The sequence below is a fragment of the Lactiplantibacillus plajomi genome (genome assembly GCF_005405405.1).
Classification (GTDB): Bacteria; Bacillota; Bacilli; order Lactobacillales; family Lactobacillaceae; genus Lactiplantibacillus; species Lactiplantibacillus plajomi.
In genome coordinates this window covers 1-48,268 of sequence record NZ_BJDZ01000022.1, presented here as the reverse complement: position 1 = coordinate 48,268, position 48,268 = coordinate 1, and the positions used below count along the sequence as shown (strand labels likewise).

42 protein-coding genes and 1 tRNA gene are annotated in these 48,268 nt (G+C 47.9%); 3 read left to right on the top strand and 40 right to left on the bottom strand.

What is annotated here, in order from left to right:
• Positions 1 to 130: 130 nt before the first annotated feature.
• The 14 genes from FFM82_RS09660 to rpoN form a co-directional block, all read right to left on the bottom strand.
• Complete coding sequence (locus FFM82_RS09660) at positions 131 to 865, bottom strand: amino acid ABC transporter ATP-binding protein (RefSeq protein WP_137645631.1); 735 nt, start codon at positions 863 to 865, stop codon at positions 131 to 133.
• Positions 866 to 867: 2 nt separating this feature from the next.
• Positions 868 to 2,304: an amino acid ABC transporter substrate-binding protein/permease gene (locus FFM82_RS09655; protein ID WP_137645630.1), complete on the bottom strand. Its 1,437-nt coding sequence runs from the start codon at positions 2,302 to 2,304 to the stop codon at positions 868 to 870.
• A gap of 315 nt (positions 2,305 to 2,619) precedes the next feature.
• Positions 2,620 to 3,090 (bottom strand): SsrA-binding protein SmpB, encoded by a 471-nt coding sequence (gene smpB / locus FFM82_RS09650; RefSeq protein WP_137645629.1) that lies wholly within the window; start codon positions 3,088 to 3,090, stop codon positions 2,620 to 2,622.
• Between the two features lie 26 nt (positions 3,091 to 3,116).
• Positions 3,117 to 5,531, bottom strand: a complete 2,415-nt coding sequence (gene rnr / locus FFM82_RS09645; RefSeq protein WP_137645628.1) for a ribonuclease R — start codon at positions 5,529 to 5,531, stop codon at positions 3,117 to 3,119.
• 8 nt (positions 5,532 to 5,539) lie between these two features.
• Positions 5,540 to 6,298 (bottom strand): alpha/beta hydrolase, encoded by a 759-nt coding sequence (locus FFM82_RS09640; RefSeq protein WP_137645627.1) that lies wholly within the window; start codon positions 6,296 to 6,298, stop codon positions 5,540 to 5,542.
• Positions 6,299 to 6,350: 52 nt separating this feature from the next.
• Positions 6,351 to 6,587, bottom strand: coding sequence for a preprotein translocase subunit SecG (gene secG, locus FFM82_RS09635; protein ID WP_137645626.1), 237 nt, complete (start codon positions 6,585 to 6,587; stop codon positions 6,351 to 6,353).
• A gap of 100 nt (positions 6,588 to 6,687) precedes the next feature.
• On the bottom strand, positions 6,688 to 8,238 hold the full coding sequence (locus FFM82_RS09630) for a ClC family H(+)/Cl(-) exchange transporter (protein ID WP_137645625.1): 1,551 nt from the start codon (positions 8,236 to 8,238) through the stop codon (positions 6,688 to 6,690).
• A gap of 4 nt (positions 8,239 to 8,242) precedes the next feature.
• Positions 8,243 to 9,139 (bottom strand): hypothetical protein, encoded by an 897-nt coding sequence (locus tag FFM82_RS09625; protein WP_137645624.1) that lies wholly within the window; start codon positions 9,137 to 9,139, stop codon positions 8,243 to 8,245.
• A gap of 167 nt (positions 9,140 to 9,306) precedes the next feature.
• The gene (gene eno, locus FFM82_RS09620; protein ID WP_137645623.1) at positions 9,307 to 10,635 is read right to left on the bottom strand and encodes a phosphopyruvate hydratase; all 1,329 of its coding nucleotides are present in this window, start codon (positions 10,633 to 10,635) and stop codon (positions 9,307 to 9,309) included.
• Positions 10,636 to 10,712: 77 nt separating this feature from the next.
• Positions 10,713 to 11,471: a triose-phosphate isomerase gene (gene tpiA, locus FFM82_RS09615; RefSeq protein ID WP_137645622.1), complete on the bottom strand. Its 759-nt coding sequence runs from the start codon at positions 11,469 to 11,471 to the stop codon at positions 10,713 to 10,715.
• 27 nt (positions 11,472 to 11,498) lie between these two features.
• Positions 11,499 to 12,701, bottom strand: a complete 1,203-nt coding sequence (locus FFM82_RS09610; protein WP_137645621.1) for a phosphoglycerate kinase — start codon at positions 12,699 to 12,701, stop codon at positions 11,499 to 11,501.
• 115 nt (positions 12,702 to 12,816) lie between these two features.
• The gene (gene gap / locus FFM82_RS09605) at positions 12,817 to 13,839 is read right to left on the bottom strand and encodes a type I glyceraldehyde-3-phosphate dehydrogenase (RefSeq protein WP_137645620.1); all 1,023 of its coding nucleotides are present in this window, start codon (positions 13,837 to 13,839) and stop codon (positions 12,817 to 12,819) included.
• 66 nt (positions 13,840 to 13,905) lie between these two features.
• A complete protein-coding gene (locus tag FFM82_RS09600) occupies positions 13,906 to 14,937 on the bottom strand; it encodes a sugar-binding transcriptional regulator (protein ID WP_137645619.1) in 1,032 nt (343 codons plus the stop codon).
• Between the two features lie 217 nt (positions 14,938 to 15,154).
• Entirely contained in the window at positions 15,155 to 16,492 is a 1,338-nt protein-coding gene (rpoN, locus tag FFM82_RS09595; protein ID WP_137645618.1) for an RNA polymerase factor sigma-54, read from the bottom strand.
• 82 nt (positions 16,493 to 16,574) lie between these two features.
• Between rpoN and FFM82_RS09590 the strand changes: the two genes are divergently transcribed.
• A tRNA-Arg gene (locus FFM82_RS09590) sits at positions 16,575 to 16,646 on the top strand.
• Between the two features lie 437 nt (positions 16,647 to 17,083).
• Positions 17,084 to 17,674 (top strand): ATP-dependent Clp endopeptidase proteolytic subunit ClpP, encoded by a 591-nt coding sequence (gene clpP, locus FFM82_RS09585; protein WP_137645617.1) that lies wholly within the window; start codon positions 17,084 to 17,086, stop codon positions 17,672 to 17,674.
• A 190-nt stretch (positions 17,675 to 17,864) separates the two neighbouring features.
• Here clpP and FFM82_RS09580 read toward each other — a convergent pair whose 3' ends face one another.
• The 12 genes from FFM82_RS09580 to FFM82_RS09525 all read right to left on the bottom strand — a co-directional run bounded on the left by FFM82_RS09580 (position 17,865) and on the right by FFM82_RS09525 (position 34,016).
• Positions 17,865 to 19,517 carry a peptide ABC transporter substrate-binding protein gene (locus FFM82_RS09580; RefSeq protein WP_137645616.1) on the bottom strand — a complete coding sequence of 551 codons (1,653 nt, stop codon included), beginning with the start codon at positions 19,515 to 19,517 and terminating at the stop codon, positions 17,865 to 17,867.
• A gap of 373 nt (positions 19,518 to 19,890) precedes the next feature.
• The gene (gene whiA / locus FFM82_RS09575) at positions 19,891 to 20,823 is read right to left on the bottom strand and encodes a DNA-binding protein WhiA (protein WP_137645615.1); all 933 of its coding nucleotides are present in this window, start codon (positions 20,821 to 20,823) and stop codon (positions 19,891 to 19,893) included.
• An 11-nt stretch (positions 20,824 to 20,834) separates the two neighbouring features.
• On the bottom strand, positions 20,835 to 21,836 hold the full coding sequence (gene mgfK, locus FFM82_RS09570) for a gluconeogenesis morphogenetic factor MgfK (protein WP_137645614.1): 1,002 nt from the start codon (positions 21,834 to 21,836) through the stop codon (positions 20,835 to 20,837).
• Entirely contained in the window at positions 21,833 to 22,717 is an 885-nt protein-coding gene (gene rapZ / locus FFM82_RS09565; RefSeq protein WP_137645613.1) for an RNase adapter RapZ, read from the bottom strand. Before rapZ ends, mgfK begins: the two co-directional genes overlap by 4 nt.
• A 139-nt stretch (positions 22,718 to 22,856) precedes the next feature.
• Positions 22,857 to 23,393 (bottom strand): HdeD family acid-resistance protein, encoded by a 537-nt coding sequence (locus tag FFM82_RS09560; protein ID WP_137645612.1) that lies wholly within the window; start codon positions 23,391 to 23,393, stop codon positions 22,857 to 22,859.
• A 289-nt stretch (positions 23,394 to 23,682) separates the two neighbouring features.
• On the bottom strand, positions 23,683 to 25,077 hold the full coding sequence (argH, locus tag FFM82_RS09555) for an argininosuccinate lyase (protein WP_137645611.1): 1,395 nt from the start codon (positions 25,075 to 25,077) through the stop codon (positions 23,683 to 23,685).
• Positions 25,077 to 26,312 carry an argininosuccinate synthase gene (locus tag FFM82_RS09550; RefSeq protein ID WP_137645610.1) on the bottom strand — a complete coding sequence of 412 codons (1,236 nt, stop codon included), beginning with the start codon at positions 26,310 to 26,312 and terminating at the stop codon, positions 25,077 to 25,079. The genes argH and FFM82_RS09550 overlap by 1 nt, the downstream gene beginning before the upstream one ends.
• Before the next feature lie 215 nt (positions 26,313 to 26,527).
• Positions 26,528 to 27,004: an S-ribosylhomocysteine lyase gene (locus tag FFM82_RS09545; RefSeq protein ID WP_137645609.1), complete on the bottom strand. Its 477-nt coding sequence runs from the start codon at positions 27,002 to 27,004 to the stop codon at positions 26,528 to 26,530.
• 54 nt (positions 27,005 to 27,058) lie between these two features.
• Positions 27,059 to 29,917 carry an excinuclease ABC subunit UvrA gene (gene uvrA, locus FFM82_RS09540; protein WP_137645608.1) on the bottom strand — a complete coding sequence of 953 codons (2,859 nt, stop codon included), beginning with the start codon at positions 29,915 to 29,917 and terminating at the stop codon, positions 27,059 to 27,061.
• A gap of 11 nt (positions 29,918 to 29,928) precedes the next feature.
• A complete protein-coding gene (uvrB, locus tag FFM82_RS09535) occupies positions 29,929 to 31,932 on the bottom strand; it encodes an excinuclease ABC subunit UvrB (protein ID WP_137645607.1) in 2,004 nt (667 codons plus the stop codon).
• 174 nt (positions 31,933 to 32,106) lie between these two features.
• Complete coding sequence (locus FFM82_RS09530; protein ID WP_137645606.1) at positions 32,107 to 32,754, bottom strand: HD domain-containing protein; 648 nt, start codon at positions 32,752 to 32,754, stop codon at positions 32,107 to 32,109.
• Between the two features lie 77 nt (positions 32,755 to 32,831).
• Positions 32,832 to 34,016, bottom strand: coding sequence for an MFS transporter (locus tag FFM82_RS09525; protein WP_137645605.1), 1,185 nt, complete (start codon positions 34,014 to 34,016; stop codon positions 32,832 to 32,834).
• A 161-nt stretch (positions 34,017 to 34,177) separates the two neighbouring features.
• On the opposite strand from FFM82_RS09525, the gene FFM82_RS09520 reads away from it, so the two are divergent.
• The gene (locus FFM82_RS09520) at positions 34,178 to 34,735 is read left to right on the top strand and encodes a M15 family metallopeptidase (RefSeq protein WP_137645604.1); all 558 of its coding nucleotides are present in this window, start codon (positions 34,178 to 34,180) and stop codon (positions 34,733 to 34,735) included.
• Between the two features lie 461 nt (positions 34,736 to 35,196).
• Here the strand turns inward: FFM82_RS09520 and FFM82_RS09515 are convergent, their stop codons facing one another.
• The 14 genes from FFM82_RS09515 to FFM82_RS09450 form a co-directional block, all read right to left on the bottom strand.
• Positions 35,197 to 36,924 carry a phospho-sugar mutase gene (locus FFM82_RS09515; protein ID WP_137645603.1) on the bottom strand — a complete coding sequence of 576 codons (1,728 nt, stop codon included), beginning with the start codon at positions 36,922 to 36,924 and terminating at the stop codon, positions 35,197 to 35,199.
• Positions 36,925 to 37,170: 246 nt separating this feature from the next.
• On the bottom strand, positions 37,171 to 38,109 hold the full coding sequence (trxB, locus tag FFM82_RS09510; RefSeq protein WP_137645602.1) for a thioredoxin-disulfide reductase: 939 nt from the start codon (positions 38,107 to 38,109) through the stop codon (positions 37,171 to 37,173).
• A gap of 165 nt (positions 38,110 to 38,274) precedes the next feature.
• Positions 38,275 to 39,192, bottom strand: a complete 918-nt coding sequence (gene galU, locus FFM82_RS09505; protein ID WP_137645601.1) for a UTP--glucose-1-phosphate uridylyltransferase GalU — start codon at positions 39,190 to 39,192, stop codon at positions 38,275 to 38,277.
• 37 nt (positions 39,193 to 39,229) lie between these two features.
• The gene (locus tag FFM82_RS09500; RefSeq protein ID WP_137645600.1) at positions 39,230 to 40,246 is read right to left on the bottom strand and encodes an NAD(P)H-dependent glycerol-3-phosphate dehydrogenase; all 1,017 of its coding nucleotides are present in this window, start codon (positions 40,244 to 40,246) and stop codon (positions 39,230 to 39,232) included.
• A gap of 20 nt (positions 40,247 to 40,266) precedes the next feature.
• Positions 40,267 to 41,109, bottom strand: a complete 843-nt coding sequence (lgt, locus tag FFM82_RS09495; protein WP_137645599.1) for a prolipoprotein diacylglyceryl transferase — start codon at positions 41,107 to 41,109, stop codon at positions 40,267 to 40,269.
• A 26-nt stretch (positions 41,110 to 41,135) separates the two neighbouring features.
• Complete coding sequence (gene hprK / locus FFM82_RS09490) at positions 41,136 to 42,083, bottom strand: HPr(Ser) kinase/phosphatase (protein WP_137645598.1); 948 nt, start codon at positions 42,081 to 42,083, stop codon at positions 41,136 to 41,138.
• A 138-nt stretch (positions 42,084 to 42,221) separates the two neighbouring features.
• Positions 42,222 to 42,587 carry a phage holin family protein gene (locus tag FFM82_RS09485; RefSeq protein WP_137645597.1) on the bottom strand — a complete coding sequence of 122 codons (366 nt, stop codon included), beginning with the start codon at positions 42,585 to 42,587 and terminating at the stop codon, positions 42,222 to 42,224.
• Positions 42,588 to 42,602: 15 nt separating this feature from the next.
• Positions 42,603 to 42,929 carry a PspC domain-containing protein gene (locus tag FFM82_RS09480; protein WP_137645596.1) on the bottom strand — a complete coding sequence of 109 codons (327 nt, stop codon included), beginning with the start codon at positions 42,927 to 42,929 and terminating at the stop codon, positions 42,603 to 42,605.
• Positions 42,930 to 43,030: 101 nt separating this feature from the next.
• The gene (gene phoU / locus FFM82_RS09475; protein WP_137645595.1) at positions 43,031 to 43,705 is read right to left on the bottom strand and encodes a phosphate signaling complex protein PhoU; all 675 of its coding nucleotides are present in this window, start codon (positions 43,703 to 43,705) and stop codon (positions 43,031 to 43,033) included.
• Between the two features lie 11 nt (positions 43,706 to 43,716).
• Positions 43,717 to 44,472, bottom strand: coding sequence for a phosphate ABC transporter ATP-binding protein PstB (gene pstB, locus FFM82_RS09470; protein ID WP_137645594.1), 756 nt, complete (start codon positions 44,470 to 44,472; stop codon positions 43,717 to 43,719).
• A gap of 11 nt (positions 44,473 to 44,483) precedes the next feature.
• A complete protein-coding gene (gene pstB / locus FFM82_RS09465; protein ID WP_137645593.1) occupies positions 44,484 to 45,293 on the bottom strand; it encodes a phosphate ABC transporter ATP-binding protein PstB in 810 nt (269 codons plus the stop codon).
• 14 nt (positions 45,294 to 45,307) lie between these two features.
• On the bottom strand, positions 45,308 to 46,192 hold the full coding sequence (pstA, locus tag FFM82_RS09460) for a phosphate ABC transporter permease PstA (RefSeq protein ID WP_137645592.1): 885 nt from the start codon (positions 46,190 to 46,192) through the stop codon (positions 45,308 to 45,310).
• Positions 46,182 to 47,111 carry a phosphate ABC transporter permease subunit PstC gene (gene pstC, locus FFM82_RS09455; RefSeq protein ID WP_137645591.1) on the bottom strand — a complete coding sequence of 310 codons (930 nt, stop codon included), beginning with the start codon at positions 47,109 to 47,111 and terminating at the stop codon, positions 46,182 to 46,184. Before pstC ends, pstA begins: the two co-directional genes overlap by 11 nt.
• 10 nt (positions 47,112 to 47,121) lie before the next feature.
• Positions 47,122 to 47,997, bottom strand: a complete 876-nt coding sequence (locus FFM82_RS09450; protein WP_137645590.1) for a phosphate ABC transporter substrate-binding protein PstS family protein — start codon at positions 47,995 to 47,997, stop codon at positions 47,122 to 47,124.
• Positions 47,998 to 48,268: the final 271 nt, after the last annotated feature.

Below are 48,268 nucleotides of genomic sequence, written 5' to 3'. Positions count from 1 at the left end.
TGCTCTTTTTTTATTTTCTATTATATCAAAAGCAGGTCTGGAAAAATCCGAAGATTTTTCCAGACCTGCTTTGTTTTTAGAGACTTATGTCACAGCCTCGTTTTTGGGTGTCTAAACCAATCAATTAAACTTAAACGTTGATAACCTTGTGTAAAAAGTCCTGTAACCGCGGGCTCTTCGGGTGATCAAACAGGTCATCCGGTTTCCCGCTTTCCTGAATCAACCCGTCAGCCATAAAGACGACCCGGTCAGCCACTTCCTTGGCAAAGCCCATTTCGTGGGTTACCACGATCATCGTCATCCCCTGAGCAGCCAAGTTCTTCATAACGTCCAACACGTCGCCGACCATTTCGGGGTCCAGCGCGGAGGTCGGTTCATCAAACAGCATGATACTCGGGTGCATGGCCAGCGCCCGGGCAATTGCGACCCGTTGCTTCTGCCCACCAGATAACGACTTTGGCATCGCGTCGGCCTTGTCTGACAGCCCAACCGTGGCTAATAAATCAAGCGCCGTCTTTTCCGCGGCTTCCTTTGATTCCTTACCAAGCTGAATCGGTGCCAACGTAATGTTTTGTAAGACGGAGAGGTGTGGAAACAGGTTAAAGTGTTGGAACACCATCCCGATATTTTCGCGCACCAGGTTAATGTTAGTCGCCTTATCCGACAAATCGTAGCCGCTAATAATCACTTGGCCTTGAGTCGGCACTTCCAAGTCGTTTAAGCACCGTAAAAAGGTACTCTTCCCGGAGCCAGACGGCCCAATCATGCAAACAACTTCGTTATCCTGGACTTCAAGGTTCAGCCCTTTCAACACTTCGTTGTTACCGTAACTTTTGTGTAAATCTTTAACCGTTACTTTAGCCATCCTTAGTTAATCCTCCTTTGAACCCAGTTCGATAACCACGTGAGTAAGGTGATGATAATCAAGTAGATCATCGCGATCATTAACCAGATCTTGAACCCTTCAAAGTTACGGGCAATGATCAACGTCCCGGTTTGAGTTAATTCGACAATCCCAATGACGGATAGAATCGAGGTATCCTTCAACGTAATAATGAATTGGTTAATGAACGACGGGATCATAATGCGAATCCCCTGCGGCATAATAACTTTCCGCATTGCGGTCCAGTAAGGCAACCCTAGTGAGCGGGCCGCTTCCATCTGGCCTTCGTCTACGGCCTGGAAGCCCCCCTTCACGAACGCACCGGTATACGCCCCTTCGTTCAACATCAACGTTATCATCCCGGCAATGAAGGCTGGAATCTTAAACCCGTGGCCAATCAAGTCGGGGAACCCGATGTAGATGAAGAAGGCCAGCACCATGAGTGGCATCCCCCGGAAAATGTAAATAATCGTGCTCGAAATTGCGGGACCGACTTTCCCAGGCATCACCCCGAGTACCCCGAGGGCGACCCCCATGATGGTTGCCAAAATAATTGAAATCACGGTCAGTTCAAGGGTCATCCATAGCCCGGTACCGATCGTCCCTAAGTTTTGGGTAAACAAACCGACAAACGTCCGGCTCTTCGCCGTTTCACCGGTCAACGATGATTGACTGGAATTTAAATACTTATTCGTGATTTTCTTATAAGTACCGTCCGCCTTGATGGCTTTTAAGCCGGCGTTGAACTTCTTCAATAATTCGGCGTTCTTACCCTTCTTAACGGCAAAGCCGTAATCACCAGCATCGTATTGTTTAGATACAATCTTTAACGCAATCCCATTTTTGATCCCGTAAGACATAACCGGGTAATCTTCAAAACAGGCGGCTGAGTTACCGACTTTAACGTCGTTATACATATTATTAGAATCATTGAAATACTTAATTTTAAAGCCGTACTTGTTTTGAATCGACTTGGCGTAGCTCGCACCGGCCGTCCCGGTCTTTAATGCGACCGTCTTGCCCTTTAACTGGCTAAACTTCTTAACTTGACTATCCTTAGCGACTGCCATCACAACCCCAGAGGTGTAGTAGGCGTCGGAGAAATCAAAGGTTTTTTGCCGTTCCGGTGTAATGTTCATCCCGGCAATCACTCCGTCAACCTGATTGGCACTTAACTGCTGAACCGCGGCCCCGAAACTAATTGCTTTTAACCTATAATTGAAATTTTCTTTTTTGGCGATTGCCTTTAAAATATCGATATCGATCCCCTTATACTTGCCGCCCTTAGCTTGAAATTCAAACGGCGCAAAGGTGGTATCGGTTGCAATCGTGTACGTTTTTGCCTGTGCGTTACTGCCAATCGCAAACCAGCTTCCGATCGCAGCGAGCAACATGACAACTGCAACTTGCCATTTTTTCATCAATGTGAGACCTCCCAGTTCATTTACCAATTTGGTATGTCATAAAATATAACATAATTCATCGGAGAGAACCAACTCGTCCTGTAATGATATTCTAATTTAAAATTAATGATTACGGTATCATTTTGACTTTACTTAATAAAATTAAGTTATTTTTAGCTGTCAGCAAAGAATCAGAAGAAAACAACGCGGAATGCCATTTTTAAATTTTTTTACAGTAATTAACTAATGATCGGTTATATTTGCTATTTTTATTCACCCATCAAAAAGGACCACCGCCGAAAATTCGGGGTGATCCTTGACCGTCAGCGGGGCTCAATAATGTTTCATGACCCGGTCAATCTGACGTTGTTGTTCACGTTTCTTAATGTCCTGCCGCTTGTCATACTCACGTTTCCCGTGAGCCACGCCAATCAGAACCTTTGCGAACCCGTGCTTCAAATACATCTTTAAGGGGATAATCGTGACCCCCTTAGTCTGCGTTGCCAACCCAAGCTTACTGATTTCTTTCTTATGCAACAGCAGCTTACGGTTACGGAGCGGGTCCACGTTAAAGCGGTTGCCCTCTTTGAACGGACTGATGTGAACGTTTTGCATCCACGCTTCACCGTTACGAATTTGAACGAACCCGTCCTTTAAGTTAACCCGCCGGTCGCGGACGGACTTGATTTCCGTCCCGGTCAACGCAATACCGGCCTCATAAGTGTCCTCGACCGCGTAATCGTGCCGGGCTTTTCGGTTCTGGGCGAGGGCGGTGTCCGGGTGTTTCCCGTGCTTTTTAGCCATTACCGCACATCCCCTATCTGAATAACTTACCGGCGGTGGTCGCCGTTGGACCGCCGATTACTGTTCCGGTTGTTATTATTATTGTTATGATTATTATTACGGTGGTTGTTGTTATTACGGCGGTTACCACCATTGCCGTTACGGTGATCATTATTGTGATTACCACCGTTGCGATTACCGTTGTTATTGCCATTACGCCGGTAATTGCCGTTACCACCGCGCCGGTTATTACCACGATAATTATCGTGATGTTCCCGTTTTGGTAGTAGGTCGGTCTTCGGCGCGTCTTCTGGATTCAACAACTTAAAGTCAATTTCCCGTTGATCCTTATCGACCCGCATCAGTTCAACCTTGACCGGCTGACCGATTCTAAAGGTCCGTTTCGTCTTGCGACCGACTAACGCCAATTGCTTTTCAACGTATTCGTAGTAATCGTCATCCATCACACTGATATGCACAAGTCCTTCGACCGTGTTTTCCAGCTCAACGAACAACCCGAACTTCATAACGGAATCAATCACCGCATCAAAATGTTCACCAACGTGGTCAGCCATGTATTCGGCCTTCTTCATCGAATCCACGTCGCGTTCGGTATCAATACCGCGCCGTTCGTGATCAGAAGTCGTTTCGGCAATTGACGGTAAGTCGTCACGATACTTCGCCCGCGCTTCTTCACCGGTGCCGTTTTCAGCGTAGTGCCGAATCAAGCGGTGAACCATCATGTCCGGGTAACGCCGAATCGGTGACGTAAAGTGGGTGTAATAAGGGGCTGCCAACCCAAAGTGGCCTAACGATTGATCCGCGTAATGGGCCTGCTTCATACTCCGCAGCATCATCACGGAAACCATGGCTTCTTCCGGCTTGCCGGCAACCTTCTTCAACACGTCCTGCAACATCTTCGGCTTAACGTCCTTTGAGGAACCGGTAACGTTCACTCCGAAAGTCGTCACGAACTCGAAAAAGCTCAACATCCGGTCGCTATCCGGAGTTTCGTGGACCCGGTAGATAAACGGTACTTTCAATAAGCTATAATGCTTAGCGACCGTTTCGTTAGCGGCTAACATGAAACTTTCAATCATCCGTTCCGCTAATCCCCGCACCCGCAACTGAATGTCGATCGGGTGGCCTGTTTCATCCACGATAATCTTGGCTTCGTTATCGTCAAAGTCAATTGCGCCACGGTGCCGCCGGTGCTTGTAGAGAATCCGGTGTAGGTCGCCCATAACGTCGAACATGTCGACCAAGTCCGCGTACTTTTCTCGGGTCTTAGGATCGTGGGCTTCCAGAATTTGGTTCACTGCGTCGTAGGTCATCCGCGCGTGCGACTTGATCACACTTTGGAAAATCTTATGGTTGACGATTTCCCCTGCCGGCGTAATTTCCATTTCGCAACTCATCGCCAACCGTTCCACGTCCGGATTCAACGAACAAATGCCGTTCGATAACCGGCGCGGTAGCATTGGAATCACGCGGTCGGTCAAGTAAACCGACGTCCCGCGCTTATACGCTTCGCGGTCCAAATCAGAGTTTTCGGTAACGTAGTGGCTCACATCAGCAATGTGCACCCCTAAGTGGTAGTTCCCGTTGTCGAGCTTCCAAGCCACGACCGCGTCATCCAAGTCTTTGGATTCAGCGCCGTCAATCGTGACCAGCGGTTGGTCGGTAATGTCTACCCGGCCTTCCTTTTCCGCGTCGGTGACGTAGTCCGGAATTCGGTTTGCCTGGTCGGTGACTTCTTCAGGGAAAACGGATGGGACTTCGTGTTGGTAGACCACTTGCAAAACGTCCATACCGGGGTCGTCAACGCTCCCGATAACCTGCTTAGCAATCCCAACGATGCGGGTCGGGTGTTGGGCGTCCGGGTAGGCGGCAACTTCCGCAATCACCACTTCGCCCTCGGTCGGGTGAATCCCCTGGTCGGTTACGAATAATTGGTACTTTGAAAGTTTCTTTTCTTTAATTTCGACCGTTCCGATAAAGCCCGCGGTATCCGTTGAAGGCGTAAACGCCCCAACGATTTGCGAGTAATTCCGCTTAACGATCCGCGTAATTTTTCCTTCCGGACCGCGGTCGGAACCGGGCCGCGCCGGTCGAATGATCTGAACTTCCACGTCGTCACCAGTAAAAGCGAACATCGTGTTGTCCGGGTTAATATAAATATCGGGCAGGTCGGGATCGTAGCGCACGAAACCAAAGCCCTTGTCGTTACCATGGAAGGAGCCTTCCACCGTTTTAGTTTCCTGCACGATCTTAAAATGGTCGTGGTCATCGGTACTAACTAACTTTTTACGTTCCATATTTGCGAGTTCCTTGACTAAGAAAGTAAAGGCGGTCGCGCCGGTATAGTGAAGTTCATCAGTTAACTGCTCAACACTATAACTGCGGTCGGGATGCGCCTGCAGAAAAGTCAGGATTTGTTCTTGTAAGTTTGTTTCTGACATTATTTACCTCATTTGTTAAATATAGTTTTTAAATACGTTAAGACATCTTGTTCCAACTGAACGTGTGCGTCGTTGACCGTGATTACGTGGCCGCTATCCGGGTACCAGTGAAAGTCGACCGGTACCCCTAACTTAATCAAGCGGGTTCGTAACGTCTGGGCAACGTTGGCATCAATCAGCTCATCACGGCCACCCTGGCCGATAAAAAACGGACGTTGAAGCCGATTAAGCTTCAATGCCACCTCGTTCGTGGTATACGCATCAATCGCCCGTAACTGCTGTTCAACTTGCGCCGGCAGCGTCGCTAGGACCCGGTGCTGTTCATCAGCTGCCAGCGGTCCCCTGGCCAACTGTGCCCGACTGCGTGTTAAGAACATCTTCGCCACGTGACTTTTATCGCCCGCTAGGACCGGTGAACTAAACGTCCCACCGCCTAACAGTTCCGGGTCACGCTCTAAAGCTGCCGTGGCGAAAATACCGCCGAGCGACAAGCCAAAGATACTAATTTTAGTATAGCCTTTTTGCCGCATAAATGATATTGCCCGTGCCGTATCCTGCCACCATTTTTCTGGGGAGCCCTGGGTCAGCACGTCACGCGGATCATCAGTCGCGTGGCCACTAAACTGGGGGGCGTAAACCGTGTAGTTTTCGCGTTCCAAGGCCCGCCCCAACATCCGAACATCATTGGCACTCCCCGTATAGGCGTGCAACAAAATGACCGCACAGTCGCCATGTTCAAATAAGAACGGTTCCGGTCGTTTTAACACACTAGCACCTGCCTTAAAAAAAAGCCTCCTGAAATCACAGGAGGACGGTCGATTACTTCGATGAATACCACGCTAAAGCCAACGCCAGTACGAAGAACGCAAGTCCCAGTACGACGGTCACTTTTTGCATAAAGGCTTCAAATCCCCGCGGCTTTTGCTTGGCGAACAAGTCGTCAGCACCACCGGTCAATGAAGACATGGCATCATTAGTTTTGGATGGTTGCATCATTACCGCAATGATAATCAGTACGGAAACAATCAATATTAACGTCATCAGTAGATTATACAATAAAAGTGCCTCCTAAAAGAGTCCGCTATGTCTATAACAATTTAACATATTTAGCGCCAGTTTTCCAGCCCTAGCCGTAATTCCTTCGTTTGTCAAGCACTCACGGCGTCGCCGCCGTTAATTGCTCAATTTGACGACGAACCCAGGCGCGGTTAGCATGATCAGTCAGGATAATCAAGGTATCACCGGCCCGCATCAGCGTATCGCCGTGTGGAATCACTTGTCGTTCACCACGGCAAATCGCAATTAGTAACGATTCACTCGGCCACTTGAAATCGCGGACTTGGTGGTCTTCAAGTTGTGACCCTTCAAAAACCGGTACTTCCAAGCGGTCCTGAACACCGGTATGTTCTGGTAATCGCGGCCGGATCAGTTTTTCCAGCAGTGCCTCGTAAATCGGGGCCCCTCCCAACAAGTCAACGACCAGAAAGGCGGTCATCGACACGACCGCGAGTGGCATCAAGTGGTGCAAGGTCCCGACCATTTCAGTAATCAGTAAAATTGCCGTAAACGGCGCCTTACCGATACCGGCAAAGTAACCCGCCATTGCAAAAATAATAAAATTAGCAACGAAGTGCGCTGGCATCCAGCCTAAGTTAACCATCGCCTGAGCGTAAATGGCGCCTAACACGGCCCCCAGCGATAGAATTGGCAGGAAAATTCCTCCGGGGAGCCCCGACCCGTAAGAAACGGTCGAGAACACGAACCGGATGATAAAAATACCAATTAAAACTAATAGTGCGGGCGTCACGGCGGCTAGGTCCAAAATAACGCCATTACCACCACCGAGTAGTTGTGGCCACTTTAAACCTAGCGGAATAACTAATAGAAACGGGACTAACCCGTTTAACCAACTCGGTAGCCGGAGTTTCGCGTACCAATTTGGCATCGTCAACGTCACGTTTTGATACAGGTAACCAAACACGCCGAGGAAGATTCCGAGTCCAATTAAGTTACCGTACTGACTTAGCGGTAAATTTTCCGTGTACGGAATATGTAGGACCGGCACCAGCCCAAAAAAGTTTAACGAAATAAAATTGCTGGCAATCGCACTGGCTAACGCCGTGGTCCAGATAATCGGTGAAAAATTATGATAAACTTCTTCCAAAATAAATAACGTGCTGGCAATTGGTGCGTTAAACGCGGCCGACAACCCGGCCGCGGCGCCCCCGGCAATCAACGAACGCCGGTCGGCACCCGTCCGGCGCAGCTTTTCGGCCACACCCTGACCAATGGTGGCGCCAAGTTGAATCGACGGTCCTTCACGGCCTAAAAACAGGCCGGAGCCAATGCCCAAAATGCCGCCAACGAACTTGCGCCACAGGACCGGCCACCAGGCGTAATCCAGCTCACCTGCCAGCTGGCCCTCAACTTGCGGAATCCCGGAACCCTTAATATCCGGTGACTGTTTCACTAAGTAACCGACAAACACCGCAATGGCAACGCTCGCCAGTACCCACAAAATCAGCCAAACCGGTTGGGCCCGCATCCCAACGTAGGCCCACTGAACAAACTTTAGCCCGTACTGAATACAAAAGCGAAAAATACTAACGACCACGCCGGCAATTAGCCCGACGAGTAAGCCGCGCCCGATTGCGCCCAAACGAGTCAAATCGAGGTGTCGTTTTCGTTTAGTTATCTGACTCTGCAACGCCTTAATCCTCCTTATTTCCGATAATCGTGGTTAAGCGTGCCCGGAGTGCGGCAACCGTTGTCACCGGCGCTCCCGCCATAACCCGCGTCACCCACTGAGGACCATCTGAACGAACCAACAACCCCTTTAGCAATGCCGTTGTTAGATCACTTTCAGCGAGGGTCGCACTTAACCCGGCCATAAAATCCGCATCGCCAGCAAAGGCGTCCAGCACGACCGGCACTAGCTCAGTTTCCTTAGCCGCCCGCTGCGCATCCGTAAAGTGACAAAAACCCACCTGCCCGCTCGTAACGACCAGGTTAGTGCCGTTCAGCTGGCCGTGAACGAAAGCATCGTTAGCGACCGGCTGAGTCCGTAAGAAGTCGGTGCGGTCCGCCATAAATTGGTCACCAAATTGGTGCCAATCGCCAGTATCCGCTGCGGCCACGACTTGTCGAAACGGTGCAACCGGCTGGTTCAGTTGGTTGAGGGCCGTCCCAATTTGCCGTCCTAACGTTGACTTGGCTAACGGTTCCGCCGTTTTAGCAAAATCCGCGAGGCAAATCCCAGTCAGCGGTTGATAAATCACGTAATAGAATTGATAACGGTCAAACATGAAACCGGCGTGCTTCAACCGCGGAGCCGTCAAGTGCAAACGTTCAAGCCGCGTTAAGCTGTACCGCTCCGTTAGGTAATTATCGCGCGTTTGCGGCAAGACGTTTGCTGGCGGAAAAATCGTGATTTCAGTACTGCCCACCGCAAATACGGCTGCTTGCTGATCAGCAACCACCTCGGGCGTCTTAAAGGGCTCGTTCTCACTGGCATAAATTTGGCGAATCAGGGGCTCAAACGCCGAAACGTTGATCCGAAGCGTTTCCCAATCCGCCAAATGCTCAATCGGTTGTTCAAAATAATCCATTACAATTCTCCTTTAACTGCTCATCATCCTATTTTAACACGGGACTAGGATTACGACCGGTATTTTCCAAATTGTCCCGGCCGTTGGTACGGCTACCGACCCAGCTAAAAATATGTATATAAAAACGCCGCCCGTAAGCGACGTTTTCATGGTTCACTTCAACTTAATTACTTGTTCGTAATGGCATCACGAGCAGCTTCGTCTAAATTGTAGAAGCCGTGGATACCCTTGTATTCTGAAGTGCTTTCAAGTTGGTCTTCAATCCGCATTAATTGGTTGTATTTAGCAATCCGTTCAGTACGGCTCATTGAACCAGTCTTGATTTGGCCGGCGTTCATTGCGACAACTAAGTCAGCAATGGTCGTGTCTTCGGTTTCACCAGAACGGTGAGAAACGATGGCAGTGTAGCCAGCTTGCTTAGCCATTTCGATAGCTTCAACCGTTTCAGTTAAAGTACCGATTTGGTTAACCTTGATTAAGATTGAGTTAGCAACGCCCATCTTGATACCCTTTGCAAGGTAGTCCGTGTTCGTAACGAATAAGTCGTCACCAACGATTTGAACTTTCTTACCAAGCTTAGCGGTTGCCATTTGCCAATCTTCCCAGTTGTTTTCATCCAAAGGATCTTCGATGGAAACGATTGGGTACTTGTCAACGATGCTGTCAAGTAAGTCAACGAATTCTTCGGCAGTAAATGACTTCCCATTTTCGCCTTCACCCTTCAAGTCGTACTTGCCAGTTTCGGTGTTGTAGAATTCTGAAGCGGCACAGTCGAAGGCGATTGAGATATCCTTACCAGGCTTGTAGCCGGCACGTTCGATAGCTTCAACCAAGATTTCGAATGGTTCTTCGTTGTTCTTCAAGTCAGGTGCAAAACCACCTTCGTCACCAACGGCAGTTGAGTAACCGCGTTCGTTCAAGATCGCTTTCAAGTTGTGGAAAGTTTCTGAACCCATCCGGATGGCTTCCTTAACTGAAGAAGCACCTACAGGCATGATCATGAATTCTTGGAAGTCAACGTCGTTGTTGGCGTGGGCCCCACCATTGATAACGTTCATCATTGGTGTTGGTAAAACGTGGGCGTTGAATCCACCAAGGTAGTTGTATAATGGCATTTCAAGTTCGTCAGCAGCTGCACGGGCAGCGGCAATTGAAACACCTAAGATCGCGTTAGCACCTAACTTAGCTTTGTTAGGCGTACCGTCTAACTTGATCATTGCTTGGTCAATGGCACGTTGATCAGTTACATCGTAACCAACGATTTCCTTAGCAATAATTTTGTTTACGTTGTCAACGGCTTTGGTAACACCCTTGCCCATGAAACGGCTCTTGTCGCCGTCACGTAATTCAACGGCTTCGTGTTCACCAGTTGAGGCACCTGAAGGAACGATACCGCGACCAAATGCGCCGCTTTCAGTATAGAGTTCAACTTCAACAGTTGGGTTACCACGTGAGTCTAAGACTTCGCGAGCATAAATATCTGTAATAATAGACATTAATTTCTCTCCTTAAATTTTGCTAATTTTGGTTCACATTTATTGTAGAGTTTTGCTATACAACTTGCAATAACTAATTAGTTATTTTGGTAGTTAACAAGTTCCAAGAACGAATCAGGTTGTAATGAAGCACCACCGACTAAGCCACCGTCGATGTCGGCCTTACCCATTAATTCGTTAACGTTAGCAGGTTTAACACTACCACCGTATTGAATCCGAACTTTATCAGCAACTTCTTGTGAGTAAAGACCCGCAACCGTCTTACGAACAACGGCACAGATTTCTTCGGCTTGATCACTCGTTGCAGTCTTACCAGTACCGATGGCCCAGATTGGTTCATAAGCAATTACTAATGAACTTACTTGGTCAGCGGACAAGTCTTTCAAGGCAGCCTTGATTTGACCTGAAACCCATTCTTCAGCTTGGCCAGCTTCACGTTGTTCTAATGATTCGCCACAGCAAATGATTGGCTTCATACCATTCTTAAAGATGGCGTGAGCTTTCTTGTTGATGTCTTCATCAGTTTCGTGGAAGTAGCCACGACGTTCTGAATGGCCGATGATGACGTAATCAACGCCAAGGTCAGCTAAAGCGGCTGGTGAAGTTTCACCAGTGAACGCACCAGCGTCTTCAAAGTATGCATTTTCAGCAGCAATCTTTAAGTCGGAACCCTTAGCAGCTTCAACCATTTCTTGTAAGAAAAGGGCTGGGGCAGCAACAACGGATTCAACTTTTGATGGGTCTGGTAATTGTGACTTAACCGCGTTAACGAAGTCTAAAGCTTCGCTAGCAGTTTTGTTCATTTTCCAGTTACCGGCAATAATAGGTGTACGCACGATAAACCTTCCTTTCGGAGAACAGAATTATTTGTCAGAAATAGCAGCGATACCAGGTAATTCCTTACCTTCAAGGTATTCAAGTGAAGCGCCACCACCAGTAGAGATGTGGGTCAACTTGTCGCCAACGCCGAGTTGCTTAACGGCAGCAGTTGAGTCCCCACCACCAACGATAGTCGTTGCGTCTGATAAGGTTCCTAAGAACTTACCAACTTCAAGGGTACCCTTAGCGTAGCTGCTCATTTCAAAGACACCCATTGGGCCGTTCCAAACAACCGTCTTAGCGGTCTTCAAAACGTCTTCGAATTCTTGAACGGACTTAGGACCGATGTCTAAGGCCATGTAACCGTCAGGAATGGCACCTTCAACGACTTTGTTAGGAACGTCGTTACTGAACTTTTCAGCAATAACGGAGTCGCTAGGTAAGACAAGCTTGTCGCCGGCCTTTTCAATAATGGACTTAGCTAATTCAATCTTGTCCTTTTCAACAAGTGAGTTACCAATGCCCATACCCTTAGCTGCGTAGAAGGTGTAGGTCATCCCACCACCGATGATGATCTTGTCAGCTTTGCTGATTAAGTGATCAATCACACCGATCTTGTCAGAAACCTTGGCACCACCTAAGATGGCAACGAATGGGTGCTTAGGATTGTCAACGGCGTCACCTAAGAACTTGATTTCCTTTTCCATTAAGAAACCAGCGGCAACTTGGTCCATGTTGGAGGCAATCCCAACGTTGGAAGCATGCTTCCGGTGGGCAGTACCGAACGCATCGTTAACGTAAACGTCACCAAGTGAAGCCCAGTATTTGCCCAATTCAGGGTCGTTACCAGATTCGCGCTTAACTTGTTCACCGTTAACAACGTCTTCAAAACGGGTGTTTTCAACAACTAAGACGTCACCGTCGTTCATGTTGTTGATAGCCGTTTCAAGTTGTTCACCTTCAGTAACGGGTACGAAAGTGACCGGTTTGTTCAATAAGTTTGAAAGGCGTTCTGCAACTGGACGTAAGCTTAAGCCCTTCTTATCATCTTCACTCTTAATCCGACCTAAGTGAGAGAACAGTACGGCTTTACCGTCGTGTTCAATCACGTATTTAATCGTTGGTAAAGCGGCAACGATACGGTTGTCGTCACCAATCTTGCCGTCTTTAATCGGAACATTAAAGTCGACACGAATTAAAACTTTTTTATCTTTAACATCTAAATCTGAAACGATTAGTTTAGCCAATGTTAAATCCTCCTAAGAATTCGTGGATACTGAATAAAAAAACGGCAAGAGGAGTCTGCCTCCCCCCGCCGTTATAAACCGTATGCGGTTTTAAAGTTCTTCGCTATCTAACGAATTAGAGAGTGGCAAACTTCAATAAAGTACGTACCATTTGGCAAGTGAAGCCGTATTCGTTATCGTACCAAGCAACAGTCTTAACTAATTGGTTGTCACCATCAGTCGTAACTTCAGTTTGGGTAGGATCGAAGATTGAACCAAAAGTAGTACCGATAACATCAGATGAAACGATTTCGTCATCGTTGTAACCGAATGATTCGTTACCTTCAGTGTGCTTCTTGATAGCAGCGTTAACTTCGTCAGCAGTAACCTTCTTGTCAAGGATAGCAACTAATTCAGTCAATGAACCGTCAACAACACCAACACGTTGTGCGTGGCCTTGTAACTTACCGTTCAATTCTGGGATAACTAAGCCAAGGGCTTTAGCGGCACCAGTTGAATGAGGAATCGTGTTTACACCGGCAGCGCGGGCAGCACGGAAGTTACCACCACGTACAGGGCCGTCAAGCAACATTTGAGTTGAAGTGTAAGCATGGATAGTAGTCATCGTACCAACCTTGATACCGAATTCTTTGTTTTCAAAGAATGCTAATGGTGCAAGGCAGTTAGTGGTACATGAACCAGCGGAAACGATACGGTCATCTGAAGTTAAGATGTCATCGTTAACGTTGTAAACGATAGTCTTCAAGTCTGAACCAGCTGGTGCAGAAATCAAGACACGCTTTGCGCCGGCGTCCAAGTGAGCTTGTGACTTAGCTTTTGAAGTGTAGAAACCAGTACATTCGAGGACGAAGTCAACGCCATCATTCTTAACCCAAGGAATGTTTTGTGCTTGTGGTTCAGCGTAAACACGGTAGTTCTTACCGTTTACGACGATTGAATCGTCAGTTGCTGAAACGTCGGCATCCAAAGTACCATGAGTTGAGTCATACTTCAAAAGATGAGCCAACAATGCAGGTGAAGTTAAATCGTTAATAGCAACAACTTCGATATCACTTGACTTTGCACCAAGTTCTAAGATACGACGGAATGCTAAACGACCGATACGTCCGAAACCATTAATACCAATTTTTACAGACATACTAGAATTTCCTCCTTGTGGAAATAAAAATATTTTTATTTTAAAAAGCAACTTCAATATAGAAGATTACTTCTTTAAAATCAAGTTTGCTGCACCTTCATCCGTGATCAGACACGTATGTTTAGGTGCGATGTTCGTCATATACGCCTCAATTGCGGTCGCCTTAGAGGCACCTCCCGCAACTGCGAGTATAATCTCCCTGTCGGCCAGCGCTCCGATTTGCAAGCCAATCCGCGGAATCCGGTAAACAACGTTACCATCTTGGTCGAAAAAGTAACCAAAGGCCTCGCCGATCGCTTTGCGACCACGTAGCACTTTAATTTGATCTTCCGACATATTCCGCCGGTGGGCCATGGCAATCGCATCACCGATGCTATGCACGACCACGTTGGCACGCCCGATAATCGCTAAAACCTCCTGGATACTTGGTTCTTGGAGGAGCGGCTTATACGTTCGTTCACTGACCTGTTCTGGCACAAACAACGACCGGAATTTACCCCCGGTATGCTGTGCCATTTGCGACGCGATCGTGTTGGCTTGAATCTCAACCGATTCGCCAACCCCACCGCGTGCGGGCACGAATAACAAGTCACGTTTACGGGCTAACTTGTCCGTTAAATGATTTGCCACGTGCGCCATGGTGTGACCGCCCATTACCGCAACAATGTTTTGACCTTCCGGTAACAATTGCTGTAACAGTTGGTTCACTTCTTCGCCCATGGTCCCAATAACTTTTAACTGTCGATCGGAATCGCCCGAAACGATGATGCAGCGTTTAATGTTAAACTGCTGCGCTAACTGCCGTTCCTTCTGGCGAATCCCCATCAGCTCATCCATAAATTGACTCAGCCCAAGCAACACATCACGTCCCTGTTGCGTCACTTGCATACCGGATTTACTCGTCATGATTAAATCCAATTTGCGTAGCGCGTCCGTTTCGGTACGTAGTGTCCGTTCGCTGACGTCAAGGGTTTGAGCTAACAACCGACGTCCAACTGGGGCCATCCAACTTATGGTACGTAACACTAAGTAACGATGACTTAGCATGTCGACCATATCTGGGGCAATTGCCTCAATCCATTGAATATCTGAATGCATGGCATCCAACCTGCTCTCTAGTGGGACGGGTCCGGTCCAGCTATGTCGTATAACGACCCAAAGACTTCAAAAAACAAAGCACACAACTCAAATTTACTACGAAATCGCTGTTGCATACCTCTCTTAACCACAACATGAATTATAACAGGTTCCCCAAGCCGTTGCAAACTAAAGCAAGTCTTGGTCAGGAACCGACTGGTCTAAACGTCAAGTTTTATTATCGTTCGGTTTTCAAGTACTGTTTTCGCTTCGACGAAGCCGGGATGTTAAGGTTTTCCCGATATTTAGCGACGGTCCGACGAGAAAGTTCGACATTCTCGCTCTTAAGAATCTGAACTATTTTCTGGTCTGAAAGCGGTTTTTCTTTATTTTCGCTATCAATCAAGGCCCGAATCCGGTGCTGAACCAGGTCAGCCGAGACTAACTGACCACCCGTGGGACGCTTACCGACCGCTTGCGTAAAGAACCGTTTCAACTCAAACATACCAAAGTCAGTCTGAACATACTTCCCATTAATACTCCGACTAATCGTTGACTCGTGGACGTGAAGCTGCTGGGCAACGTCCCGTAATAATAACGGGGTTAACGTCGTCGTCTTTTCCAGGAAGAAATCAACTTGCCGTTCCATAATGGCACTACCAACGCGAAAAATCGTGGCTTCGCGTTGTTGAAGACTGCTGGCAATCCAGTCATATTCCGACTTCTTTTCCTTCAAATACTGGGTCACTTCCCGGTCACCCTGCCCAGCCATTTGTTGATAATACTTACGCTGAAAGGTGACGACCGGCTGGGCCATTGAGGCCGTCTTCAAGGTCAAACGCCCGTGGTGATTACGAATAACCAGGTCTGGAAAAATGTAGCCGGTCGTTTCTTGGCCCACCGCCGCCCCCGGGACCGGGCTCAACGTCCGCACGTAGTCGTAAACCGTTGAAATGTCCGCCAGTCCGACCCGGTAACGCTTCGCCAGTCGGTCCCAGTGGTGGTTGACTAACTCATCAAAACTTTCTTCTAATATAATGTACGCCAAGTTAGGGGCGTAGTCGTCATTTTCTGTTTGTAACATCAACGCTTCACGTAAATCGCGCGCGCCAACACCCGGTGGATCTAATTGCTGCAGCAGCGTAATCGCATCTAATAGTTGAATTTTAGTGGCGTGGGTTTCCGCTAGCACCCGCTGCTCATCAATCTGCAAGTAACCGTTCACATCGACAGACTCAATTAACGTCAAAACGATTTTTCGCAACGGGGTGTCCCGCATCGTCAGGTGAATTTGATCTAATAAGTATTCAAATAGCGAGTGCTGATTACTGGTCGAGACCCGTTCAATAAAGTCCGCCTTAGCGGGAACGTTGTTGGCCGCCTCGAGCCCAACGTGATTAGTTTGCCAACTCGTGTCCACGTCAATCAGTGGGTTTTCAAGGGCTTTTTGGGTTAGAAAGTCCCTTAACTCTTCAACGTTAAACTGCAACATTTGGATCGATTGCTGCAGTCGCTGGGTCATAGCCAGCTTTTGAGATTGCTGCTGGCGTTGGCTAAACTCCGGTCGTAATGCCATTAATAACCCCTCCCAAATAAATTTTTATTTAAAACCCTTGTGTTTTTATCCAGAATCCGCTAAACTATAATATGTTGTTTAGGCGCCCGTAGTGTAATGGATCGCACGTAAGATTCCGGTTCTTGAAATGGGGGTTCGATTCCCTCCGGGCGCATCAGTTAGCTGAGTTAAAGCTCAGCTTTTTTTATACCCTAATTTACCCGAATGGACTATACTGGTTACACTGTCATATGTTAACGAATTTTGGGAATAAGTACAAGTCCGACCCCTAATTCGCTCAACCAACGATTAAGCGTTCCCACTTGATTGTTAGTTGGTAAATCTCTATCCTATTAATTAGTAGAAACAAGCGGTTCGCTTGCCCATAACGTTGATTATTTTAAACGTTACGGGCAAAAAAAGAGACCGGGCACCTCCCAGTCTCAAGCCGTATATGATAGAAACCTAAGTATACCACTTTATCTACTAAAACGGTATTTTACTTTTGAGGTTTTTCTTTTGACCTTTACTGACCTTAGGGGTAAACTACATTTATTAGCAAGGCGCTAACACCGCTAATTTAAATATGAAACTTTTAGGAGGCTAACAGTTATGTATCCAGTTCCGACAGTTATCGAACAGTCATCACGTGGCGAACGGGCCTATGATATCTATTCACGACTTTTAAAAGACCGTATCATCATGTTATCCGGTCCAATCGAAGACAACATGGCTAACGCCATCATTGCCCAATTACTTTTCTTGGATGCCCAAGATTCAGGTAAGGACATCTACCTTTATATCAACTCACCAGGTGGGGTCGTTACCGCCGGCTTGGCCATCTACGATACGATGAACTTTATCAAATCCGACGTTCAAACGATCGTTATGGGGATGGCCGCTTCAATGGCCAGTGTCTTGGCATCATCCGGGACCAAGGGTAAGCGGTTCGCGCTTCCTAACTCAGAAATCTTGATTCACCAACCATCCGGTGGTGCACAAGGTCAACAAACGGAAATCGAAATCGTTGCCGAAGAAATTTTGAAGACTCGTAAGAAGATCAACGAAATCTTGGCAAGCAATTCCGGTCAACCCGTTGAGAAGTTAAATCACGATACCGAACGTGACAACTACTTGACTGCTCAAGAAGCCAAGGAATACGGTTTGATTGATGATATTATGGAAAACAATAGTTTGAAATAAACATTAACCACCCGTATCACTAACGCTTAACATTGATTACACAAAGGGACCCCCAATTCATTCTGAATTGGAGGTCCCTTTTGCTGACGGCTCATCGTCAGCAAAAATTGCGGTCTTCGAACAGCGTGCCCACGAACCGTTCCGACCCATTTTTTACTTAATCCTAATCGTTATACTTCATACCGTCCGCCTATTTCGCAATGTAAGCGTACTTGTAATTCCACTGGGTGCCCGCGGTATTGTGAATAATCCCCTTGGCCTTCGGATTTTGAAGGTGCGAGTACACCGTCTGGTACAGTGGTGTAATGCCTTGATCCTGCATGATTGTCCGTTCCGCTTTAAGCATATCTTGCCAACGGGCATTCTTATCATTGGCATCCTGATCCTGGGCCTGGTCGACTAACTGGTTATAAGTCTTACTATTATATTTTCCGTAATTATAGCCGCTGTTACTCGTCATAATTTGTAAGTGGGAAATCGGGTCGTTGAAGTCGGCGCCCCAACCGCTTAGGTACAAATCAAAGTTGCCAGCTTGAGCCCGGCTGGATGCTACCTTTGCCGGGATGTTGGATAAATCGACCGTCAGCCCAGTTAAATTCTTTTCCAACGCGGATTTCAAATATTGCGAAATCGGCTTGTTGGGTTCGTCATTCGAGGTCAACAGCCGGAGGGTCAGCTTTTTCAAACCGGTTTCCTTCAGCCCCTGTTGCCATAACTGCTTAGCCAACTTAGTATTATAGGACGTTGAATTTTTAACGGTTGACTGTGCCGAGAAGTCCTTGCCAGTCTTGGGATCGTCCGCCAAGTCTTGGGGAACGAAAGTCTTAGACACCGTTGACGCGTCGCCAATAACGTTCTTGACCAGCGTCTTACGGTTGATCGATAACGAAATGGCCTGGCGAATCTTTTGATTATTGAGTGCCTTCTTCACGGTTGAATCGCTATCTTGGAAGTTATAAACCAGGAACGCCGTAATCGAGTACGGATACGTCCGGTATTTTGAATTATTTTTCAGGTTCTTAACTTGTTCACTAGCTAACTGGGTTAAATCAAGCTTATTTTCTTGGAATAAGTTCAACGTAGTGGTCGTACTTTGGTTAACAGAATAGTTGATCTTTTGTAAGTGAACCGCCTTTTTATCCCAGTACTGGTCATTCTTGACAAATTGCCACTTATTATTGGTCCCGGTCCAACCGGTCAACTTAAATGGCCCACTATAAAGCATGTACTGCGCCTTAGTGGCGTACTTGGCGCCCCACTTCTTGACCGCCTTTTCACTGATCGGTCCAAAAAGCGGGTAAGTCATCAACTTTTTAAAGTAGCTAATTGGTTTTTCCAAACTAACGATGAAAGTATGCTGGCCCTCAGCCTTAACGCCTAACGTACTTGGCGCTTTTTTACCGGCCACGATGGCGTCCGCGTTCTTAACACCCGAGAAGAGGTAGGCGTACTGCGACTTGGTTGCCGGCGTAACCGTCCGCTTCCACGAATAAACAAAGTCCTGAGCAGTAATTGCCGAACCATCACTCCACTTGGCATCACGAATCGTGAAGGTATAGGTTTTCCCGTCCTTCGATACCTTCGTCGACTTGGCTAATCCAGGCGTAATGCTACCGTTTTTCCCCAACCGGTACAAGCTTTCAAAAATATTCCCGGTACTGCCATAACCGGACATGTTAGAAATATCGATTGAATCGAGCGGGCTGGGATAAGAAAGGTTCAGTACTTGGTTACTGGCATATTTCCCACTACCAGTCGATTGTGAACTATTCTGACCACAAGCAGCCAACACCGTTACTAATACTAAACTCAATAATGCCGTCACAACTGATTTCTTTTTCAATTCTTTTCGCCCCTTTTTTAATCTAAGTATCCTTACGCACCGGAAACAAAAAACGCCTGCTTAGAATCTCGTCAGATTCCAAGCAGGCGTTTCAAAAATAACGATTTGAGCTCAATGCCGTTAATTTTGATGCACTGGAGACGCTTGTAATTCAACGCAAATAACCATGTTGTCAGGTTCACAACATGGGCAGCACATCATCATTTGGCTAGCTGAAATTTGCATGACTACGTCTCTCCGATCTCATAAGTTGAACCAAGTATAATCAGTTCTACTTACTTTTGTCAAGTGTTTTCATCACGTGATTTTAATTAAGTTCTCATTCGATTTAAAAAACGACCCGGGACCATACCGGTACCCGAGCCGCCCAAAACTAAGCTTCCTTTTGAAGCCGTTCAGCAAATTGGTTGATTTTTCTGAGCCGGTGATTGATTCCCGACTTGGAGATTGGCCCCCCCGGCACCAACGTTCCCAACTCTTTCAAGCTAACTTCGCGGTGGGCCAAGCGGGTGACCGCCACTTCTTGTAACTTTTGCGGTAACTGTTTCAAACCAACCGTCTGATCGATCAACAAAATGTTTTCAATTTGCCGACTAGAGGCGTTGGCCACCTTATCCATATTGGCGTTCTCACAGTTCACGAGCCGGTTAACCGAATTGCGCATATCACGCATGATCCGCACGTCTTCAAACTTGAGCATCGCGGTAGTCGCCCCGATCAGCGACAAAAAGTCGGCAATTTTTTCAGCTTCCTTGATGTAAGTAATGAATCCGCCGCGCCGGTTGGTCGTTCGCGAATTTAAGCCGTACTTGTTCATCATTTCAGAAATCATCCGGTTATGTTCTTCATACAGCGAATAAATTTCCAAGTGGTAGCGCGACGTTTCTGGGTTATTAACGGATCCGCCGGCTAAGAATGCGCCCCGTAAATAGGACCGCACCGCGCCGTCATCCGTTAACACTTCGGTCGGCGCCACTTCCACAATTTGATAATCCTTTAAAATTCCTAAATCCGCAAGGACCATGTCCGTCCCGGTCTTTAGTCTCACGATGTACAGGTTATTCTTGTTCAACTTCATTTTTCGGCGAACGATCAGTTCACTGGCAACGTCATAAAATTGCTTTAATAACCGGTAAATACGCCGCGCAATTGCCGGGTTTTCAGTTTGAATATTCAAAATAAAATGGTGATTAGCCAAGCTAATCGTTCCATTCATCCGAATTAGAGCCATCAGTTCGGCCTTGGCATTTTCGCGATGGACAGCAAGGTTGGTTAATTCTTTCTTAACTTCACTGGCGTATGACATTCGTAGGCCTCCTATCTTAAAATATTGGCATGACCAACTAAATTCATCAGTTCCGCAACGACTTGATCACCGTCGTGGAAGGCCCCGTTATCGCGCAATTTTAAGAAATTCGACGAGATGACCTTGCAGTTCTGCTCGCGTAAGCCCCGAAAATCGTGACTAACTTGGCGCGAAACTTCGTTAAATTTATGGAAATCCATGTAATCCTCGGGCACTTTTTCCGTGTTGACGAGGACGGTATTGATAAAGTTTTCACCGAGGTGGCGGTTAAGGACCCGCACGTGGTCGGCATCTGAGAAATGATCGGTTTCACCCTTTTGGGTCATGATGTTACAAATATAAACGACTTCGGCGTCCGATTCACAAACCGCCCGGCCGATGTTATTGATCGTCAGGTTCGGTAAAATGCTGGTAAATAAACTCCCCGGGCCCAACACGATTTGGTCGGCAGCCATGATGGCGTCGATAACCGGTTTGACCGCGACTGGTTCGGCGCCCGCCTTGTCCGTCACCCAAACGCGGTCGAGTGACTTGTGGGCGGCGGTGATTTCGGCCTCACCGACTAATTCGGTCCCGTCCTTAAAGCGGCCGTGTAACGTTAGCGGCTCGTTGGCGGCCGGATAAACGTGGCCGTCGACCTGCATCATGCTTGATAGTTCCTGTACGGCGTCGAACACCCCAGATTTCATTTCGGTCAACGCGGCAATCACTAAATTACCGATGGCGTGACCGGCAAAGAACTGGTCGCTACCCTGAAACCGGTACTGGAAGATATCCTTGTACAGGTGGGGCCAATTCGACAATGCCACCATGACGTTACGAATATCGCCAGGCGGCACGACGTTAACGTAATTACGAATAATGCCGGACGAACCCCCGTCATCAGCCACCGTAACGACCGCCGTGATATCAACGTCTTGCTTACGCAAACCGTTCAGGACGACCGGCAAACCGGTCCCCCCGCCAATCACAACGATTTTCGGGCGCTGGGTTTTAAACGTATATTTTCTCATGAGCGATTGACCGTTTCCTTTCGTTTGTCGATATCGCGATGGCTAATATGAACGTTATAGTTCTTCGCCAGGGCCGCACCAATCCGTTCAGTCAGCGCAACAGAGCGGTGCTGACCACCGGTACACCCGATGGCAATCGTCAAACTCGTTTTGCCTTCCGCTTCGTAACCCGGCATGATACTTTCCAGCATGCCGAGAAATTGTTGGTAAAACTTTTCGGTCGCCGGCTGGTTCATCACATAGTCCGCCACCGGCTTTTCCAGCCCGGTATGTTTCTTAAGTTCTGGCACGTAATACGGATTGGGTAAGAACCGAACATCCATCACGATATCGGCATCGATTGGCAAGCCGTACTTAAAGCCGAACGATAACATTTCAACGTGGAACGTTTCGTCCGCACTGGTTTCGAATTTATCAAATAACGATTCGCGCAATTCTCGCGGCGTCAGCGCCGTTGTATCGATCACGTAGGAGGCGCGGTCTTTGAGCGGCGCTAATAGTTCCCGTTCTTTTAAGACCCCGTCCATAATCCGGCCTTCCATCGCTAACGGGTGCGACCGGCGGGTTTCCTTATACCGGGAGACCAGCTCTTCATTGGACGCATCTAAAAACAAAATTTTGGTTGAAACGAAATCCGTGTTATCCAGGTTCGCCAACATGTCCATAATTTCGTCATAAAAGGCGCGTGACCGCAAGTCGATCACCAACGCCACCTTTTTAATTTTGCCGGTTTCCTCCACCAGCTCCGAAAATTTCGGTAGCAGCGTTGGCGGCATGTTATCGATGCAAAAGTAACCGAGATCTTCAAAACTTTGGACGGCAACCGTCTTACCGGCGCCGCTCATTCCCGAAACAATCACTAATTGTAATGAATCTGCCATGCTTTTACTCCTCTCAGTCCACATTGTTGGTAGTATAGCATACCGGGCGTGTCATTACTACTTTTGACCGCCGGCAGCCGATGACAAAGGGCGCCCAGTCCGCCGTAGCGGTGGCCGCCCCCTAACTAATTCACTTAACTTAGTTTCGCCGTGCAAAGGCAATCAGAATCGCGTTGACCCCGAAAATGGCAAAGTAGAAGCTGACCAAAACGTTAAACGTCAGCGCCGCCACAACCGGACTGAACAGCATCATCAACCCTAACACCAAACTAATGATGTCAAAGATCAACGAAATGACGTAATAGCCGGTCCCGAAGACCCGTAAGTGCGACACGACCAGCAGCCGCTCGATCGAATCGATTAGGAACCAGAAGGCGAACACGTAGCCTAATACGATGATCCCGGTTGGTGAATGGAATAAGAACATCAACCCAACTAAGATATCAATGATGGCAAAAACTAACGCGAAGTTAGCTCGCAAACCGGTCTCTCGCCGCAGTTTCGTATACCCGGCAATCGTCGTGATCCCACTAATAATTGCCGCGATGGCGAACAGAAAGACTAGGCTCAATAAGGCGGCCTTCGGTTGTTTCATAACAAAGTAAGCCGCAACTAAGAATACGATCCCGGTAATAAATTCCGTCCAGTCGAATCCCCAGCGATGATCGTCAAACATATGCAACATCTCCAATAGATTATTTAGTTTCATCATACCAGTTGCCGCCCCAGTTTCCAATTGTTACCGCACCTTTAACCCCAGTTTAATGAATCCACTAAATAAGGCTGTGACATCAGTCACAGCCTCTTGTGTGTTTCTCGAAACGTGCGCCAAAAGTCAGCTGGCTCCGCTTAACCCCGTAAGTCCAATAATCCAAGCCCGGGATTATTTGCCTTACGCAGTTATGCTCACCAGCTAACCGACTTTTGTCACACTCTCCCCCCATCAATGGTCAAATTGATTTTTGCTACTTTGGTTGGTAAGCGGCGAGTTGCTTTCGTGCCCGTTGCAACTCCGCTTTAATTTGGTCAAAGCCGGTGCCGCCCAGTGAGTGGCGCCGTTCAACGGCTATCTTCGGATCAAGGTCGTGGTAAACATCCGCTTCAATCAATGGTGAAATTTCTTGATACTCACTCAACGGAATGTCCTGCAACGGCCGGTTATGCTTCAAGCCGTCCAAAACCAGTTTACCGACGATCGCGTGGGCCTGCCGGAACGGAATGCCCTTATTGGCTAAGTAATCCGCTAATTCGGTCGCGTTTGAGAAATCGTTAGTGGTGGCGTGCGCCATCCGGTCTTCATTAACGGTTAGGGTCGCTAACATGCCCGTAAAGACGTGTAGACTCGTTAGAACGGTCGTGACCGTATCGAACGCCCCCTCCTTATCTTCCTGAAGATCCTTGTTATAAGCGAGTGGGATGGCCTTCATCACGGTTAATAAGCCCATCAGGTTACCATAGACCCGCCCGGATTTACCCCGGATCAATTCCGCCATGTCCGGATTTTTCTTTTGCGGCATGATGGAGCTCCCCGTTGAAAACTGATCACTTAAACTAATGTATTTAAATTCGTAACTACTCCAGCTGACGATTTCCTCACAAAACCGGGATAAGTGCATCATCAAAATGGCGGCGTTACTCAAGAATTCCAGTACAAAGTCGCGGTCGGATACGGCGTCTAAACTGTTATGGTAGACCTGGCTAAAACCGAGTAGTTCCGCACTGTATTCCCGGTCAATCGGGAAAGTGGTCCCGGCAAGCGCCGCCGCCCCCAACGGTGAAATGTCAGTATGCTGCACGTTGAATTCAAACCGTTCCATGTCCCGTTTGAACATCTGGTAGTAGGCCAAAAGGTAGTGGGCGTACGAAATCGGTTGTGCATGTTGTAAGTGGGTGTAGCCCGGCATAACGGTCTCAACGTTTTCAGCGGCCTTATCGACCAGCACCGTTTCAAGCTCGTGTAAACGCTCTAGGATTTTTGGCAACTGGTGTTTTAAATACAAATGAAAATCGGTAGCCACCTGGTCGTTTCTAGAACGGGCGGTGTGCAATTTCCCCGCTACCGGTCCGATTTCTTCGGTCAGTAACGATTCAATATTCATATGAATGTCTTCGTTGACCGTTGAGAAGTGGAGCTCCCCGCGTTGCAACTTGGCTTCTAAGCTTTCCAAGCCGGCCACGATTTTGTCCACGTCTTCGGCCGGTAAGATTCCGGTCTTCTTTAACATCTTAACGTGCGCGAGTGACCCGGTAATGTCTTCAGCGGCCAGTAACTGGTCGAAACCGATTGAAGCCCCAAAATCATCCACGTACTTGGCACCGGTTTCGGTAAACCGGCCACCCCATAATTTTTTTGTACTCATTAGGCGTGTTCCTTATCGGCCTTGGTTTCAGCCTGAACCTTTGCTTGTACTTGGGCGTTAACCTGGGTCGGTAAGCCCCATAACTTGATGAAGCCGACCGCTGCTTGTTGATCAAACGAATCTGCTGCAGTGTAGGTTGCCAAGTCCTTATCGTACAAGGAATTTGGTGACTTCCGGCCTTCAGTGATGACGTTGCCCTTAAAGAGTTGGACGCGAACCACGCCGTTAACGACTTGCTGCGTCTGCTTCAAGAAGGCCACCATCGCTTCCATCAGTGGTGAGAACCAGAGTCCGTTATAAATCGTGTCAGCCAATTTTTGTTCAATAATTGGTTTGAAGTGCGCTAACTCCCGTTCAAAAGTCAGGTCTTCAAGGTCCTTATGTGCTTTTAACAAAACGGTTGCGGCCGGGGCTTCGTAAACTTCCCGTGACTTGATACCAACTAACCGGTTTTCAATGTGGTCGATCCGACCAATTCCGTGTTCACCAGCAATTTTATCCAACTTAATAATCAAATCGGCTAGGTTCATGGCTTCACCATCTAATGCCACCGGAACCCCGGCTTCAAAGGTGATTTCTAACGTCGTCGGTGTGTCCGGCGTATCCGCTAACGCCTTGGTCCGGTCAAACGCGTCGGCCGGCGCACCTTCCCACGGGTCTTCGAGGATGCCACATTCGTTGGCCCGGCCCCATAAGTTCTCATCAATCGAGTAAGGGCTGTCCAAGTTAATCGGTACCGGAATGTTATGGTCCTTAGCGTAGTCGATTTCTTCTTCCCGTGACCAGTGCCAGTCCCGAACCGGGGCTTCGATCTTAATGTCCGGTGCCAACGCGTGAATGGCGACTTCGAAACGGACCTGGTCGTTACCCTTACCGGTACAACCGTGCGCAATCGCAACCGCGTGTTCCTTCTTAGCCAACGTGACCAATTTCTTGGCAATCAGTGGCCGCGACAATGCGGAAACTAACGGGTATTCCCCTTCATACAAGGTGTGACCCTGTAACGCAATCAACGCGTATTCTTCGGCAAATTCCTGCTTGGCGTCGATCATGTAAGAAGCGACCGCCCCTAATTTCAACGCTTTGGCTTTGATCGCGTCCATGTCTTTACCTTCGCCAACATCAATCCCGCAAGCAACGACGTCGTAGCCCTTATCCTTTAACCAACTAATTGCAACTGACGTATCTAACCCACCAGAATAAGCTAAAATAATTTTTTCATTTTGTTCGACCATTGATAGACCCTCCATCACAAGTTATCTGTATTTCTCAATGACAGTATCGTACCACCGCTTTTAATATTATGCAATTATTTTTTGATAATATTCGTTATTTTCCCGATATTCACTATTTAATTGGATTTTTATGCAATTATTCATTATTAAATGTATTTTAGCGTAAAAAAACGCACCCGCAGTCTTAGACTGGCGAGTGCGAATTAACACGCTAATTATTCAACGACCTTGCGAACAAACGGGTCGGAAGAGATCCCATCGGCCAAAATTAATTTTGCCCATTCTTTTGCTGAAAATAAGGAGTGGTCCTTGTAGTTCCCACAACTATCGATCGTGGTCCCCTGAACGTCTTCCCACTTAGCGGGACCGGCGATGAATTCGAGTGACGACTTCAATGCCTTAGCGACTTCAACGGTGTCGTGTTCACCCCAAGTGATTAAATGGAACCCGGTCCGGCAACCAAATGGGGAACAATCAATGACCCCATCCATGCGGTCCCGTAATAACCCGGCTAGCATATGTTCGATCGTGTGTAAACCGGCCGTATCGATAGCCGCCTTATTCGGTTGAACTAACCGTAAATCGAAGTTGGTGATTGCATCACCCTTAGGCCCGTGTTCCACCGTAATTTTACGGACGTATGGGGCCAGAACCTTCGTATGATCTAACGTAAAGCTTTCTACTTTCGCCATTCAAAAACACTCCTCTATAAAAAATAACTTCATGTTTAGTGTAGCACACTCATTTTAAGATTTCGCATTTGCCGCAGCTTCTAGCTCACGGTCACGGACTAAAACTGGCTTTAAATATTGACCAGTATAACTTTCAGCGACTTCAGCAACCTGTTCGGGTGTCCCGGTCGCCACCACCGTGCCGCCACCGTCACCGCCCTCTGGTCCGAGGTCGATCAGGTAATCCGCCGATTTGACGACGTCCAAGTTATGTTCAATGATCAGAACCGTGTTACCGGCATCGACCAAGCGGTTTAAGACCCCAATCAAGCGCCGGATATCCTCACTATGCAACCCGGTCGTTGGTTCGTCCAAAATATAGAAGCTCTTACCGGACTGTTGTTTATGCAGTTCGGATGCCAACTTCATCCGTTGGGCTTCCCCACCGGACAGGGTCGTCGCTGACTGTCCCAACTTAACGTAGCCTAAGCCAACGTCAACTAACGTTTGCAGCTTACGCCGAATTTTCGGAATCGGTTCGAAGAACTTGAGTGCCTCCGAAGCGGTCATCTGCAACACGTCGGCAATGTTTTTACCCTTATATTCAACTTCCAACGTTTCGGAATTATACTGTTTCCCGTGACAAACTTCGCAGGGTACGAAGACGTCCGGCAAGAAGTTCATTTCAATCTTTAAAATTCCATCACCGTGGCAAGCCTCACAGCGGCCACCCTTGATATTAAAACTAAAGCGGCCCTTTTGATAACCACGCAACTTAGCTTCGTTTGTTTGCGCGAACAAGTCACGGATATTATCGAATACCCCGGTATAGGTGGCCGGGTTACTGCGCGGTGTCCGACCGATCGGGCTTTGATCAATATTTACGAGCCGTTCAATATTCTGAACACCACTAATTCGCTTGAATTTACCAGGCTTTTCAGAATTATGGTTCAATTTCTGAGCCAGTGCCCGCTTTAAGACATCGTTGACCAACGTCGACTTGCCGGAACCGGAAACCCCGGTCACCACGTCAAATTTACCAAGTGGAAAATCAACGTCAATATCCTTCAAGTTATTTTCGGCGGCACCAGTAATCCGAATTTTCTTACCGTTACCGGCGCGGCGCTTATCCGGAACCGGAATAAACCGTTTGCCCGCCAGGTATTGACCCGTTAACGATTTGCGTGAGCGGGCGACCTGCTTCGGTGTTCCAGCAGCCATCACCTCGCCACCGTTTTCACCGGCACCCGGGCCGATGTCAATGATGTAATCAGCCGCCCGCATGGTATCCTCATCGTGTTCGACCACGATCAGCGTATTCCCCAAGTCGCGCATCTTCTTCAACGAACTGATTAAACGGTCGTTATCGCGTTGGTGCAACCCAATCGACGGTTCGTCCAAGATGTAGAGCACCCCCGATAAGTTCGACCCGATTTGCGTCGCCAACCGAATCCGTTGGGCTTCCCCGCCGGAAAGGGTGCGGGCCGAACGACTGAGCGTTAAGTAGGCCAAGCCAACGTTACGCAGGAAGGAGAGCCGGTCGCGAATTTCCTTTAAAATCGGTTTGGCAATGACTAAATCCTGCTCGGACAGTTGTAACTGGTTAAAGAAGTCGATCTCCTTACCGATTGCTAGGTCCGAAACCATCCCGATATGCTCGCCACCAACTTTAACGGCCAGCGCTTTGCGGTTTAAACGGAACCCGTGACAAGTTTGACACGTTAATTCAGTCATGTACTTACGCATGACGTCACGGGTGAAATCACTACTGGTTTCGTGGTAACGGCGGTCAACGTTATTGATGACCCCTTCAAAAACGGCGTCCACGTCACGGACCCCGCCAAAATCATTTTGATAATGAAAATGAAAGGTCTTACCGTCCGAACCGTAAAGGACCGTCTGCCGTTGGGCCTTGGACAAGTCCTTGTACGGAACGTCCATTGGAATCTTCAACTGTTCGCACGCCTGTTTCAACATTTCCGGATAGTACTGCGAACTGATCGGGTTCCACGGGGCTAAAGCACCTTCCGCTAACGTCAAAGTCTGGTCGGGAACGACCAAATCCTCGTCAACTTCTAGCTTCATACCGAGCCCTTCACAATCCGGGCAGGCCCCCTGGGGTGCGTTGAATGAGAATAGCCGCGGTTCTAGTTCACCAACCGTGAAGCCACAGACCGGGCAAGCGTAGTGTTCAGAAAACAGAATCGGCTCGCCACCGATCAAATCGGCAATGGCGTAACCACCACTCAACCGTAGCGCGGCTTCAAACGAGTCAAACAAACGGGAGCGGTCGCCGGGTTTGACAACGATTCGGTCGATGACGATTTCAATCGTGTGTTGCTGGTTCTTATTCAGTTCAAAAGTTTCACTGATGTCGTGGACCTCGCCATCGACCCGCACGCGCACGAACCCCTCACGTTTAATTTTTTCGAAAACCTTTTTATGTTCGCCTTTCTTTTGCCGAACGATGGGTGACAAGATTTGTAACTTGGTACGTTCGGGCAGCTGTTGGACGCGGTTAACCATTTGTTCAACGGTTTGGCTGGCAATCGGTGTCCCGTCATTGGGACAAATCGGTTCGCCGACCCGGGCCCATAGCAACCGTAAATAGTCGTTGATTTCGGTGACCGTGCCGACCGTGGAACGCGGGTTTTTAGAAGTCGTTTTTTGGTCGATTGAAATCGCCGGACTCAACCCGTCGATCGAATCAACGTCTGGCTTTTGCATCTGGCCTAAGAACTGCCGGGCATAGGCGGACAAGCTTTCTACGTAGCGCCGCTGTCCCTCGGCGTACAACGTATCAAACGCCAGCGAACTTTTGCCGGAACCAGATAACCCGGTAATCACGACCAGTTTATTACGCGGAATCGTGACGTCGATATTCTTTAAGTTATGGGCGCGAGCGCCGTGAATGACAATCTTATCATTTGCCAAAAAAAGACCTCCTAGCTAATCTGTGCTTTTAATTCTAAGACCGTATCCCGTAACGTTGCGGCTTGTTCAAAGTCAAGCTTCTTAGCGGCGGTCTTCATCTGTTCCTCTAACTTACTGATCATGTCTAACTGTTGTTCGTGCGTCATATCATCAAAGTCGGTTTCTAAGAAATCATCCTTCTTATGATCGTCATCGGCCACCTTAGTCGACGCGATCAATTCCGGAATGGCCTTCTTGATCGTCTTCGGCGTAATGTGATGATCCAGATTATACTGCTGTTGGATCTTACGCCGCCGAGCCGTTTCGTCAATGGCCGCCTGCATCGATGCGGTGGTTTCATCCGCATACATGATGACCGCCCCGTGTTCGTTACGGGCCGCCCGCCCAATGGTTTGAATCAGCGACCGCTCATTACGCAGGAATCCTTCCTTGTCAGCATCCAAAATTGCCACCAACGAGACTTCCGGTACGTCGATTCCTTCACGTAGTAAGTTGATTCCAACTAACACGTCAAATTTACCTAACCGCAAGTCGCGAATGATTTCGGTCCGTTCCAGCGTCTTAATATCACTATGCAGGTAACGGACCTTAATACCGAGATCTTTCATATAATCGGTTAAGTCTTCCGCCATCTTCTTGGTCAAGGTCGTCACGAAGACCCGTTCGTTACGCTCAATGCGCTTATTGATCTCCCCGACCAGGTCATCAATTTGCCCCATAATCGGGCGAACCTCAACCGTCGGATCAAGCAGGCCGGTCGGTCGAATAATTTGTTGAACAACGTGCTTAGTGCGGTCCATTTCGTAAGGCCCCGGCGTTGCCGACATGTAAACGACCTGATTAATGTGTTGCTCGACTTCGGCTAACTTTAACGGCCGGTTATCCAGTGCGCTTGGCAACCGGAAACCGTAATCAACTAGCATCTGTTTACGGGCACGGTCCCCGTTGTACATCCCGCGAACTTGCGGCATCGTCACGTGGGATTCGTCAACGACTAACAGAAAGTCCTTGGGAAAGAAATCCAGTAAGGTATACGGCGGTTCGCCCGGTTGCCGACCATCCATGAAGCGTGAATAGTTTTCAATACCGCTGGTATAACCCATTTCCTTTAACATTTCAATATCGTAAGTCGTCCGCTGCTTTAAGCGTTGTGCTTCCAACAACTTGCCATCGGCCGTCAAAACTTTTAGCCGGTCATCTAGTTCGGCCTCAATCCCCTTAATGGCGTGTTCCATAATAGCGTCGTTCGTCATAAAGTGGGTCGCCGGGAAAATCGCGACGTGATCACGATCACCCACGATTTCACCGGTCAACGCGTCAATTTCACGAATCCGGTCGATTTCATCGCCAAAAAACTCGACGCGCAGCGCGTGATCGTCACGAGACGCCGGGAAGATTTCGACGACGTCACCGTGGACCCGAAAGCGCCCACGTTGAAAGTCAATGTCATTGCGGTCAAACTGAATATCCACTAGTTTACGCAGCAAGTCGTTGCGTTCAATCTGCATCCCGACCCGCAGTGAAACCACGTGGTCCTTGTACTCGTGCGGATCCCCTAACCCGAAAATACTGGAGACCGACGCCACCACGATGACGTCGTTGCGCTCCAATAATGAGCTGGTTGCGGAGTGCCGTAACTTATCGATTTCATCATTAATTGCCGAATCTTTTTCAATGTAAGTATCACTGGACGGCACGTAGGCTTCCGGTTGGTAGTAGTCATAGTAACTGACGAAATATTCCACCGCGTTATTCGGGAAAAACTTCTTAAACTCCCCGTACAGCTGTCCAGCCAACGTTTTATTATGTGACAGGATCAGCGTTGGCTTATTGACCTGCGCAATGACGTTCGAGATGGTGAAAGTTTTACCAGTCCCGGTCGCCCCCATTAGGATCTGTTCCTTTTCCCCGGCCTTGATGCCGTCGGTCAGTTGTTGGATCGCCTGTGGTTGATCACCAGTCGGTTGGTAGTCTGATACTAAATCAAACCGATTATTATCTACCCGATCAATCAAACTTGACTCCTCCTTAAGGTGTTTTGTCTGTAATTACAACACGAAAAACGCGCTAGAACGGCGCGCCACCGCCCACCGTTTAACCCGTCTATCCGTTCTAAAAAAAATAGGCAGCCACCGCTCCCTATTTCTAAAACCGCTATTTATTTTAGCACATCGAACATACTTTCGCCATTAATCGGATTGCGCCGCCGCAGTTAAAATGCGCTTGGTCAAGGCCTGTAAATGGCTCTGGCTCGTAAACGGTTCGGCTAGCATTTCCGGTAAGACCGCCTTCAAAAAGTAACGGACGCAGGCCATCCGTTTGAACGATAAAATCGTCTTCAAACTTTCACGGTAAATCTCGGTAAAGACGGCCTCCGGATTTCCTTTTTGAATTTCACCAAAGGATTCGTATAGCAAGTCGATTTTATCAGCAACCGATAAGATGCGACCTTCCAAACTATCATCCTTACCTTCCGATAGGCGCCGTAAGTAAGCCGCTTGGAATTCAGTCGGAATTTCGTTATGCACGAAGTTCTCGGATAACTCGTCTTCAACGTCCGCCAACATCCGGCGTAAAGTCGGGGTCGCGTACTTGACCGGCGTTTTAATATCACCGATAAAGCGCTCATTATAGTCGTGATTAAGTGCCTTCTCGTATAACGACCGCCAGTCGACCGTCTGCCCAGCATTTTCCTCGACGTCGCCTAAAAACTGGGCCGTTTCGGCCACCTTAAAGGAGTGGGCCGCCACCGAGTGGTTCTGATACTTAAAGAACCCCGGCGCCCGCTGAATCGTTTCTAAATTACTCAAACTTTGTAAATACTGATGCATTCCCAAAATTAGCCACCATCCTTTACGCCATGATTTTGGCCTAAGTGTAGCAAAGCCACCTTGGAAACGCAACCGTCCCGCTGTCAGACGCGTTCTATCCGTCCCAGTCGTAGCAGGAAGGCCATCAGGTACGAGACGATCAAAAAGCCGGCAACTACTAAGTACGGGTAGTGCGGGTTCATGTCCAGTAGCATTCCCGACATGATTGGTCCCACAATGTTACCGATACTAGTTAGTGACATGTTCAAACCGTTGATCAACCCCTGGTTCGTTTCACTGGCCTTCGTCAAGAGCGTTGTAATCGCTGGCCGTAGCAGGTCAAAGGCTGAAAAGATTACCAGCGTGGCAACCATGACGGCGACCTTCGAATGTACTTGGGTGATCCAGACCGTGCAGACGGCCGCCGCGGCAAAGCAAACCCGGATCACCCGCTGTTCACCAAACCGTTGAACGAACGTGTCAAACAGCGCGACCTGTAAAAATAGTGAAATCAGGCCGTTTAACGTCAACACCAGCGCAATGTTACTCAAGCTAAAATTGAAAACTTCATTCACGTAAATACTATAAATACTTTCAAACCCCTGCAACCCAAAGGACGACACTAGGATCATGGTAAATAGAATAATGATGGGTAACGTCCAAAAGGCCCGGGACATCGGGTGGTGTTGCGGCTGCCGGTCCGTCGCCAACACCTCGCGGTCGGGATCGATCAAGCGGTCGGCGGGCAATAAGATAACTAGCACAATTGCACTGATGATGCCCAAACTGCCAGCGACCCAAAACGGGGTTTTATAACTAATTCCCGCTAAAATACCACCGATTCCGGGACCGAGAATCAAGCCACCGCTAAACGCAGCTGACAACCAGCCAATCACCCGCGCCCGTTGCCGTTTAGTGGTAATATCGGATGCCAGTGCCATCGCCGTTGGGACGACCATGGCAGCGGAAAGGCCCCCGATTGTCCGTGACACGTTAAAGACCCATAGCTGGTTAGTTAACGCGAATAAGAATTCGGATACCATGTATAAAATCAACCCGGCCGTTAAAACCGATTTACGGCCGATTTTGTCCGAAACCCGGCCAATAATTGGCGAGGCCACGAACTGGGCGAACGCAAATAATGCGTTCATAATCCCCATGTTGGTCGCGGTCAAGTGTAAGTCGTTCTTAATAAACGGCATGACCGGAATTACTAAACTAATTCCTAGACAGACTAAGAACTCACTGAATATTAAAATAAAAATTGCCCGGCGCGTTTGTTGCGTCATTGCGGTTCACCCCCGTTGATGTTGTTGTGGCGGTTGCTCACAACAGTCCGCCGTTCATCATAGCAAGAATCCGCACTGGACGCCACTACCGGGTTTGCTTTCCCCAAAAGCACATTCAAATTAGGTACAATGGGGGTAATAAAAGACTAGGAGGCCTCACCATGCAAGCTGAATTAACCGGGTTTACCAATATCCAGCGGTTAGCCCCATCGATTATCGTTGACCTGCGCTACGCCACCACGAATAATTTTACCCACCAAGTAATCTACGACTTTACGACCGCCATCGTTCGAACCGGTACGGCTCGCAAGCTGGCCGTTGCCAGTAACCTCGTTAACCAGCAAGGCTACCGGCTCAAAGTCTGGGACGCCTACCGACCGGTCAGTGCGCAAAAGCGGCTGTTCGAGGTCTACCCCGATCCGCAGTTCGTTGCCCAACCCGACCCGAACTTTAGCCACCAAAAGGGCGTCACCCTCGACCTGACGCTCACGGACGAAGCTGGTAATGAGTGTGACTTGCCGACCGGCTTTGACGACTTTTCGGCGGCCGCACACCGCAACGCACCCAAAACGGCCACCCAGGAACGTTATTACCGTATTTTAGACGATGCCATGACCCAAGCCGGCTTTATCGGCTACGAAAACGAATGGTGGGACTACCGCGACGCCGAGATGGACCAGTACGGCCCGCTCGCCGCGGATCCAAACGACTACCGCTAATTTCCCAATACCCGAACGGACCAAAAGTGAAGTGCCCCACAATTGTTAGACTGATTTGTCTAGCAATTGTGGGGCACTTCAACGTCTAGTAGCTGACTTTGGGCGCACATTTCGACTATTACAATTTGAAGACGTAAAAGGCACCCCTTCTCAAACAGGATAAGGTCGCAGTGGTAATTTGCACAAATAAGCCGATCAAATGTCATTTAGCCATAGTGAAAACCAGCCAATTATATGATGACCCCTACCACGTACTCACGGTTCAAAAAGGTTCATACTTTATAATTTTGTTTAGCAGTCTTACGTTAATAGCTCCAATTTTCATCATTGGGAGATACTATCTAGTTTACACGTATTTAGCCGCTTTAGAACCAACCGGCAAGGCGGAAAGTTGCCACGATTCGGGCTTAACTAATCGTAGGAAAGAGGCCGTGACTAAAGTCACGGCCTCGCCTTACTCATTACTCGTTAATAAAGGTTTGTAGCGCGTCTTCGAACTGGTCCAATTTCTGGTTAGCTTCATCCAAACTAGTCCCCAGTGTCCCAACGTAAAACTTGATCTTAGGTTCGGTCCCGGAAGGTCGAATGGCAATCCAAGTCCCGTCAGCTAACTTGTACTTCAATACGTTAGCTTTTGGTAAGGTGATTGGCTTGGTAGTACCGTCCGCAAAACTTTCGACCTGACTGTCAAAGTCTTCGGTGGACACAACGTCGTAGCCGGCAAAGGCCCGCGGTGCTTCTTCGCGGAACTTAGTCATTAAGGCCGCAATTTTATCACTGCCACCAACCCCGTCGAATTCTTCAGAAGTGGTCTTTTCACGGAAATAGCCGTATTTAGCGAACAAGTCCTGTAAACCGTTATAGAGGTTCTTACCTTGTTGTTTATAGTAGGCCGCAACTTCGGCTAATAACACGGTCGTTTGAATAGCGTCCTTATCGTGAACGAACGGCTTGATCAGGTAACCATAACTTTCTTCAAACCCGAACATGTAGGTATGCTCACCGGTTGCTTCAAAGTGTTCGATTTGTTCCGCAATGTACTTAAATCCGGTCAACACGTTGATCATTTCAACCCCGAATGAATCGGCGACCTTCGTGGCAAATTCACTCGACACAATCGACTTCACGGCCGCTGCGTTAGCTGGTAACGTTCCGGCATCCTTGTTAGCTTGTAAAATATAGTGTAGCAGGACCGCCGCAATTTGATTCCCAGTCAGTAAGACGTATTCGCCATCTGGTTGCCGCACGGCGGTACCCAACCGGTCAGCATCCGGATCAACCGCAATCAACACGTCCGCGTCTTCCTTTTTACCAAGGTCAATCGCCATCTTAAAGGCTTCCGGAAATTCCGGATTTGGAAATTTAACGGTTGAAAATTCCGGATCGGCCACGGCCTGTTCTTTAACCACGCTGAAGTTTTTAAAGCCAGCGTTTTTAAGGGCTTTTTCACCCAGCATCCGACCAGTCCCGTGTAGTGGCGTGAAGACTAACTTCATGTCCTTACCGACTTCGTCAACTAACTTCTGGTTAATCGTGACTTCCTTAACCTTAGCTAGGTAGGCTTGGTCAACGTCATCACCAATAATCGTCTCAACATGGTCAGCTAATAGTTGGGTTTCATCCGCCACGTCAATCGCAAACAAATCATCGGCCTTCCGAATATACGACGTAATTAAATCTGATTCCTTTGGTGGCATCTGACCACCATCTTCACCGTAAATCTTGTAGCCGTTATACTGCTTCGGGTTATGACTAGCAGTAATCATAATGCCGGCGTAGGTATGTAAATGCCGGACCGTAAAGGAAAGTTCTGGCGTTGGCCGTAAGCTTTCAAAGACGAACGACTTAATGCCGTGAGCGCCTAATACCCGGGCAGATTCGTGGGCGAAATCTTTCGAATGGTGCCGTGAATCAAAGCTAATCGCAACCCCGCGTTGTTTGACCGCTTCTGGTAACGTATCCATGAACCGGGCCAACCCTTCGGTAGCTTGCCGAACCGTATAGATATTCATCCGGTTGATGCCGGGGCCTAACACACCGCGCATCCCAGCGGTCCCAAATTCCATTGGTTGATAAAAAGCGTCTTCCAAGGCCGCGTTATCGCTAGCCATCGTGGTTAATTCTTGTTTCAAACTCGTTTCAAGTGTCGGTTGCTCATTCCAGGTGTTAAAAGTATCCTGCCAACTCAAAAAAACCATCCCCGTTTCTGATAATGTTAGTGCTTACAAAGATAGTATACCTTATTGTAGAATCAGACAAAGTAAAATTCGCTAAGAAATTTTACCTCAGCGCCATTTTTTAATTATAACCTGCTAAACGAACGCTTTGAACCACTTTGAATTAATTTACTTAGTAAAATAAATAAACTTATTTTACTAAAAAAGTCGCTTACTTGGCACCCCACAGGAAGCCAAGTAAGCGACAAACAAGTCAATTTAGTTTTTAACCTTATCGTTTAAAGCCGTAATGTAGTTATAGACGCCTTGACCGGCCGTCCCACCTTCACCAACGGCAGTGGCCACTTGGCGGAGATCCTTCTTACGCACGTCACCAACGGCAAAAATACCAGGTACCTTGGTAGCCATGTGGTCGTCCGTTAAGATCCAACCATTTTCATCGGTAATGCCCAAGTTACCAAACGGTTCGGTAATCGGGTTGATACCAACGTAAATGAAGACCCCGTCAACGGCGATTTCACTATCTTCACCGGTCTTGTTATTGTTGACCTTAACACCGGTAACCTTTTTATCGTCACCAACGATCTCCGTCACGTTACTATTCCAAACAAATTCCATCTTAGGATTGGCGAACGCGCGATCCTGTAAAATTTGTTGCGCCCGTAACTGATCGCGCCGGTGAATAACCGTGACCTTATCAACTAACTGGGTCAGGTAAGTACCTTCTTCAATGGCTGAGTCCCCGCCACCGATAACAACAACGTGTTTGTTCTTAAAGAACGCCCCGTCGCAGACGGCACAGTACGACACACCCCGGCCACCGTAAGTATCTTCACCGGGCACCCCTAATTTACGGTACTCAGAGCCGGTCCCAATGATGATGGCTTTCGCTTCAAACGTCTCACTGTCAGTCTTAACGACCTTAACGTCACCGTTATCCGTAACCGATTCAACGCTACCATAGGCGTATTCCGCACCAAATTGGGTGGCCGAATCGTACATATCCTTAGCGAGGTCCGGACCCAAGACGGATTTGAAGCCCGGATAATTTTCAATTGCGGCGGTATTATTCATCTGACCACCATAGATTCCGCGATCTAACAGTAGTACTGATAAATTAGCGCGGGACGCGTATAACGCAGCGGTCATCCCAGCGGGCCCCGCACCGATAATAATCACGTCGTAACTCTTTGCCATTTATAAAGACCCCTTTCACTCAAATACTATGTGGCTTAATATACCCCCAAAAATTACATTTGTCGACTATCTTGTTTGTACACAATGGAATCTGAATTTTTGAGTTAGCCCACTGTTAGAAAGTGGGAGCCCACCAAGATTCCCGGGCAGGCCCCCACTCAAAACTTATTTAGTTGATTTTTTAGCTGGTTTAGCCGCGCTGTCTTCCTTAGTTAACTTGGCACCCAAGTCTTTTAAGTAAGCCCGCAAATCATCCTTAACGTCCGGATGCGTCAATCCATATTCAATGGTTGTCTTCAGATAACCAAACTTATAACCAACGTCGTGGCGGGTTCCCTTAAATTCGTGGGCAAAGACCCGTTGCGTCTTGTTCAAAGTATCAATGGCATCCGTTAACTGGACTTCGTTACCCTTACCTGGTTTTTGGTGTTCTAGCACATCAAAAATTTCTGGGGTTAATAAGTAACGACCGATGATGGCGAGGTCACTCGGAGCGTCTTCCGGACTCGGCTTTTCAACGAAGTTGTTCACGTTGTACAGGCCGGGTTCCTTTTCGCTTTCGGGATTAATCACCCCGTACTTGGAAACTTCCTCGTGAGGAACCTTCATAACGGCTAAGGTTGACGCGTGCGTCTTATCATAGCTATTCATTAATTGTTTCGTTAACGGTACTTTGTCCTCCATCAAGTCATCACCTAACATGACAACGAACGGTTCGTCACCAACGAAGGCCTTTGCCGTTAAAACGGCGTCCCCGAGGCCCCGTGGGTGCGACTGACGGATGAAGTACAAGTTGATGTCGGTGGTTTCTTGAACCAGCTTCAACATTTCTTCCTTGTGCTTAGCCCGCAAGTTATCTTCGAGTTCAGGGTTGGAGTCGTAGTAATCTTCAATACTCCGCTTACTCTTCCCAGTCACGATAACGATGTCTTCAATACCGGACTTACGCGCTTCGTCAACGATAAATTGAATCGTTGGCTTGTCGACGATCGGTAACATTTCCTTAGGCATTGCTTTCGTAGCTGGTAAGAAGCGAGTCCCTAAACCAGCCGCTGGAATAACGGCTTTTCTAACTTTTGACATGTGATAATCCTCCTAAATAGTGAAATCAAGTCCCAAACTACTGAAGTTCAGGCTTACCTTCGCGCCGCATCAATTGTGGAATGACCTGCTTAATGTCGGCACCTTTATATAATACATCATAAATGGCTTCAGTAATCGGCATTTCGATATTTTGTTGCTGTGCTAACTCGTAAGCGGCCTGGGTCGACGGAATACCTTCGATGACCATTCCCATGGTATCAATGACCGTTTGTAGATTCTGACCAGACCCTAATTCATTGCCGGCCCGCCAGTTACGGGAATGCACACTCGTTGCCGTAACGATTAAATCACCAACCCCGGACAAACCGATAAACGTTAACGGTTCGGCCCCCAGTGCAACGCCCAGACGACTGATTTCAGCCAATCCACGGGTCATCAACGCGGCCTTGGCATCGTCCCCGTAGCCCAAGCCGTGTAACGCACCAGCACCCAAAGCAATAATGTTTTTCAACGCCGCGCCGAGTTCAACCCCGATGACGTCGTTGTTCGTGTAAATCCGGAAGTAGTCGTTCATGAATAATTGTTGCACAAATTGAGCGGCTTGCTGATCCGCGCTAGCCGCGGTAATCAACGTAATGTCCCGCTTAGCCACTTCTTCGGCGTGACTCGGACCGGATAAGACAACGATGGCCTTGCGCAAGTCGGCCGGAATTTCTTCACTCAAAACTTGTGATAGCCGCTTATGCGTCTTCACTTCCAGCCCCTTACTTGCGTGAATAATAATCGGTTGCTTTTTCGTCTCCGCTAAGACCGCCGCAACTTGTTGCGCAACGCTGCGGATGGCCTTCGTCGGGACAACGAATAAAATCGCTGCCACGCCATCTAACGCGGCTGCTAAATCGGTGTAGGCCGTGAGTGATTCTGAATAATGAAAGTCAGGAACGTAATGCTGATTCGTGTGTTGGTCGTTTAATTCCGCAACTTGAGCAGGGTTGTTGGACCATAGTCGAACGTTGTGACCATTTTCGTCCAACAAGTTAGCTAACACGCTACCCCAAGAACCCGCACCTAAAACCGCAATTTTTTCTGTCATTCAAATAACCCTCTAATCTACTAGTTTTCTGTTTCAATTTTTTGGCCGGAACCATCTAAGTACCAACGATTGTTGGCCAGGTGGCGCCGACGCCAAATCATCAAGCCAATGCTTCCAAAGAACAAGACAACTGAAAGTGCCTGCGAAATCCGAATCGTATTAAACAGCATTAACGAATCCGTTCGCATCCCTTCAACAAAGAAACGGCCAAACGAATACCAAGCAACGTACGTTAAAAATACGTCACCCTGCTTGTAATAGCCACGGTGACGAGTCACCATTAAGAGAACGAATCCTAAGATGTCCCAAACGGACTCGTATAAAAACGTTGGCTGGCGATAAGCACCATTAATGTGCATCTGTTGAATTAGCCAGTCGGGCAAGCGTAACCCTTGCAAGAAACTCAAACTCGTTACCCGTCCGAACGCTTCCTGATTCATGAAATTACCCCAGCGGCCAATTCCTTGTGCCATAATGACGGTCGGCGCCGCCACGTCTAACATTAACCAAACCGGAACGAAACGGGAACGACAAAATAGAATAATGACGATTGCCGCACCAATCAAGCCGCCGTAAATCGCAATTCCGCCATCCCAAATGCGGATAATTTCGCCGGGATTAGCTGCATAGTAAGGCCACTGGAACGCGACGTAATATAGCCGAGCGGCGATCAGCGTAAACGGTAGGGCCCATAAAATCATGTCATAAATATCGTCGGGCCGGATACCGCGTCGCTGGCCTTCCTGAACTGCAAGCGCCACCGCAATTACAACGGCACTCGCAATAATCACTCCGTACCAGTGAACTTGAATCGGTCCCAACTTAAGTGCGATTGGGTTTAGTGCCCCTAAAACGGTCTTCACGCTGTTGCCATCTCCTTATTACCTGATTACTTGTGGGAATCCTGCGCGGAGTTTTCTTTAATTAGTGAGTTCAAATTATCATCAAAGACCTTGGTCGCATCGTACCCCATACTTTCAGCACGGAAGTTCATTGCTGCGGCTTCGATAATAATCGCTAAGTTTCGCCCGGTTTTAACCGGCACGGAAATTTCCGGAACTTCTACGTCAAAGAAACGCCGTGATTGTTCTCCATTTCCTAGTCTATCAAATTGCTTATCGGGCGTCCAACTCTCCAAATGGACAATCAGGTCAATGTCGGTATCTTGCCGAACTGCGCCGGCGCCAAACAGGTTCATGACATCGATAATCCCGATACCGCGAATCTCAAGTAGGTGGCTCAAAATCTTCGGCGCTTCCCCAACAAGCGTCTGTTCGTCCTGCTGGTAAACGTCGACGCGATCATCCGCGATCAGCCGGTGGCCACGTTTAACTAGTTCCAACGCCGTTTCACTCTTCCCAACGCCAGAGTCACCGGTAATCAGGACCCCTAAACCATAAATATCGACCAAGACGCCGTGTACCGATTGCCGCTCCGCCAGTTTACCTTCCAAATAGTTGGTCATATTACTTAAAATACGTGATGAAGTCATCTTAGTGCCCAAAATTGGCACGCCGTTTTCCTGACCAGCCGTCACCAGTTCGGCTGGCACCGGCAACCCGGTCGAAACCACAAACGCCGGGGTCGTTAATTGACACATTTTTCTAAAAATCATTAACCGTTCATCATGCGTCATGTTCTTCGAATAAGCGGTTTCAGTTTTACCCAATAATTGAACCCGTTCGCGCGGGTAATAGTTAAAATAACCGGTCAAGGCTAAGCCCGGCCGTGAAATATCACTAGTCGTAATCACCTTATCAGCTAATAACTCGGCGCCGTGGTAAACATCCAGGCGCGTGTTTTTCACCAAGTCGGCAACGGTTACACTTTCTGCCAAAATAATCCCTCCTAGCCCGTTCAGTAATAAAAAAAGTGCGTCGGCATTGTCCAGTGATGTTGACACCACCCATTCAAGCCGCCACACTGACTGAAAACGGAACATTCCTATCTTCTAATCTTAGCACTTTAAAGCGCTTTATTCACCATTAGCTCCACTGTTTGCGAAAAAATTCGAGACGATAACGTTTGCCAGTGACATTAATACCGAGACGAGTACCGCCATTCCAAAGCTGGAAAAGCCAAAGTTAGCCCGTCCCACAACGTACGACGTCATCTGTAACATGAACCCGTTGATGACGATACTGAACAGTCCGAGCGTAATTAACGTAATTGGTAGTGATAGTAAGACTAAAAACGGTTTAATGGCCGCGTTTAAAATTGCGAGGACAAAACTCGCTAACAACGCGATCCAAACGTTAGCCACGTGGAAACTCGACTGAAAAAAGCCCGCAATCGCCACAAATAAAATGGTATTGATTATAATTCGTTTCCAAAAACCCACTCAGTCATCACCCCGTTACTCGTGGTGCCGCGGTTCGTCTTCTTCACGGACGTTATGAATTTCTTTTCGTCCGCTCGAACGTGACCGCCGCGGCGACTCGCCATCCTGACTTGCATTTCGAACTTGCTCAAAAAAGCCGGCGTTGCCAGGTTTACTAGGCATAATCGTCATTAACAGCAAATAAATCAAAACAGCCAACCCGTGTGACGGAATCATCAGAACCAAAAACAGCACCCGTAAAACGTTGGCATTCCAATTTAAGTATTCCGCAATCCCGCCGAGCACGCCAGCAAAAACTCGGTTATTCGATTTTGTTAATTTTCGTTTAGTATTTGATTTCATAATTAGACACCTCATAACATCCATAGTCTAACTATATCTTACTAATACTAAAAGCCGGTTGCAAACTAGATGAACCGGCTTAAGATATTATTTATGATTAACTAAAGTAATGTCGAACTTTCGGGATTTAATTCAATAATTTTCCCAGTGTTCAGGTAAACGATCCATTCACCAATGTTGGTCACCAGGGCCCCGATCCGTTGTAAATAGTCGGCGACCTTTAAATAATCAGTCGAACCACTAACCGTTTCGGGGTGTCGTTCCATCTTGGAGATTCCCTTGGCGTTAATGCTATCATACATTTCGCCAACCTTGGCATCGCGCGCCGCCACTTTCCGGGCCGCCTGGTCATCACTTTTAACGTAAGCTGATAACATCTCTTCGACCATTGAACGGACGCGGTTCCCCATTTCAGAAAGCTCCGCTTCAATTTCGGGAACCCGGACGTGTCCCTTTACGCGAATCGTTGCGTGCGCGATGTTGCGCGCGTAGTCCGCCATCCGTTCTAATTCTGAAACCGCCTTTAAAATCGTCACGATTTCCCGTAAATCAGAAGTAACTGGCTGGTATAGCGCAATCATTTCAAACGACTTTTGCTCCAACTCAACTTCCCGTTGATTGATTTTAATATCATTTTCAACAATGGACTGCGCCAATTCACGGTCATGATCAATGAATGCTTTGACCGCCTTTTCGATGGTTTCACTTACCATCATGCCCATCTCAGTGAAATTTGCATCGATATCACTTAACTCATCATCAAATAATCGTCGCATGGGTTTTCCTCCTAACCAAATCGTCCTGAAATATAGTCATTGGTTTCCTGCTTAACCGGGTTCATGAAAATCTGCTTGGTATCATTTACCTCGATCAGTTCTCCATTTAAGAAAAACGCGGTCCGGTCAGAAATCCGTGAAGCCTGTTGCATGTTATGCGTAACAGTAATGATAGTGTAATCGTGACGTAAATTCAATAGCGTCATTTCAATCATGTGACTAGAAACGGGGTCGAGGGCACTGGTGGCTTCGTCCAACAAGATAATATCCGGTTCAACGGCCAAAACCCGAGCGATGCAGACCCGTTGTTGCTGCCCACCGGATAATGCTAAGGCGTTAACGTGCAAGCGGTCCTTGACTTCGTCCCAAATAGCAGCTTGTTTCAAGCTTTTCTCTACCGCCGCGTCGAGGGTCTCCTTATCACGAACTCCCGCAAGACGGAGGCCGTATACCACGTTTTCGTAAATCGAAAACGGGAACGGGTTCGGTTGTTGGAATACCATCCCGATTTCTTTACGCAACTGCACCGTATCGGTCGTCGGCGCGTAAATATTCGTATTATTGAACTGAACGTTCCCGGTAATCGTCACGCCCGGAATCAGGTCGTTCATCCGGTTCAAGCAGCGCAAGAACGTCGACTTACCGCAACCGGACGGGCCAATCAACGCGGTGATTCCCTTTTCTTGGAAGTCGATGTTGATATTTTTTAAGGCTTCCTTTTTACCATAAAATAGGTTCAAGTTTTCAGTTTTTAAAATTGTGCTCATGAACGATCCTCCTAACCAAAGTTCCCGGAAATGTAGTCGTTCGTTAAATCGACCTTAGGATTCGTAAAGATATCCCCGGTTTCCGCGTATTCCAGAACCTTTCCCAGATTAAAGAACGCGGTGTAATCACTAATTCGGGAGGCCTGTTGCATGTTATGGGTCACGATAATAATGGTGTAATTTTGCTTTAGTTCCAATAACGTATCTTCAATTTGACTAGTTGAAACGGGATCCAGCGCACTAGCCGGTTCATCTAACAATAAGATGTCGGGCTTAATCGCAATCGCGCGGGCGATACACAACCGTTGTTGTTGCCCACCGGATAATGCCAACGCGCTCTTATTCAAATCGTCCTTGACCTGGTCCCACATCGCGGCTTGGCGCAACGAGCGTTCCACCACTTCGTCTAAGTCCTGCTTCTTAGTCATCCCGCGCTGACGGAGTGCAAAAGCAATGTTTTCATAAATCGACTTGGCAAACGGATTCGGCCGTTGAAACACCATGCCGATGTGCCGACGCATTTCGTAGACGTCGATATCATTACTATTAATATCGAGTCCGCGGTACATAATCTTACCCTTAACCGTTGCAATCCGGTCATTCATTCGGTTAAGTGACCGTAAGTAGGTCGACTTACCCGAACCTGACGGGCCAATCAGCGCACTGATTTTGTAGCGTTCAAATTGTAAATCGCCTTCGGAAATTGCTTCGGACTTGCCGTAAAAAACGTGTAAATCTTCAGTGGAAAGCGCAATTTCATGGTCTTTCGGATCGAATTTCATGATATTGCGTTGATCCGTTGTCATTGAATTTTCTGCCATCAAAAAGGCCTCCTTTACTCAGCGGTTAAATGTTTGTAGAGTCGCTTGCCCAGCCAACGTGCTAGGAAGTTGAATAGTAAGACGGCAATGATCAGCACCGCTGATGAACCAGCCGAAACCGCCTTGGCATCGGGCATGATTCCTTCCGAGTTAATCTTCCAAATATGGACCGCCAACGTTTCGGCTGGTCGTAACGGACTCAGTGGGCTGCTAATGTTGAAGGGATTCCAGTCTGAGAAATCCAGAGCGGGCGCACTTTGCCCCGCCGTGTAAATCAAGGCGGCGGCTTCCCCAAAAATTCGGCCGGCACTTAAAACGACCCCGGTAATAATACTTGGTAACGCGGCCGGTACCACAATTTTTGTGACCGTTTCCCAGCGCGATAAGCCAAGCGCGTAGCCCGCTTCACGCTGGTCGTTCGAAATATTAGCTAAAGCTTCTTCGATACTCCGAGTTAAAATTGGTAAATTGAAAACCGTTAAGGCAAACGACCCTGAAAGAATCGAGAAACCTAACTTGAATTGCACCACGAAGAACAGGTACCCGAATAACCCCACGACAACGGAAGGCAAAGAACTCAAAATTTCAATCGTTGTTCGGATTAAACCGGTGACCGTATTTTGCGGAGCGTACTCATTCAAATAGATCCCGGCACCCAGTGAAATCGGTAAAGAAATCAGGAGCGCCAAAAATAGTAAGTAGAAGGAATTGAAGAGTTGGATACCAATCCCACCACCCGCTTCAAAAGCTAAGGCGGGTGACGTTAAGAAGTGCCACGAAATCTTAGGCACCCCTTCAATCAGAATAAAGCCAAGTAAGGCAACCAGAATGATAACCACTAGCGCGGCCACACCGTACAAGACGCCGGTTGCAATTTTATCGATTCGTTTAGCGTTCATGGTTCAGTTTCCCCTTTCGTCCAATGTAACGGATGGCCAAGTTGAAGACTAAGGACATCAACAACAGAATCATCGCTAATGACCAGAGGGCGTTATTTTGCAACGAACCCATGACGGTGTTCCCGATTCCCATCGTTAAAATACTGGTTAAGGTTGACGCTGGTGAAACCAAGTTATGTGGTAATAACGTCGCGTTCCCAATGACCATTTGGACCGCCAAGGCTTCCCCAAAAGCCCGGGCCATGCCGAAGACGATGGCCGTCAGCATTCCTGGAATGGCTGCCCGTAAGACCACTTTATAAATTGTTTGCCAGCGGGTCGCACCTAGCGCTAACGACGCTTCCCGGTAATAACGCGGGACTGCGTTTAACGCATCGGCACTCATCGACGTTACGGTTGGTAAAATCATAACAAATAGCACGAAGGTCCCGGATAAAATCCCGTAACCACTCCCACCAAAGGTATTACGTACAAATGGGACAACCACTTGTAGCCCAATAAAACCGTAAACAACTGACGGGATACCGACTAGTAATTCCGTAACCGGCCGTAAAATTTTGGCTCCCCGTCGCGGCGAGATCTCGGTCATAAAGACCGCGGTCCCAATTGCAAATGGCGTTGCAATCAAGGCTGAAAGAATCGTAATTAAGAACGAGCCGACAATCATCGGCAACGCGCCAACTGCTGGCTGGCCGTTCGTACCCATCGTCCCCGGATTCCACTGTGTGCCACTTAAAAACTGCCATAAATTAATGTGGTTTTTGAAGAAGGTTGCGAGCCCCCGTGATGCCACAAAGTAAAAAATCAAAAAGACAACGCTAACGATTAACGCTAAACAAATCAAACTAATAATTTTTCCGCGCCGCTCGATTTTGCTGGCAATTGACTTTTTTAATAAGCTTTCTCGAATTTTATCCATGCGCTCCCCCTCATTTCACTGTCGAAACTTTACCGGTCGCACTCCGCTGAACTTGCATATCATGGACCGAAATATAACCTAACTGTTTAACTAACTTTTCCTGAACAGCGGTTGATAAAATGTAATTAATAAAATCTTCCGTTAACTGACTTGGTTGTTTATCCGTATACAGGTGTTCGTAAGACCAAATGTACCACCGGTTATCCCGAACGTTGGCTTCCGTTGGTTTGACGCCGTCTACCCGCACGACCTGCACCGACTTGTCGATGTACGAAAAGGCCGTATAGCTAATCGCACCGGGTGTCGTAGCCACAATCGAACGTGCCAAGCCGGAAGAATCCTGCTCTTGCGAATCGGCACTCTGGTGTCCCTTTAACGCGTACCGTTCAAACGTTTTCCGGGTACCCGAACCTTGAGCGCGGTTAATTAGTGTAATCGCGAGGTCGCGACCACCCACCTGCTTCCAATTCGTAACTTGACCCGTAAATATCTTAATTAATTGGGCCTGGGTTAAATTTTTGACCCCGGCTTGTTTATTTACAATTGGTGCAATGCCGACAACGGCGACCCGGTGATCCTTAAGTTTACTCGCATCGATTCCGGGTTGTTCCTCGGCAAAAATATCCGAATTACCGATGGCAACCGCACCGGCTTGAATTTGACTAAGGCCGGTACCCGACCCACCACCCTGAACGTTAATAAAAGTACTCGTCCGCGTGGAACTAAACTGTTCACCCGCAGCTTCTACTAACGGCTGTAAAGCGGTGGAACCAACTGCGGTCAGTGACTCGCCGGCGTTTGCCTGGTCACGGTTCGTATACCCGAAACCTACCAAACTGGCAACTAGCACCAACCCTAACAGTTGGATGATCCGACTTTTTTTCATAACAAAATACCTCCTACCCATTGCTCATTTCCAATAATACAAAGTTTGTGTAAATGCTTAATATGCGTTTTGTAAAGATTGTGTAAATGTCAAAATATTTTGAAATGAAAGCTAAACTGGAACGAAAAAATAATCGTTAATTACGATAGTTAGTCGTAATTAACGATTATTTGGCTCTATGATATTTGGTGTTGATGGATAAAAACCATCAACACCATTTTTTATGCACAACAAAAGGACATACCGTCCTGTGCTACAATCTAGTCGACCA

Excerpts from the sequence above, each read along its gene's own strand:
- FFM82_RS09660 (WP_137645631.1), bottom strand. The coding sequence starts at position 865 with ATGGCTAAAGTAACGGTTAAAGATTTACACAAAAGTTACGGTAACAAC.
- FFM82_RS09655 (WP_137645630.1), bottom strand. The coding sequence starts at position 2,304 with ATGAAAAAATGGCAAGTTGCAGTTGTCATGTTGCTCGCTGCGATCGGA.
- smpB (WP_137645629.1), bottom strand. The coding sequence starts at position 3,090 with ATGGCTAAAAAGCACGGGAAACACCCGGACACCGCCCTCGCCCAGAAC.
- rnr (WP_137645628.1), bottom strand. The coding sequence starts at position 5,531 with ATGTCAGAAACAAACTTACAAGAACAAATCCTGACTTTTCTGCAGGCG.
- FFM82_RS09625 (WP_137645624.1), bottom strand. The coding sequence starts at position 9,139 with ATGGATTATTTTGAACAACCGATTGAGCATTTGGCGGATTGGGAAACG.
- eno (WP_137645623.1), bottom strand. The coding sequence starts at position 10,635 with ATGTCTATTATTACAGATATTTATGCTCGCGAAGTCTTAGACTCACGT.
- gap (WP_137645620.1), bottom strand. The coding sequence starts at position 13,839 with ATGTCTGTAAAAATTGGTATTAATGGTTTCGGACGTATCGGTCGTTTA.
- FFM82_RS09600 (WP_137645619.1), bottom strand. The coding sequence starts at position 14,937 with ATGCATTCAGATATTCAATGGATTGAGGCAATTGCCCCAGATATGGTC.
- rpoN (WP_137645618.1), bottom strand. The coding sequence starts at position 16,492 with ATGGCATTACGACCGGAGTTTAGCCAACGCCAGCAGCAATCTCAAAAG.
- clpP (WP_137645617.1), top strand. The coding sequence starts at position 17,084 with ATGTATCCAGTTCCGACAGTTATCGAACAGTCATCACGTGGCGAACGG.
- whiA (WP_137645615.1), bottom strand. The coding sequence starts at position 20,823 with ATGTCATACGCCAGTGAAGTTAAGAAAGAATTAACCAACCTTGCTGTC.
- mgfK (WP_137645614.1), bottom strand. The coding sequence starts at position 21,836 with ATGAGAAAATATACGTTTAAAACCCAGCGCCCGAAAATCGTTGTGATT.
- rapZ (WP_137645613.1), bottom strand. The coding sequence starts at position 22,717 with ATGGCAGATTCATTACAATTAGTGATTGTTTCGGGAATGAGCGGCGCC.
- FFM82_RS09560 (WP_137645612.1), bottom strand. The coding sequence starts at position 23,393 with ATGTTTGACGATCATCGCTGGGGATTCGACTGGACGGAATTTATTACC.
- argH (WP_137645611.1), bottom strand. The coding sequence starts at position 25,077 with ATGAGTACAAAAAAATTATGGGGTGGCCGGTTTACCGAAACCGGTGCC.
- FFM82_RS09550 (WP_137645610.1), bottom strand. The coding sequence starts at position 26,312 with ATGGTCGAACAAAATGAAAAAATTATTTTAGCTTATTCTGGTGGGTTA.
- FFM82_RS09545 (WP_137645609.1), bottom strand. The coding sequence starts at position 27,004 with ATGGCGAAAGTAGAAAGCTTTACGTTAGATCATACGAAGGTTCTGGCC.
- FFM82_RS09525 (WP_137645605.1), bottom strand. The coding sequence starts at position 34,016 with ATGACGCAACAAACGCGCCGGGCAATTTTTATTTTAATATTCAGTGAG.
- FFM82_RS09520 (WP_137645604.1), top strand. The coding sequence starts at position 34,178 with ATGCAAGCTGAATTAACCGGGTTTACCAATATCCAGCGGTTAGCCCCA.
- trxB (WP_137645602.1), bottom strand. The coding sequence starts at position 38,109 with ATGGCAAAGAGTTACGACGTGATTATTATCGGTGCGGGGCCCGCTGGG.
- galU (WP_137645601.1), bottom strand. The coding sequence starts at position 39,192 with ATGTCAAAAGTTAGAAAAGCCGTTATTCCAGCGGCTGGTTTAGGGACT.
- FFM82_RS09500 (WP_137645600.1), bottom strand. The coding sequence starts at position 40,246 with ATGACAGAAAAAATTGCGGTTTTAGGTGCGGGTTCTTGGGGTAGCGTG.
- FFM82_RS09480 (WP_137645596.1), bottom strand. The coding sequence starts at position 42,929 with ATGAAATCAAATACTAAACGAAAATTAACAAAATCGAATAACCGAGTT.
- phoU (WP_137645595.1), bottom strand. The coding sequence starts at position 43,705 with ATGCGACGATTATTTGATGATGAGTTAAGTGATATCGATGCAAATTTC.
- pstB (WP_137645594.1), bottom strand. The coding sequence starts at position 44,472 with ATGAGCACAATTTTAAAAACTGAAAACTTGAACCTATTTTATGGTAAA.
- pstB (WP_137645593.1), bottom strand. The coding sequence starts at position 45,293 with ATGGCAGAAAATTCAATGACAACGGATCAACGCAATATCATGAAATTC.
- pstA (WP_137645592.1), bottom strand. The coding sequence starts at position 46,192 with ATGAACGCTAAACGAATCGATAAAATTGCAACCGGCGTCTTGTACGGT.
- pstC (WP_137645591.1), bottom strand. The coding sequence starts at position 47,111 with ATGGATAAAATTCGAGAAAGCTTATTAAAAAAGTCAATTGCCAGCAAA.
- FFM82_RS09450 (WP_137645590.1), bottom strand. The coding sequence starts at position 47,997 with ATGAAAAAAAGTCGGATCATCCAACTGTTAGGGTTGGTGCTAGTTGCC.